Source organism: Dyadobacter ginsengisoli DSM 21015 (assembly GCF_059568735.1).
Window position 1 is genome coordinate 1,181,732 of record NZ_JCANTY010000001.1, and the last position, 57,671, is coordinate 1,239,402.

The 57,671-nt window shown below is 49.2% G+C and carries 53 protein-coding genes (2 of these 53 running past the window's edge); 17 read left to right on the top strand and 36 right to left on the bottom strand.

Annotation, left to right across the window (positions count from 1 at the left end; translation table 11 throughout):
* On the top strand, positions 1-366 hold the 3' portion of the coding sequence (locus BP71_RS04255) for a DUF4932 domain-containing protein (RefSeq protein ID WP_496376948.1). Its footprint begins 1,182 nt before the window's first position; the window shows 366 of its 1,548 coding nt (coding positions 1,183-1,548); its start codon lies beyond the left edge, outside the window; the stop codon is at positions 364-366.
* Between the two features lie 193 nt (positions 367-559).
* On the opposite strand, the gene BP71_RS04260 is transcribed toward BP71_RS04255, so the two are convergent.
* From BP71_RS04260 to menB, 14 genes are all read right to left on the bottom strand, one after another.
* Entirely contained in the window at positions 560-1,378 is an 819-nt protein-coding gene (locus BP71_RS04260; protein WP_496376950.1) for a glucose 1-dehydrogenase, read from the bottom strand.
* Positions 1,375-1,590: a hypothetical protein gene (locus BP71_RS04265; protein ID WP_496376952.1), complete on the bottom strand. Its 216-nt coding sequence runs from the start codon at positions 1,588-1,590 to the stop codon at positions 1,375-1,377. The genes BP71_RS04260 and BP71_RS04265 overlap by 4 nt, the downstream gene beginning before the upstream one ends.
* Before the next feature lie 183 nt (positions 1,591-1,773).
* On the bottom strand, positions 1,774-3,699 hold the full coding sequence (gene dnaK / locus BP71_RS04270) for a molecular chaperone DnaK (protein WP_496376954.1): 1,926 nt from the start codon (positions 3,697-3,699) through the stop codon (positions 1,774-1,776).
* Between the two features lie 165 nt (positions 3,700-3,864).
* Positions 3,865-6,408 (bottom strand): phosphocholine-specific phospholipase C, encoded by a 2,544-nt coding sequence (locus BP71_RS04275; protein ID WP_496376956.1) that lies wholly within the window; start codon positions 6,406-6,408, stop codon positions 3,865-3,867.
* Between the two features lie 107 nt (positions 6,409-6,515).
* Entirely contained in the window at positions 6,516-7,133 is a 618-nt protein-coding gene (locus BP71_RS04280) for a hypothetical protein (RefSeq protein WP_496376958.1), read from the bottom strand.
* 92 nt (positions 7,134-7,225) lie between these two features.
* The gene (gene rplT, locus BP71_RS04285) at positions 7,226-7,570 is read right to left on the bottom strand and encodes a 50S ribosomal protein L20 (RefSeq protein WP_295928310.1); all 345 of its coding nucleotides are present in this window, start codon (positions 7,568-7,570) and stop codon (positions 7,226-7,228) included.
* Between the two features lie 102 nt (positions 7,571-7,672).
* Positions 7,673-7,867 (bottom strand): 50S ribosomal protein L35, encoded by a 195-nt coding sequence (gene rpmI / locus BP71_RS04290; protein WP_090376615.1) that lies wholly within the window; start codon positions 7,865-7,867, stop codon positions 7,673-7,675.
* Positions 7,868-8,008: 141 nt separating this feature from the next.
* On the bottom strand, positions 8,009-8,560 hold the full coding sequence (infC, locus tag BP71_RS04295; protein ID WP_496376961.1) for a translation initiation factor IF-3: 552 nt from the start codon (positions 8,558-8,560) through the stop codon (positions 8,009-8,011).
* 111 nt (positions 8,561-8,671) lie between these two features.
* Entirely contained in the window at positions 8,672-10,615 is a 1,944-nt protein-coding gene (gene thrS, locus BP71_RS04300; RefSeq protein ID WP_496376963.1) for a threonine--tRNA ligase, read from the bottom strand.
* Between the two features lie 60 nt (positions 10,616-10,675).
* On the bottom strand, positions 10,676-11,875 hold the full coding sequence (locus BP71_RS04305) for a tetratricopeptide repeat protein (protein ID WP_496376965.1): 1,200 nt from the start codon (positions 11,873-11,875) through the stop codon (positions 10,676-10,678).
* A 65-nt stretch (positions 11,876-11,940) separates the two neighbouring features.
* Positions 11,941-12,828 (bottom strand): class I SAM-dependent methyltransferase, encoded by an 888-nt coding sequence (locus BP71_RS04310; RefSeq protein WP_496376967.1) that lies wholly within the window; start codon positions 12,826-12,828, stop codon positions 11,941-11,943.
* 239 nt (positions 12,829-13,067) lie between these two features.
* A complete protein-coding gene (locus BP71_RS04315; protein WP_496376969.1) occupies positions 13,068-14,645 on the bottom strand; it encodes a hypothetical protein in 1,578 nt (525 codons plus the stop codon).
* A complete protein-coding gene (locus BP71_RS04320) occupies positions 14,632-15,045 on the bottom strand; it encodes an EVE domain-containing protein (protein ID WP_496376971.1) in 414 nt (137 codons plus the stop codon). Before BP71_RS04320 ends, BP71_RS04315 begins: the two co-directional genes overlap by 14 nt.
* Positions 15,046-15,093: 48 nt before the next feature.
* Positions 15,094-15,918, bottom strand: coding sequence for a 1,4-dihydroxy-2-naphthoyl-CoA synthase (gene menB, locus BP71_RS04325; RefSeq protein ID WP_496376973.1), 825 nt, complete (start codon positions 15,916-15,918; stop codon positions 15,094-15,096).
* 184 nt (positions 15,919-16,102) lie between these two features.
* Between menB and BP71_RS04330 the strand changes: the two genes are divergently transcribed.
* Entirely contained in the window at positions 16,103-17,170 is a 1,068-nt protein-coding gene (locus tag BP71_RS04330) for an AMP-binding protein (RefSeq protein ID WP_496376975.1), read from the top strand.
* A complete protein-coding gene (locus tag BP71_RS04335) occupies positions 17,163-17,936 on the top strand; it encodes a hypothetical protein (RefSeq protein WP_496376977.1) in 774 nt (257 codons plus the stop codon). Before BP71_RS04330 ends, BP71_RS04335 begins: the two co-directional genes overlap by 8 nt.
* Before the next feature lie 4 nt (positions 17,937-17,940).
* Here the strand turns inward: BP71_RS04335 and BP71_RS04340 are convergent, their stop codons facing one another.
* From BP71_RS04340 to topA, 4 genes are all read right to left on the bottom strand, one after another.
* Positions 17,941-18,993 carry a helix-turn-helix domain-containing protein gene (locus BP71_RS04340; protein ID WP_496376979.1) on the bottom strand — a complete coding sequence of 351 codons (1,053 nt, stop codon included), beginning with the start codon at positions 18,991-18,993 and terminating at the stop codon, positions 17,941-17,943.
* 165 nt (positions 18,994-19,158) lie between these two features.
* Complete coding sequence (locus BP71_RS04345; RefSeq protein WP_496376981.1) at positions 19,159-20,040, bottom strand: bifunctional 5,10-methylenetetrahydrofolate dehydrogenase/5,10-methenyltetrahydrofolate cyclohydrolase; 882 nt, start codon at positions 20,038-20,040, stop codon at positions 19,159-19,161.
* Entirely contained in the window at positions 20,040-20,732 is a 693-nt protein-coding gene (locus BP71_RS04350; protein ID WP_496376983.1) for an SIR2 family NAD-dependent protein deacylase, read from the bottom strand. The genes BP71_RS04345 and BP71_RS04350 overlap by 1 nt, the downstream gene beginning before the upstream one ends.
* 53 nt (positions 20,733-20,785) lie before the next feature.
* Positions 20,786-23,161 carry a type I DNA topoisomerase gene (gene topA, locus BP71_RS04355; protein ID WP_496376985.1) on the bottom strand — a complete coding sequence of 792 codons (2,376 nt, stop codon included), beginning with the start codon at positions 23,159-23,161 and terminating at the stop codon, positions 20,786-20,788.
* 328 nt (positions 23,162-23,489) lie between these two features.
* On the opposite strand from topA, the gene BP71_RS04360 reads away from it, so the two are divergent.
* Both BP71_RS04360 and BP71_RS04365 read left to right on the top strand, forming a co-directional pair.
* A complete protein-coding gene (locus BP71_RS04360; protein ID WP_496376987.1) occupies positions 23,490-26,261 on the top strand; it encodes a bifunctional aconitate hydratase 2/2-methylisocitrate dehydratase in 2,772 nt (923 codons plus the stop codon).
* A gap of 52 nt (positions 26,262-26,313) precedes the next feature.
* Positions 26,314-28,584, top strand: coding sequence for an aconitate hydratase (locus tag BP71_RS04365; RefSeq protein WP_496376989.1), 2,271 nt, complete (start codon positions 26,314-26,316; stop codon positions 28,582-28,584).
* A 54-nt stretch (positions 28,585-28,638) separates the two neighbouring features.
* Here the strand turns inward: BP71_RS04365 and lspA are convergent, their stop codons facing one another.
* Both lspA and BP71_RS04375 read right to left on the bottom strand, forming a co-directional pair.
* Positions 28,639-29,151: a signal peptidase II gene (lspA, locus tag BP71_RS04370; protein ID WP_496376991.1), complete on the bottom strand. Its 513-nt coding sequence runs from the start codon at positions 29,149-29,151 to the stop codon at positions 28,639-28,641.
* Positions 29,151-29,840: a 3-keto-disaccharide hydrolase gene (locus tag BP71_RS04375; RefSeq protein WP_496376993.1), complete on the bottom strand. Its 690-nt coding sequence runs from the start codon at positions 29,838-29,840 to the stop codon at positions 29,151-29,153. The genes lspA and BP71_RS04375 overlap by 1 nt, the downstream gene beginning before the upstream one ends.
* Positions 29,841-29,984: 144 nt before the next feature.
* Between BP71_RS04375 and BP71_RS04380 the strand changes: the two genes are divergently transcribed.
* Positions 29,985-31,802 (top strand): M61 family metallopeptidase, encoded by a 1,818-nt coding sequence (locus BP71_RS04380; RefSeq protein WP_496376995.1) that lies wholly within the window; start codon positions 29,985-29,987, stop codon positions 31,800-31,802.
* A 39-nt stretch (positions 31,803-31,841) separates the two neighbouring features.
* On the opposite strand, the gene BP71_RS04385 is transcribed toward BP71_RS04380, so the two are convergent.
* The 3 genes from BP71_RS04385 to BP71_RS04395 all read right to left on the bottom strand — a co-directional run bounded on the left by BP71_RS04385 (position 31,842) and on the right by BP71_RS04395 (position 36,168).
* Positions 31,842-33,995: a T9SS type A sorting domain-containing protein gene (locus tag BP71_RS04385; RefSeq protein ID WP_496376997.1), complete on the bottom strand. Its 2,154-nt coding sequence runs from the start codon at positions 33,993-33,995 to the stop codon at positions 31,842-31,844.
* A gap of 149 nt (positions 33,996-34,144) precedes the next feature.
* On the bottom strand, positions 34,145-34,912 hold the full coding sequence (locus tag BP71_RS04390) for a TIGR03915 family putative DNA repair protein (protein WP_496376999.1): 768 nt from the start codon (positions 34,910-34,912) through the stop codon (positions 34,145-34,147).
* A complete protein-coding gene (locus BP71_RS04395; RefSeq protein WP_496377001.1) occupies positions 34,912-36,168 on the bottom strand; it encodes a putative DNA modification/repair radical SAM protein in 1,257 nt (418 codons plus the stop codon). Before BP71_RS04395 ends, BP71_RS04390 begins: the two co-directional genes overlap by 1 nt.
* Positions 36,169-36,399: 231 nt before the next feature.
* Here BP71_RS04395 and BP71_RS04400 point away from each other — a divergent pair, with 231 nt between their 5' ends.
* Entirely contained in the window at positions 36,400-37,062 is a 663-nt protein-coding gene (locus tag BP71_RS04400) for a TlpA family protein disulfide reductase (RefSeq protein WP_496377003.1), read from the top strand.
* Here BP71_RS04400 and BP71_RS04405 read toward each other — a convergent pair whose 3' ends face one another.
* From BP71_RS04405 to BP71_RS04420, 4 genes are all read right to left on the bottom strand, one after another.
* A complete protein-coding gene (locus BP71_RS04405; protein ID WP_496377005.1) occupies positions 37,063-37,866 on the bottom strand; it encodes a GNAT family N-acetyltransferase in 804 nt (267 codons plus the stop codon).
* 28 nt (positions 37,867-37,894) lie between these two features.
* On the bottom strand, positions 37,895-38,434 hold the full coding sequence (locus BP71_RS04410; RefSeq protein ID WP_496377007.1) for a hypothetical protein: 540 nt from the start codon (positions 38,432-38,434) through the stop codon (positions 37,895-37,897).
* Positions 38,431-38,907 (bottom strand): RNA polymerase sigma factor, encoded by a 477-nt coding sequence (locus BP71_RS04415; protein WP_496377009.1) that lies wholly within the window; start codon positions 38,905-38,907, stop codon positions 38,431-38,433. Before BP71_RS04415 ends, BP71_RS04410 begins: the two co-directional genes overlap by 4 nt.
* 122 nt (positions 38,908-39,029) lie before the next feature.
* Entirely contained in the window at positions 39,030-39,278 is a 249-nt protein-coding gene (locus tag BP71_RS04420; protein ID WP_496377011.1) for a DUF6883 domain-containing protein, read from the bottom strand.
* A gap of 62 nt (positions 39,279-39,340) precedes the next feature.
* On the opposite strand from BP71_RS04420, the gene BP71_RS04425 reads away from it, so the two are divergent.
* Positions 39,341-40,180 (top strand): sulfurtransferase, encoded by an 840-nt coding sequence (locus tag BP71_RS04425; protein ID WP_496377013.1) that lies wholly within the window; start codon positions 39,341-39,343, stop codon positions 40,178-40,180.
* A gap of 48 nt (positions 40,181-40,228) precedes the next feature.
* Here BP71_RS04425 and BP71_RS04430 read toward each other — a convergent pair whose 3' ends face one another.
* A complete protein-coding gene (locus BP71_RS04430) occupies positions 40,229-41,107 on the bottom strand; it encodes a c-type cytochrome (protein WP_496377015.1) in 879 nt (292 codons plus the stop codon).
* A 178-nt stretch (positions 41,108-41,285) separates the two neighbouring features.
* Between BP71_RS04430 and BP71_RS04435 the strand changes: the two genes are divergently transcribed.
* Together BP71_RS04435 and BP71_RS04440 are read left to right on the top strand one after the other, a co-directional pair.
* The gene (locus BP71_RS04435) at positions 41,286-42,299 is read left to right on the top strand and encodes a helix-turn-helix domain-containing protein (RefSeq protein WP_496377017.1); all 1,014 of its coding nucleotides are present in this window, start codon (positions 41,286-41,288) and stop codon (positions 42,297-42,299) included.
* Positions 42,296-42,829, top strand: coding sequence for a YceI family protein (locus BP71_RS04440; RefSeq protein WP_496377019.1), 534 nt, complete (start codon positions 42,296-42,298; stop codon positions 42,827-42,829). Before BP71_RS04435 ends, BP71_RS04440 begins: the two co-directional genes overlap by 4 nt.
* Before the next feature lie 7 nt (positions 42,830-42,836).
* On the opposite strand, the gene BP71_RS04445 is transcribed toward BP71_RS04440, so the two are convergent.
* On the bottom strand, positions 42,837-43,097 hold the full coding sequence (locus tag BP71_RS04445) for a hypothetical protein (RefSeq protein WP_496377021.1): 261 nt from the start codon (positions 43,095-43,097) through the stop codon (positions 42,837-42,839).
* A 234-nt stretch (positions 43,098-43,331) separates the two neighbouring features.
* Here BP71_RS04445 and BP71_RS04450 point away from each other — a divergent pair, with 234 nt between their 5' ends.
* Entirely contained in the window at positions 43,332-45,662 is a 2,331-nt protein-coding gene (locus BP71_RS04450; protein ID WP_496377023.1) for a CotH kinase family protein, read from the top strand.
* A gap of 36 nt (positions 45,663-45,698) precedes the next feature.
* Here BP71_RS04450 and BP71_RS04455 read toward each other — a convergent pair whose 3' ends face one another.
* The 3 genes from BP71_RS04455 to BP71_RS04465 form a co-directional block, all read right to left on the bottom strand.
* Positions 45,699-46,568, bottom strand: coding sequence for a tetratricopeptide repeat protein (locus BP71_RS04455; protein WP_496377025.1), 870 nt, complete (start codon positions 46,566-46,568; stop codon positions 45,699-45,701).
* Between the two features lie 167 nt (positions 46,569-46,735).
* Positions 46,736-46,969, bottom strand: coding sequence for a hypothetical protein (locus BP71_RS04460; protein WP_496377027.1), 234 nt, complete (start codon positions 46,967-46,969; stop codon positions 46,736-46,738).
* Positions 46,970-47,047: 78 nt separating this feature from the next.
* Positions 47,048-47,677: a pyridoxamine 5'-phosphate oxidase family protein gene (locus tag BP71_RS04465; RefSeq protein WP_496377029.1), complete on the bottom strand. Its 630-nt coding sequence runs from the start codon at positions 47,675-47,677 to the stop codon at positions 47,048-47,050.
* Positions 47,678-47,756: 79 nt separating this feature from the next.
* Here BP71_RS04465 and BP71_RS04470 point away from each other — a divergent pair, with 79 nt between their 5' ends.
* Positions 47,757-49,226 (top strand): aminotransferase-like domain-containing protein, encoded by a 1,470-nt coding sequence (locus BP71_RS04470; RefSeq protein WP_496377031.1) that lies wholly within the window; start codon positions 47,757-47,759, stop codon positions 49,224-49,226.
* A 25-nt stretch (positions 49,227-49,251) separates the two neighbouring features.
* Positions 49,252-50,463, top strand: coding sequence for an MFS transporter (locus tag BP71_RS04475; RefSeq protein WP_496377033.1), 1,212 nt, complete (start codon positions 49,252-49,254; stop codon positions 50,461-50,463).
* Here the strand turns inward: BP71_RS04475 and BP71_RS04480 are convergent.
* The gene (locus BP71_RS04480; protein ID WP_496377035.1) at positions 50,458-50,826 is read right to left on the bottom strand and encodes a helix-turn-helix domain-containing protein; all 369 of its coding nucleotides are present in this window, start codon (positions 50,824-50,826) and stop codon (positions 50,458-50,460) included. The two genes, BP71_RS04475 and BP71_RS04480, sit on opposite strands and share 6 nt — an antisense overlap.
* Before the next feature lie 127 nt (positions 50,827-50,953).
* Between BP71_RS04480 and BP71_RS04485 the strand changes: the two genes are divergently transcribed.
* On the top strand, positions 50,954-51,232 hold the full coding sequence (locus BP71_RS04485; RefSeq protein ID WP_496377036.1) for a hypothetical protein: 279 nt from the start codon (positions 50,954-50,956) through the stop codon (positions 51,230-51,232).
* A 170-nt stretch (positions 51,233-51,402) separates the two neighbouring features.
* Here the strand turns inward: BP71_RS04485 and BP71_RS04490 are convergent, their stop codons facing one another.
* The 3 genes from BP71_RS04490 to BP71_RS04500 form a co-directional block, all read right to left on the bottom strand.
* A complete protein-coding gene (locus BP71_RS04490) occupies positions 51,403-51,954 on the bottom strand; it encodes a pyridoxamine 5'-phosphate oxidase family protein (protein WP_496377038.1) in 552 nt (183 codons plus the stop codon).
* Between the two features lie 51 nt (positions 51,955-52,005).
* Positions 52,006-54,030 carry a heavy metal translocating P-type ATPase gene (locus BP71_RS04495; RefSeq protein WP_496377040.1) on the bottom strand — a complete coding sequence of 675 codons (2,025 nt, stop codon included), beginning with the start codon at positions 54,028-54,030 and terminating at the stop codon, positions 52,006-52,008.
* 153 nt (positions 54,031-54,183) lie between these two features.
* Complete coding sequence (locus BP71_RS04500; protein ID WP_496377042.1) at positions 54,184-55,623, bottom strand: aminotransferase-like domain-containing protein; 1,440 nt, start codon at positions 55,621-55,623, stop codon at positions 54,184-54,186.
* 177 nt (positions 55,624-55,800) lie between these two features.
* Between BP71_RS04500 and BP71_RS04505 the strand changes: the two genes are divergently transcribed.
* The 3 genes in view from BP71_RS04505 to BP71_RS04515 are tightly spaced (at most 7 nt apart) and all read left to right on the top strand, a layout consistent with a single transcriptional unit that may run on beyond the window.
* Positions 55,801-56,271: a DUF1572 family protein gene (locus tag BP71_RS04505; protein ID WP_496377044.1), complete on the top strand. Its 471-nt coding sequence runs from the start codon at positions 55,801-55,803 to the stop codon at positions 56,269-56,271.
* A 7-nt stretch (positions 56,272-56,278) separates the two neighbouring features.
* Positions 56,279-56,641, top strand: a complete 363-nt coding sequence (locus BP71_RS04510; RefSeq protein WP_496377046.1) for a nuclear transport factor 2 family protein — start codon at positions 56,279-56,281, stop codon at positions 56,639-56,641.
* A gap of 1 nt (position 56,642) precedes the next feature.
* On the top strand, positions 56,643-57,671 hold the 5' portion of the coding sequence (locus tag BP71_RS04515) for a pyridoxal phosphate-dependent decarboxylase family protein (RefSeq protein ID WP_496377048.1). 366 nt of this gene lie beyond the right edge of the window; the window shows 1,029 of its 1,395 coding nt (coding positions 1-1,029); the start codon lies at positions 56,643-56,645; its stop codon lies off the right edge, out of view.

Genomic DNA, 57,671 nt, shown 5'->3' on the forward strand with positions numbered 1-57,671 from the left:
AACTTCATTGGTCCAGAAATACAAAAACCGGAATATCAGAAGAACATCAAAGAAGCTTTTGTGAATCTAAATACCTGGATAAAAGAAGGCTCCCCAGCTGAACGCGCGTATAATAATGCCCGTGCTTGTTTTGATGAATATATGAATTGGGCACTAGTAAGTTTAAGATATATAGACTATGCCCCAACTATTGAGCATGATAGGCTTATATCAAAAATGGAAAAGTACCAAGTAGAGGTCAGAGGTTTTAAAAGATTTGCTGAGTTTGACCAATTTCTTATTCAATTGTATAAAAATCGGAGAGAGGGCCAAGTAATAGCTGATTTGTACCCTCAAATCGTTGAGTGGTTTGTTAAAAACAAGTGAATAGGATCCTATTAAACCCATTTAGGGGACTAACACTCGTATAAGGTGCTCGGTTTTAGTAAACCGACGTTTTACGCATACATCAGAGCCGAGCGTAAAACAATTGATTTTGAGGCTATAAGCTATAAGCTGTATGCCATAAGCGTAGGGACGCTTGGTCCCATCGCTTATGGCATACAGCTTACAGTATCTTCTAACCATTATCCGCAAATTCCGGATACAGTGTCATCCCGCCATCAATGTACAGCGTTTCGCCATTGACATAATCTGAATCGTCGGATGCGAGCCAGGCAACTGCTTTTGCAACGTCTTGAGCGGTGCCGATCCGTTTGTAGGGGATCAGGTGGAGCAGGTCCTTGTATTTATCCGGGTCTGACCAGACATCCTGATTAATAGGTGTCTTGATTGCGCCAGGGCTCACGGAGTTTACACGGATTTTGTGCGGTGCAAGCTCCTGCGATATGGATTTCATGAACATCATGATCCCGCCCTTCGATGCTGCATAATTCACATGTCCCGCCCAGGGGATCACATCGTGCACGGAGCTCATCAATACAATCTTCCCGATGGCCAATTCGCTGTGATTCACCTCCTTAGTTGCTTCTTTCTGAGCGATGAACTGTCGTGCAGCCTCCCGGCAGGCCAAAAATTGACCGGTTAGATTAACGTCAATGACCTTCTGCCATTGTGCCAAGGTCATTTCCAGGAAAGGCGCGTCTTTTTGTAAGCCTGCATTGCTTACCAGCACATCCAGCCGTCCAAATTGATTGACGGTTTCGCTGAATAGCGCCTTTACTTCTGCTTCCTGGCTTACGTCGGCTTTAACAAGAATTGCGCTCCCGCCATTGGACTTGATTTCATCGACCACTTTTTGGCCTTCCGCCGCATTGGAGCTGTAATTTACAACTACATGTGCACCGTTGTTGCCAAAATGCAATGCACAGGCCTTACCGATGCCGGAACTGGAACCGGTGACGATCACGACCTGATCTTTGAATTTCAGATCAATCATATCATCTCTTTTTCGAGGGCTTTCAGTTTTTTCCAAACGCCGCGATTGACGTTTTTCACCGCCCAGTTTTTCGCAATCAGAATTGCCTTTGAAACAGCTTCACGGGGTGAGATGTTGGTAGACCTCAACAACTCTTGGGCAATAGATACCGCCTTTTCGCGGGTAGTGGGAGATAAGTACATTAATTCTGGCAATGCGATTCTTGCGTCCATAGAGTCAGAAGTTTGATAAGTGGTTTTGATTTGATTGATGATGATTGTTTGGTTAAAAATTAATGCCAGTTATACAACGGTAGCTTTTTCAATAATATATACGCGCAAGCTCCCCAAATTGTAACACTGCGGGAAAAAAAAATCCCCATCTGTTTAAGGACGGGGATTTTTATGATTTCAGTCCTATTTGACTTCTTCAAAGTTGACGTCCGTCACATCGTCGGTGGCTCCGTTGTTACCGGCTCCTGCACCGGGGTTACCGGTTGGGCCGCCAGCACCTGGTTGAGCGCCCCCGGACTGACCTTCACCGCCTTGCGCATACATTTCCTGGGCGGAAGCCTGCCATGCGGCATTCAGTTTCTCCATCGCGGAATCGATTCCCGCGAGATCCTGAGATTGGTGAGCTGTTTTCAACTCGGCCAAAGCTCCTTCGATATTAGACTTGTTGCCTTCTGAAAGTTTATCGCCATATTCTTTCAACTGTTTTTCAGTTGAGAAGATCAGGCTGTCGGCACCGTTGATTTTCTCGATTTTTTCACGTTCTGCTTTGTCAGCAGCTTCGTTGGCCTTCGCTTCTTCACGCATTTTGTTGATTTCTGCGTCGGTCAGACCGCTGGAAGCTTCGATCCTGATTTTTTGTTCTTTGCCAGTTCCCTTGTCTTTCGCGGATACGTGCAGAATACCGTTTGCATCCACGTCGAACGTTACTTCGATTTGAGGTACGCCACGTTGTGCAGGTGGGATATCAGCCAGGTGGAAACGTCCCAGTGTACGGTTCTGGTTGGCCATCGGGCGTTCACCTTGCAGGACATGGATCTCCACAGAAGGCTGGTTATCAGCAGCAGTTGAGAATGTCTCTGTTTTCTTCGAAGGAATAGTGGTGTTTGCGTCGATTAGTTTGGTGAAAACACCGCCCAATGTTTCGATACCCAATGACAGTGGGATAACGTCCAAAAGGAGCACGTCTTTTACCTCACCGGTCAATACACCACCCTGGATTGCTGCGCCAACTGCAACAGCTTCGTCAGGGTTTACGTTTTTCGAAGGTTTTTTGCCAAAAAACTTTTCAACCTCTTCCTGTACACGCGGGATACGGGTAGACCCGCCTACGAGGATTACTTCATTTATATCGCTGTTGGAATACCCCGCATTTTTCATGGCTCTCTTGCATGGTTCCATCATTCTCTGGAACAATGTGTCAGCCAGTTGCTCGAATTTGGCACGTGTCAAAGTACGAACAAGGTGTTTAGGGATACCGTCCACCGGGAAAATATAAGGCAGGTTGATTTCAGTCTGCGTTGAGCTCGACAATTCAACCTTGGCTTTCTCAGCAGCTTCTTTCAGACGCTGCAATGCCATCGGGTCTTTTTTCAGATCTACGCCTTCGTCTTTCTGGAATTCGTCTGCGAGCCAGTTGATAATCACCTGGTCGAAGTCATCACCACCCAAGTGCGTATCACCGTCGGTTGATTTCACTTCGAAAACGCCATCGCCCAGTTCTAGGATAGATACATCGAATGTACCACCACCCAAGTCGAACACAGCGATTTTCATGTCCATGTGCTGTTTGTCCAGACCATAGGCCAGCGCAGCAGCAGTAGGTTCGTTGATAATACGCTTTACATCCAGACCGGCAATCTGACCAGCTTCTTTGGTAGCCTGACGTTCTGCATCATTAAAATATGCAGGAACGGTGATAACTGCCTCGGTAACTTCCTGACCCAGATAATCTTCCGCAGTTTGTCTCATTTTTTGAAGAATGAAAGCGGATACTTCCTGCGGTGTATAAAGCCTGTCGCCGATAGGAATGCGCGGCGTGTTGTTTGGGCCTTTTTCTACGCTGTACGCAACCGTCTTCATTTCAGAGGTTGTGTCATCGTATTTTTTACCCATAAATCTTTTGATGGAGCTAATAGTATGCTTGGGATTGGTAATCGCCTGACGTTTGGCCGGTGCTCCGATTTTGCGTTCACCATTATCCATGAATGCAACCACAGAAGGAGTTGTGCGGGCACCTTCGCTGTTGGCTATTACAACCGGCTCGTTACCCTCCATGACAGCCACGCAGGAGTTCGTTGTTCCTAAGTCTATGCCAATAATTTTTCCCATTGTTCTATTTTATAAGTTAAGTATAATTTGATTCTGGAACCCGGACCGTCCATTTTAACGGTCACTGGGAATCTTTACTAAAAACCCCGTACCAGAAACTTCGATAAAAAATGGGAGTGACAAAGTGTCAGGCCGAGAATTCGGCCTGACGGAGAGTTTTTGAACTTAGCCGATCATCTGACCCATGTAAGGATCACTTTCGCTGACGGCGCCGGTTTCGACATGGCCTGCACATCGTATAATCAGATCGGGTTCGCCGTCGACAACGACAGAGAAATCATACCAGTTCGCGTTTTTGGAAGCATTCACAGTGACGACTCTTCCTTTTGTAACTTCCTTGTCTTTTTTGGAAATAGTCACCGTCTGATTTTCAGCTCCGTATGCATTATCCTGCACCGTAACCCGGTATTCTTTGGTGGGACTGGTGTTGTCGATATCCAGGTGGATATTACCGGTTGGCTTCTTGTTCTTGTCAAGTTCCAGCCGGGTTCTGAGATGGATATGCTGCTGTTCTTTTTTTCCGGCATATTCCCGGAAAAATCCATTAGGCCCATAAACCCGCAGATGGTATTTGCCATCCTCAAAATCCGCCGGATTCCATGCACATGGAATGGAATCGCCTGCCTTCACAGCATAATTCCAGACCTTCACCTGCTCATTTTTATATTTCCCGGGCGCATAAATCATAAAAGGTGCCCCGGCTGATTTGTCGCTAAATATGTCATTTCTGGCTTCAAGCTTAATTTGAAATGCATTTTTGGCAGGATTATACGCGCCGTCGGCATAGAGTTCATAAGGGATCGGACATGCCGGGCGCGTTCCTTTTTCCTGATTAGGCAGAACAGGCGATGTCAGCGGGTTCTTATTGACCTCGTCAATTTCGGCTTTGGACAATGCCTTGTAGCCATTGGGAAGCTTTTTGAACTTCGCGTTGTGAATGCCTTCCATGAATTCATCCCTTTCCAGGAATGTGGGTAGGGGAAGCTGCTCGCCGTCGTAGGGGGCGAATGTGGATGTAAGATCACCGCAGATCGTCCGCCGCCATTCACTGATATTGGTTTCCTTAATGGGCTTGCCGCTTTTTCGACCAACGAACGCTTCCAGGAATTGCAGAATAGACGTGTGGTCAAAAACCTCGGAGCAAACCTTGCCGCCACGGTTCCACGGTGAAGCGATCACCAGCGGAACCCGGTAGCCGAGACCGATCGGACTTTCCCGGGAATCCTTTTTATCCTTCTTAGTCATGTCTTGCTCCAGAGTCACATACTCCGTTTTGCAATCAATTCCCGCCGAGACTGCACCGGTGTCCTCTTTGTAGGGATTGGGAACGGCGAAAGGCGGCACGTGGTCGAAATATCCGTCATTCTCATCGTAGCAAAGTATGAATATGGTCTTTTTCCAGACTTCCGGATCGGCGGTCAGGATATCGAGTACCTCCGAAACGTACCAGGCTCCGTACCAGGGGGAGGTAGGGTGGTCAGAGAAGTTTTCGGGAGCAACCAGCCAGGATACCGTTGGTAGCTTACCGCCTTTGACATCTGCTCTGAACTGGTGCAGTATATCACCGAGCGGGGCCTTGGCTTCGTGCTCAATATCGCCGTCCTGGTATTTGACAGTCGTAATATTCCGGTAGTCCGGGTTGTTTTTATTAGTTGTAAATGCCTTATTATGAATATTTTTGCTGCGCTGGGAGAGCTTTTCATAGTTTTCAGGACTCCATCTGACCAACTCTTCAGCAGCCAGTTTGAGAAGCGCCTTCTTTTCCCTGATGATTTTTTCAAGGTCGGCCGCTTCTTTGCCTGTCAGCGTTTTTATCTTAGCCTCGGCGGTGTCGATCTCACCCGGCAACGCCTTTTGCCTTTCTTGCAGATAGTTCTGGTAGCCGGTGTGGAACCTGATGTTGTATTGAGAGAACCATTCGATTGGGTTGTCCGTAAAGTTGGCCAGCCATGAATCTTCCTCACCCGTAAAGCCGGTCGAAATACTCAATTCATTCTGATAGATCCTCCACGAAACGCCATGATCTTCGAGCCGCTCCGGGAAAGTGGTCCAGGAGGCTTCGCGGTCATCGGTCACGTTCTCGTTACGCACGTTGGCATAGTGCTTCGGATCCGGGTTCTCTCGGACCGTTCCGGTCCAGAGGTAAAGCCTGTTGGGCGTGGTACCAGTGAGCGAAGAGCAGAAATTCTGGTCACATACCGTGAATGCATCCGCCATGGCATAGTAAAAGGGAATGTCTTCCCGGTTGTAGAAACCCTGCGTGAGGGGCATACGGGCGTAATCCTTATGTCCGGGTTGCTTTGCAATCAGCCACTGATCGTACTTGCCTTCATTGCGCGCATCTACCTGGTTCGTCCAGGAATGCGGCAGTGACCCCATCCAGGTTGCTTTTGATTCCCTCATATTGAGCCGGAATGGCACATACGTTTCACCAAATGCATTGGTTTGCAGCCACACCAGGTTTTTATTGGGCAGGGTAATGGCCCTGGGGTCGTTGAACCCCCGGACTCCACGCAGTGATCCGTAAGAGTGGTCGAATGAGCGGTTTTCCTGCATCAGGATCACTACATGTTCGGCATCCTGCCAGGTACTTCCTTTCGGCGGGTTAATGGCGAGTGCTTTTTGAATAGAAGCGGGTAGGGTGCTGAACAATCCGGCCGCTCCTGTGAGCATGGTGGCTTTCCGGATAAATTCTCTTCTCGAGTCCATGGTAAGGTGAGTTAAAAAAGAAAAAGGGCTTTACGATAGTACATTATTTTGAACAAATGTACTATCGTTTGGAAGCCCTGATTTTATCTAGCTATTATTCTTTACAATTACTTTCCGCCGAACAGGCCGCCCAGCATTCCGCCGAGATCGATTCCGCCACCTTGTGACGGCTGGCCCGGTTGCGTATTGCCGCCACCGAACATACTACCGCCCACGCGGACAAGGTCACTCATATCTAACTTACCATCGGCCATCGCATAACCGATCTGATTGAAATCGAAGCCTGAAGACTGACCTTGTGCAGGAGCAGCACTCTTTCCGGTAAGTCCACCTAAAATGTCATTGAAATCAATACTTGAATCGCCGGGGTTGCTCACTTTGCTGATGAGCCCGCCCAGGACACCGGGAAGTACCGAACTTACGATGCTGCCGGCAGCCTGACTGTTCATGCCAAACTTTTGCATAATGGCACCGATTGCATTGGTCGCGATGGAGGCAACAATGGGGTTATTCATCAGAGATGAGGAAGAAGTACCGCTATTGCCGGCAAGCAGGCCCATCAGCCCGCTCAGGTTACCGCCTTGCGCATGTTCTTGTAAACCGCCTGTAATTGAGCCCATTAATGTTTGCATAACCTCTTCGTTATGCTCATTGGGTACGTCGTTATTTTGTACTACAGCCTGTTGGGAGTTTTGTTGTACAAGGTCGAAGAGCTGTTCCAGCATGTCTATTTGGTTTTGAGGTACAATGGTTGATATCACCTGCAATATCCAAATTTTATGCAAAAAAAATCCCGCCGGAGAGGCGGGATGCTGTTTTATTTTACCTGATCAACGATCGCTTTGAATGCATCGGGATGGTTCATCGCCAGGTCGGCGAGAACTTTCCTGTTCAGCTCAATGCCTTTTGCACTAAGTTTGCCGATGAAAGCAGAATAAGACAATCCGTGAATACGTGCTCCTGCGTTGATACGCTGGATCCACAATGCGCGGAAATTACGTTTTTTCTGTTTACGGCCTTCGTATGCGTAAGCCAAACCACGCTCAACGGCGTTCTTGGCAACGGTCCATACATTTTTACGACGGCCAAAATAGCCTTTCGCAAGTTTTAAAACTTTTTTACGTCTTGCACGTGACGCTACGTGATTTACTGAACGTGGCATAATTTAACTGTTTTTGATAATCGGCGCTCTGCTGAGTCTTTAATGCCTTTTATCGGGTTGAACAAAAAACCAGATTTTAATTTCTGATCGGCTTTTTACGGATTATTTCCGAAGCATTGCCAATACTTGCTTCTCGTTAGACACATCGATCAGACCGGTCTTAACCAAACCACGCTTGCGCTTGTTCGATTTTTTGGTCAGGATGTGGCTGTGGAAAGCATGCTTGCGCTTGATTTTACCAGTACCAGTCAGCGCGAAACGCTTTTTAGCACCGGAATTTGTTTTCATTTTAGGCATAATTCTAAAAAGTAATAGTTGATAAAATATAAAACAGCGCGCAAAATTAGCTATAATCTCCAAAAAATAAAAATCGTGTTCCTGGCTGAACGCCAAAAACACGATTTAATATGGAATGATGCTTCGAAAGAAGCTTTTTGACTATTTTTTTGCAGGCGCAGGAGCCAGGATGATCGTCATCCGTTTTCCTTCCAGCTTAGGCTCCATTTCCAGCTTGCCGTAATCCGATAATGCTTCGGAGAATTTTTTCAAAAGGTTTACACCGCGCTCTTTGAAGACGATCGTACGTCCCACGAAATGCACGTATGCTTTCACCTTGGAGCCTTCTTTGAGGAAGTTGATCGCATGCTTCAACTTGAACTCGAAATCGTGATCGTCTGTGTTAGGGCCGAAACGGATTTCCTTGATGACTACCTTCTGGGCCTTTGCCTTGATTTCCTTCTGTTTTTTCTTCTGCTCGTATTTGAACTTGGAGTAGTCCACTACTTTACAAACAGGAGGAACCGCAGTGGGCGCAATTTCAACGAGGTCAAGGCTTTGCGCCTTTGCCAATGCCCTGGCGGTATTGATATCTACTATTCCCGGTTCGATGTTTTCACCCACCAACCGTACTTCTTTTGCTGTAATTCGTTCGTTTATTTTATAAGGTTCTTCGGGAACTCTTAACCGTCCACTAGGGGGTCTTAATGCCATATAATTCGTATTGGTGTTTTTTTATTTTTTGGTGGAAATCGAAAAAGCTAACACAGCCTTCACAAAAATAGTGCCTTGTTGCTGGAATAATACTAAAAACTTCTAAAAACATCAAGCAATGGTGGCTTCCTTTTTGAAAAAGGTGATGAATTCGTCGACAGTCATGCTGCCCAGGTCACCTTCTCCCTTGCGGCGGACGGAAAGTTTCCCCTCTGCCATTTCTTTTTCCCCGACAATCAACATAAAAGGTACCTTGGTAACTTCCGCATCCCGGATCTTGCGTCCGATCTTCTCGTCCCGGTGATCGACGAAGCCGCGGATGTCGTGATCCTGCAACTGAAAGAACACGTCTTCGGCATAATCCGCAAACTTTTCAGAGATCGGGAGAATGGCGATCTGGTCAGGTGAAAGCCACAATGGGAATTGTCCGGCAGTGTTTTCGATCAGGATGGCGATGAACCGCTCCATGGACCCGAACGGCGCGCGGTGGATCATCACCGGCTGGTGTTTCTGATTGTCGGAGCCGGTATATTCCAGCCCAAAACGTTTCGGCATCTGGTAGTCGACCTGAATCGTACCCAGCTGCCATTTGCGACCCAACGCGTCACGTACCATGAAGTCAAGTTTCGGACCGTAAAATGCGGCTTCGCCCAGTTCTGTGACCGTTTTGAGCCCGCGTTCTGCGGATGCTTCGATGATCGCATTCTCAGCACGTTCCCAGTCTTCATCCTTTCCAATGTATTTTACTTTGTCGTTAGGATCCCGAAGGGAAATCTGCGCGCTGTAATCGTCAAATCCAAGGGATTTGAATACATAAAGTACCAGGTCGATCACGCGTACAAATTCCTCTTTCACCTGATCGGGGCGGCAGAAAATGTGCGCATCATCCTGTGTAAAACCGCGTACCCGCGTTAAGCCGTGGAGCTCTCCGCTTTGCTCGTATCTGTAAACCGTTCCAAACTCGGAGAACCGCAGGGGCAGGTCTTTGTAAGAACGGGGAGAAGTTTTATAGATCTCGCAGTGATGCGGGCAATTCATGGGTTTCAACAGGTACTCTTCGCCGATGTTCGGTGTCTTGATCGGCTGGAATGAGTCCTTGCCATATTTGTCCCAGTGGCCGGAAGTAACATAAAGTTCCTTGCTGCCGATATTGGGCGTCACTACTGGCGTATAACCTGCGCGCGACTGAGCCTTGCTCAGGAATGCCTGCAAACGCTCGCGCAACATCGCTCCTTTGGGCAGCCACAAGGGCAGGCCTTGTCCCACCTTTTCGGAGAATGCAAAAAGTTCAAGCTCCTTACCCAGCTTACGGTGGTCGCGTTTCTTGGCTTCCTCCATCAGGGTTACATACTCTTCCAACTCTTTTTGTTTTGGAAAAGTGATCCCGTAGATACGGGTCAGCATTTTATTATCCTGCTTGTTGCGCCAGTAAGCACCAGCGATATTAGTCAGTTTGACGGCTTTGATAAAACCAGTATTCGGGATATGTGGTCCGCGGCAGAGGTCGGTGAAGCCACCTTGCTCGTACAGCGTGATGGATCCGTCTTCCAGTCCGTCGATCAGTTCCAGCTTGTATTCGTCGCCTTTCCGGGTAAAATATTCCAGGGCTTCGGCTTTGCTGATCGGTTTCCGGATGTATTCATTTTTCTGGCGTGCCAGTTCGAGCATTTTGGCCTCGATCTTGGGGAAATCCTCTTGTGAAATGGCTTGTCCGCCCAGGTCGACATCATAGTAAAAACCCTTTTCAATGGAAGGTCCCGTGCCGAATTTCACGCCCGGATAAAGCGCTTCCAATGCTTCGGCCAATAAGTGGGCTGATGAATGCCAGAACGTCGATTTACCATCCTCGTCATTCCACGTCAGCAGTTTCACCAGGGAGTCTTCCGTAATCTGGCGCGTCGGGTCCCAGACCTCGTTGTTCACTTTGGCGGCGACCACATTGCGTGCAAGCCCTTCACTGATACTGAGCGCGATTTCGAGAGCGGTTACCCCTTTCGGGTAAAAACGTTCGCTACCATCGGGCAGGGTAATTTTTACTTGAGACTCGTCTTTCATTCAAAAATGTATTCTATGACTATGGTTCAATGGCATTGCGGGAAGCCGCAAAGTACAAATCTATTCAATTTTAGCTTTTCGTGATGAGTCTACCCGGATATTTGTGGTACCACGGGGTTGGATAATATTAATTTTAACCCGCGCCGTGTCGAGTAATTTGTATCCTGAATTGGTATTTTCCTCAGGATAGTAGGAGGGGTAGACGCCTTCTGATTCAATTTTCCGGATCCGGTACATGCCGTAGCGCGCATCCTGGTCGCCGGGAGCGATGGTTAATGCCGTGGTATAATAGGTTTTCGCAATATCAAGCTCACCGCTTTTTTCATGGGCGTAACCCAGCATATTATTGAGCTCTTTCGACTGAGGCTTTTTTCTCAAAAGTGTTTTCAATGCCGGGATTGCCTGCGGGTATGCACGCAGCTGCATTGCGACACTCGCCAACTGGTTGAGTGCCTCGTCATAGTCGGGCTGGATCGAAACTGCTTTTTGATAGAAAATCAGTGCAGTGTCCGGCTGTGCCAATGCGTTCAGGATTTCGCCTCTTCCGAAAAAAAGCGTCGCGCGTTCGGGAAAGCGTTTGAGTGCCCTCTCATTGATTGCAAGGGCCTCCGCAGTATTTTTTAGTTTGAGGTTGATCAATGTGCTCTGCTCATAAGCGCGCAGGAGCCTTGGATTGACATTCATCGCATAGTTAAAGCTCGATAAACTCGCCAGTGAATCGCCTTGCCGGGCTTGCAATACCCCTTTGACATAATAAGCCGAACCGTCGTACGGCGCCATCTTCAATGCCTGGTTTAAATACCCGGCCGCCTCTCCAAACCGGTTTTTGGCTTGCAGGATGTCGGCCAGCAGTATATACAGTTCAGGACTGCTTTGTTGCAGCGCCTCCGCACGCTGGGCGTCTTCAAGCGCGTTGTCGATTTTTCCCAGTTCGCGGTTTATCTTTCCCCGCAATAGAAAATATTCGCTTACATTGTCCTGTTCGTAGATCGACTCGTTGATATCGTCCAGGGCTTCGGAATACTGCTCACGATCAAAGTAAATGCGTGCTCTTTTGAAGTAATTGACATCGGAGTCGATCCCCCGGTTGATGAGGTCGGTCAGAGACACGAGGGCGTCGTTCTGCCACTGCGCCCTGCCTTTTTTAATCACGGGAGGAATGCGCGTGGCGGTCCGGGCATCGCTCTGGCAGGCCTGGTTGGCCGCAGCCAATGCGATCCATGCAAAACATACCGTGTATTTAAAACAATTATATTTCATGAAGTTGAAATGGAGCCATGCCCGGGATAACCCGCCCACACAAAATTGGGTAATCTGAATCGATTTTAAAGATTCTGATCTGAAAAACGCGAAAATACCCCCAACGGGAGTTTCTTGCCGAAAGAATCCGGCACGTACAATTCACCGAACTCGTGTTTGATATCGGTTCCGAAATGCATTTTAATCAGGTTTTCTACAATCAAAGCAGAGAAGCCCAGCGAATAGAGGTTGATGATGAAGAAGAAGTTTTTTTCTTTCAGCAACTGAGCGCATAGCCGGAGCAGATCGTTCAGATTTTCTTCCAGAAGCCATTTTTCACCATCCGGGCCGCGACCGTACGCGGGCGGATCCAGAATAAGACCATTGTACTTGTTCCCGCGTCTCACTTCCCGCTGCACAAATTTCAATGCATCCTCTACCACCCAGCGAATGTTGTTCAGGCCGCTCAGGTCCATGTTCTCGCGCGACCAGCTGATCACCTGTTTCACCGAATCAACGTGTGTGACGTCCGCACCGGAAGCCTTTGCGGCAAGTGACGCAATGCCGGTGTAAGCAAACAGGTTCAGGACGCTGGGCTTCTCTTCCGGCATTTGTTTCAATGTCCGTGCTATAAAATCCCAGTTGGTGGCCTGCTCGGGAAAAACGCCTACATGTTTGAAGGAAGATAGCGCAAGCTTGGTCCGCAAATGAAGTTCTTTGGTCCGGTACTGGAACACCCATTTGTCGGGCATGTCGCCTTTCGTGATCCATTGCCCTTTTTCCTGGGAGTTCTTGTCTTTTTTGAAAACGGCATTGGACCTCTCTTCCCACTCGGACTCCGAAAGCGATTTGTCCCAGATAGCCTGTGGCTCGGGACGAGAAAGAATATAAGGGCCGAATTTTTCGAGTTTCTCAAATCCTCCGCTATCAATGAGCTGGTAGTCAGTATGTTGGTCTGGTGATAGTAGTATCAATTTGGTACTTCGGCTTTCGGCTTTCGGCCGTCGGCACTTTTTAGGTGATTAAATTTATTAATGTTTAGTGGTGTCAATTTGGTACTTCGGCTTTCGGCCGTCGGTACTTTTCAAGTGATTAAATTTATTAATGTTTATCGGGAGCAGGCTGTTTACAGAGACCGATAAAGGTAAGGTCGAATACGAAACAACCATACTTGTTTGAAAAAGCCGAAGGCCGACAGCCAACGGCCGAAGTACTAATAAGCAATCTTATTCAAATAAAACACATTCCTGCGTCCGCGCGTCTGCGGGTCGCCCGCCGCATTCACGATGCGCTGCTCACCCCAGGCCAGGTAGAAGTTGTCAAACCAGTAATCGATGTCGTCTGTACTGGTTTTGCGCACTTTATCTCCTTCTACATAGGTTTCGTTCGGGATCACGCGGTCGCTGTCAATAACCTGGTTTGCTTTGATAATCTTACTCCGGATAGCTCCGTTGTGACTGTAAATCAGTTTTGAATTGCCATTTGAGAAGGTTTGAACTTTGATTTTCTCTTTCAATTCCATGCTTTTTACATTATCGAAATTAATACTGTTGTCCCAAAGCAGGTTGCCGCTCTGGTCTACGTCTGCCACCACCGCGTGCGTGTAGGTGAAACCGTCAAAAACCTGCTGATTGTAACCACGGCCGCCGTACATGGGGTTCCATAGGTAAGGATTATACAGGCCCATTCCGAACGGATAGCCGTACCCTCCGTAACCATAACCGTAGCCGCCCATCATGCTGGGGTTCTGATAACGGTACTCGGGGTAAAACACCTCGGCAACCAGCAGGAAATTACTGGACTTGGGAACAATATCGTGAACCAGCAAACGATAGTTGAGTTTCAAATCGTTACCACTTTCTTTTTTCTTGCGGATCCGCTTTTCCATCTTCTCCTGCTGGCGTTCGCTCATGAAGTTGAAGAAGTTTTTAAAATCGGTAAAGCTGTGGTACTTTGTAAAAACAGTTTCGTCACCGACGATCTTGCTGATATACAACCCTTGTGAGGCCGCATTGGTGCTGCTTTGCATATTGCGGTACCCATAGGTGCCGATCACGATGCGTACCGAGTCGTTGAGTACCTGCAGACGTCCACTCAGCAGCGAGAAGTCGTCTTCCGGTTCTACGGCTACCTGGGTGTAAAGCTCCCCGGTTTCCTCGTACGATCGGGCGACGATCTTGGTTTGCCTGCCTTTTTTTACAGCAAAACAAACATTGACGAGGTGGTGTGCAGTATCGACTTCAACCGTTTGGATCGCATTCGAGCCTTTGATCGCAGAGGGGAGAACCCTGGTTTGTGAGGTGGTTAACAGGGTGTGGACCAGCACCGGCTCGTTGCGTACCATGCCTGCCATGAACACCGAGTAGCCGAGGGTTTTGAAATCTGTGATCTCGAAACGGTCCAGGGTATTGATAATGAAAGTCTCCACGAATCCAGGACCCACATTTACCTTGACGATCTGGTACAATGAGCTCCTGTACTTGCTGAAAAGCAAAAATACCGCCTGCCCGTCGTAGGACGATGTAATATAATCGAGGTTGGACTCGATGGGACCGTCGATGGACCAAACCCGTTCAAGGTTCGTGTCGAACTTCTGGACATTGAATGTCCCTTTGTCCGGTTTGGAGATCAGCAGCACACCCTGTTTGCCGAGCGGGACGGCCTGGTAGGCCGTGTTGCCGGACAAAGGAAGTTCGATACGTTTCACTCCCTGGGCGCTGACCTGTATGCACAGGAAGCCCAGGAAGAGAAACAATGCCAGCCGAAGAACGGATCGCTTATTTTTTGTCATGTGCCAGGGCAACGATATGGTCGAATTCTTCTCGCTTGACTGGCACGACGGACAGCCTGGATAAACGGACGAGGTCCATTTGTTTCAGCAGCTCATCTTTTTTGATTTGCGCCAGTGTAACGGTATTCGGAAATTTTTCAACGGGAACCAGGTTCACCACAACCCAACCGGCCTCGTCGGTGGTTGGGTCCGGATAGTGTTCTTTGGATACCTTGGCAAGTCCTACGACCTCCTTGCCTTCGTTGCTATGATAGAACAGTACCAGATCCCCGACTTTCATAGCCATCAGGTTATTGCGCGCTGCGTAGTTGCGTACCCCATCCCACATGCCTTCACCTTCGGCTACGAGGTGGTCCCAGGAATATTTGAATGGTTCTGATTTTACAAGCCAATGGTTCATGCCGGGCGTATTTGTATGGACTTAAAATGTTAATGTTCTGGTATTGAATCAAGGGAACTTTGTGAATTTGCTGAAATCAGGTTGTCTTTTTTCCAAAAAAGAACGCTGGCCTTCTTTCGCCTCTTCGCTCAGATAGTAAAGAAGCGTTGCGTTGCCTGCGAGTTCCTGTATTCCTGCCTGGCCGTCGAGCTCCGCATTGAAAGCGCTTTTGAGCATTCGAATAGAGAGCGGGCTTTTTTCCTGGATTTTTTTTGCCCATTCCAATGTAGTTGCTTCCAGCTGCTCCAAAGGTACTACCTTATTCACCAAGCCCATTTGTAATGCCTCCTGAGCATCATACTGATCGCAGAGGAACCATATTTCGCGGGCTTTTTTCTGACCTACCACGCGGGCCAGGTATGAAGCGCCGAAGCCGCCGTCGAAGCTGCCGACTTTCGGGCCTGTTTGTCCGAAACGTGCATTCTCCGCCGCAATGCTCAGGTCGCAGATTACATGGAGCACATGGCCGCCGCCAATCGCCCAGCCAGCCACCATGGCAATGACGGCCTTTGGAATAGAGCGGATCATTTTTTGAAGATCGAGTACATTGAGGCGCGGTACATGGTCTTCGCCGATATAGCCGCCGTGCCCGCGTACCGATTGGTCGCCTCCGGAACAGAAGGCTTTGCCGCCTTCCCCGGTGAGGATGATCACATCGATTCGGGGGTCTTCGCGGCAAATATGCATGGCGTCGATCATCTCCGTCACGGTAAGCGGCGTAAATGCATTGTGCTTGTGCGGACGGTTGATGCTGATTTTTGCAATTCCTTCGTGAAGTGTAAACAGTATTTCCTGGTATTCTTTAATGGTTTCCCATTGAACTGTATTAAACATAAAATCAGATTGGTAAATGTAAAATGAATGCAATGGACTGGTAAAATCTGTGTTTTGTCACATTGCCCGAATGCGCGAAATTACTCATAGTTTGGGTTACCTTCAAAAACAAATGAATAACTTTCCAGCGCATTAAAACCTGCCGTCGGACCACAAATTGAATTAACCAGCGGAATTTGCAGCTATGACCTGGAATACCAGCAGGAGGCACTGGCCGGAACAGAAAAGGCCACGGAATCCTTATTTTGCACAAGCATACGACTTTATGGAAGCCTGGTTGGGCGGCCAGGTAGAATTTGTGCTGCACACCTCCGGCTCCACAGGTATGCCCAAACCCATTACATTGACCAGAGAGCAACTTTCGGCCAGCGCAGCCATGACCGGGAAAGCGCTTTCACTTGGGCAGGACACGCGGGCACTGGTATGCCTGAACATCGGCTACATTGCGGGGCTGATGATGCTTGTCCGGGGAATGGAGCTGGACTGGGAACTAACAATCACCGAACCCGCGTCTAATCCAATTGCAAGTTTAGATGCCGTCGCATTTGACTTCGTAGCCCTTGTCCCGATGCAATTACTGGCGATGCTCGAAAATCCTGCGACAAGGGAACAAGCGGGGCATTTGGGCAAAATATTGCTGGGCGGAGCGCCGGTGGGGGCCGTATTGATGCAACACATTGCGGCATTAGCGGTGCCGGTTTATCAGAGTTACGGCATGACGGAAACGGTTTCCCATATTGCATTGCGCAGACTCAACGGCGACGAGGCGAGCGATACCTACACCTTACTCCCGGGGATAACAGCTGGTACTGACGAGCGCGGTTGCCTCTTTATATCCGGACCTGTGACAAATGGCGAACAAGTACAGACCAACGACCTGGTTGAAATCACCGGAGATTCATTTCAATGGATCGGAAGGGCGGATAACGTGATTAATTCGGGAGGAGTCAAGATCGTACTCGACCAGGTTGATGCACGTATCGCGCTGGCGTTTCGGAACATGGCCATTTCAAATGCATTTTTTTCGTGGTGGGAGGCGGACGAAAAACTGGGTCAGAAACTCGTGCTGATTGTGGAAGGCGCCGCCTCTGGGGTGGAAGCAGTGGCATTGGCCGCGGAAATTAGAAAGCAGGTTTCCGCCTATGCAAACCCGAAACATATTTACTTTGCAGAGAAATTTGCGAAAACCGCAACAGACAAAATAGACAAACGAGTAACTTTTCAAAAGCTTTTTAATTCTTCGAATGGATAAAGATATTCAGATACCCGGCCAGTACATCATTCGTTATCAAACCGCTACGGTGGTACCGGCGCCCTTTGCGCATTTTTATACGCTGAAAATGGATATTCAATCCGACCAGGAGCTACGGGTGGATTTCGATATTTCGTACACCGACCGGGAGGACCTGACAGAGGACGAAATCATTGACGAGGGGTTTTCTGAGGACGACGACTATCAATGGAAAGGTAATGTGCCCGCGGTCTGGACCGGCGAGTTTCGCAATATCTTCCAATCTTCCAAAATAATAAGAAAGAGAGAAGAGAGTGAATATGAGGATTTTATAGAAATTGAGCTGGAAGAGAATGGCAAGTATGTGACCATTTATCCGGTTGACAAAGAACGCTGGTCTTATTTCCTGCAAGAAATGATGCAGGCGATTTTCGAGACAGCCGGCCGGGAAAAGCCATTTGAACTGACTTATCTCGATATCGACGTGGACAGCAAAACGACGATCGATCTGCAAGCGTCATTCTCGAAAAAGGAATTTACATTAAGCAAAAATGGTGGCTCGCCGCGTAAGCTCGACTGGGATCAGTTGCAGAAAATAATGGATACAGTTTACAAAGCTGAATTTGTAGCGGACAATGCCTCCGAAAGCAAGCCTTCGAAAAAAGGGAAATACATTACAGCCGGTGATGGACTATGGTACCAAATGGGCGTAGCAGTTCTTGAAACCACATCCAAGAGCAAGGACCTGGCCAAAATAGAGGCGCTATTCAGCGCACTATCCAAATGATTTCTTAGGGGCGGTACTGGCTCAGTTCCAGTTGCAATTCGTCCACCAATTGATTTATCCTTTCGAGTGAAGGCTGCGGCACGGGCATTTGCAAGCTGACAAAAGCCTTCACTTCCCATACTTCCAGTACATCCTGTAACGGGATTTCAAGATCGTCGATAGCGATATTGTCGGAAGTAAGAAGCAAAACGCCGGAGGTCTTCACCTGATTGAAAGCATTCCTGTAAATCAGTCCATGCTTTCTCAACAGGAAAACATACTGCATTCCATCTTTGATATCATACCAGTTCCGGATAAATGTTCCTACCAGGATGGAACCGGGATAGGCGAAGTCGTCGCCGCTCTCAAATGCCCTGTAATACCCCGACGGCAGGTTCGGTAGTTGGAAGGACGGCAAAGCCGTCAGATAAGCTGGGTTTTGAAAATGGGCGATGTATTCGGCCTGCATGTCACCGGGCACCCATTGGATGGTCGGGTAGTGGTGGACAGGTGGTTCCGGAGCGGCATTGAACTGCGGCACCTGGTACTGATTATTGAAGACAGGCATCTGCTCCGGTGGTTGCGGAGCCGACGAGGCGGTCGGGCGGCTCACAGGAGGCTGATTCACCTGGCGCGCGGGGCCGGCCGGCGATGGCGTTTCCCCGCTGATAGGTTTCAGATTAATCTGTCGTGATACCTGACGCAGCGGAGGGTCGGGCTGTTGGTAGGTTTCGATGATTTTCGAAAGGGGCTGGGGTTCCGTATAGCCCTGGGTCCGGGTCGGACTGGGCTGTGGCATAGCTCCCGAATGCGACACGGTCATTTGCCTGGATGCGGTTAATGGCAATGACATTTCCGGCGTTTCCCTTAGTTTCCGGAGGTCGTTTTTTAGCAAATTGTCAACGCTAACCCCGAATGCCGCTGCCATGTTTTTGAGGTTAGTAAGGTTAGGGTTTGCCCGGGCTTCTTCATAGGCACCGAGCAGAGATCTCTTGATTGCGATCTTACGGGCAAACTGTTCCTGAGTCAGGCCATTGAGCCTTCTGAGATACTTGATGTTATTGCTGACAATGCTCATGGTATGACCCCCATTTTAAATGCCTACTAATTGACAAATCTTTTAGTAAAAAACGAAACCAGCAACTTTCTCACATTCTTTTTTTGAATTTTAATGCAAAAAGCCGGATTATCAGGTTACGACATGGTTTCCTGACAATCCGGCTCTTGCGAACTTTGGTAATTCTTATTTGTAAATCTCTTTCCTGGCTGCTTTGAAAGTATTGGTCAGCAAGCCGCAGATAGTCATCAGTCCCACACCGCCCGGAACCGGGGTAATGTAGCTGCTTTTAGGTGCAACATCATTGAAATCGACGTCACCTTTGATTGAAAATCCACTCTTTTTGGTAGCGTCGGCCACGCGGGTTATGCCCACGTCTATGACCACCGCGCCCTCTTTCACATAATCGGCCTTCACAAATTCAGGGTTGCCCAATGCTACGATCAGGATGTCGGCCGACTGGCAAATCTCTTTCAGGTTTTGCGTCTTGCTGTGCGTGATCGTCACGGTACAGTTGCCTGGATAAGTATTGCGCTGCATGAGAATGCTCATCGGTAAGCCAACAATCTGGCTGCGGCCGATTACCACGCAATGCTTGCCGCTCGTCTCAATGCCCGCACGGATCAGCATTTCCAGAATGCCAAACGGTGTCGCCGAAATGTAGGCAGGAAGCCCCTTGCACATTCTGCCGACGTTGATCGGATGGAAGCCGTCCACGTCCTTGGCGGGATTTACAGCTTCCATGACCGTGTTTTCGGAAATGTGCTTCGGCAACGGAAGTTGCACGATAAAACCGTCCACGTCGGGGTCGTTATTCAGTGATTCGACGGCTTCGAGGAGTTGAGCTTCGGTAGTGTCGGCTTCGAAGCGCAGCAGGGTAGAGGTAAAGCCGATCTCTTCACAGCTGCGGATTTTGGAGGCTACATAGGTTTCGCTGGCACCGTCCTGGCCAACAAGAATGGCTGCCAGGTGTGGCTTCTTTCCGCCTCCGGCTACCCATTGTTCTACTTGCTCCTTAATTTCGGATTTTATTTGGGAGGAAATAGCCTTCCCGTCGAGTAGTTGCATTATTGTTCTGGTAGTAAATATTTCTTGATCAAAATTTCCATTCCGGTCGTTGCCTTTTCCTGAATGAAAGTCATGTTGGGTTTCAAAGTAATGTCGGGTTTCGCCGGGTCTACAATGTAAATTGGCTTGCCTCGACCGACATAATGTACCAGGCCAGCGGCAGGGTACACTGCCAGGGACGTTCCGATAACGAGGAAAATATCTGCCTGCTCAGCCACATCCACGGCTACTTCCATCATGGGTACTTCCTCACCAAACCACACGATATGCGGTCTTAATTGGCTGCCCAGCTCACATAGATCGCCAGTTTTAAGCTCCCATGAAGTCATTTCATACACCAGGCTGGGATCTTTCGTACTGCGCGATTTAAAAAGCTCCCCATGCAAATGGATCACATTCGTGGAGCCCGCGATTTCATGCAGGTTATCGACATTCTGGGTAACGATCGTTACGTCGAAGTCCCTTTCCAGCTCTGCCAGTGCGTAATGTGCCGTGTTAGGCTTCACATCGCCCGCCTGTTTCCGTCGCTGGTTGTAAAAATCAAGCACCAGCTCCTGATTGCGAATCCAGGCCTCCGGTGTAGCCACATCCTCGATGCGGTAATTGTCCCAGAGTCCGTTATTATCACGAAAAGTACTGATCCCGCTTTCTGCGCTGATCCCTGCTCCGGAAAGTACAACTAGTTTTTTCATGGGCTGTTTCGTGATTCGTGGATATTCGCGGTCCGTTGCGGTACGTGCCAATATTAACCTTTCTTCGCGGCCTTTTTCGCCGCTGGCTTCTTCGCCGCCGGAGCCTTTGCAGCCGCAGGTTTTTTCGCCCCGCGCCCAGCAGGCTTGTCCGGTGTCTCCGCCGCCAGTTTCAATACCTGGTCATAAGTCAGTGAAGCAGGTTCGGTACCTTTCGGGATTTTTACATTTTTCTTCCCAAAAGCAATATAGGGGCCATAACGCCCATTCAAAACTTTTGCTTCCGGATCCTCTGCGAATTCTTTAATAGTCCGGTTGCTATCCTGCAAGCGCTTTTCTTCGATAATTTCGATCAAACGCTCCTCAGCAACAGCCATCGGATCATCGGTTTTGGCCAGTGAGTAGTATTTGCCATCGTGCTTCACATAAGGACCAAATTTCCCTACATTCACCACCATGTCCTTGTCCTCAAAGAAACCCGCCTGCCGTGGCAGCTTGAACAGTTCAAATGCTTCGTCCAGCGTAATGTTTTCCATCAGCTGACCTTTCTGCAAGCTTGCAAAACGTGGTTTTTCCTCATCCTCCACATCGCCGATCTGCACATAAGGCCCGTACTTACCGATTCTCACAGAAACCTTCTTGCCCGTTGCAGGATCTTCCCCCAGTTCGCGGGTCGTTAAGCTCTTATCGATCGCTTCTTCACGTGCTTCGGCTACTTTTTTCTGGAACGGCGTGTAAAAGTTCTTGATCATTTGCTGCCAGCCCAGCAGGCCTTCAGCGATGTGGTCAAAATCCTTTTCTACGTTTGCGGTAAATGAATAATCGATGATATCGTTGAAATGGCTTACCAAAAAGTCATTCACCACCATGCCGGTGCTGGTAGGGAATAGTTTTGCCTTTTCAGAACCGTATACTTCTTTACTGACCTTGCTTTTAATCTGGTCATTGGCCAGGGTCATTTCCTTGAATTCCCTTTCAAAACCCTGACGGTCTTCTTTTACAATATATTCGCGTTTAAGGATCGTGGAGATTGTCGGCGCGTAGGTAGACGGCCTTCCGATCCCCATTTCTTCCAGTTTTTTAACCAAACTCGCTTCCGTATAACGAGGCGGGTTTCTGGTAAAACGCTCCGTCGCTTTCATATCCGCCAGTTTGAGGATCTGACCTATATTCAATGGAGGCAGCATGCCTTTTTGCTCTTCGTCTTCGTCGTCGCTCGATTCCAGGTAAACTTTCAGGAACCCTTCGAATTTGATCACCTCACCCTGTGCGACCAGTTCTTCCGATGCAGTAGAAATGCCAATGGTCGCTGTGGTGCGTTCCAATTGTGCATCCGACATTTGAGAAGCAATGGCACGTTTCCAGATCAGTTCGTACAAGCGCTGCTCGTTACGGTCGGTGCTGCCTACCAGTGTAGAAAAATCGGTAGGACGAATAGCTTCGTGCGCTTCCTGCGCGGATTCTGATTTGGTTTTGAATATACGGCGGTTGTAGTAATCCTGACCATACTCTTTCGTGATCTGCTGCTTTGCTTTATCCAGCGCTTCTTCCGACAGGTTGGTGGAATCCGTACGCATGTAGGAGATCTTTCCTGCTTCGTAAAGCCGCTGCGCCACGGTCATGGTTTGCGCTACTGAAAAACTCAGTTTACGGGAGGCCTCCTGTTGTAATGTAGAAGTTGTAAATGGCGGTGCAGGTGTTTTTTTTGCTGGTTTAACTTCAAGATTGCGGATCGAGAACTCAGCCCCGATGCATTTTTCGAGAAACTGTAATGCTTCCTGTTCGGTTGGGAAGTTTTTGGCCAGTTCGGCATTCAGCACTTTACCGTTACCCAGGTCGAAGTGGGCCGTGACCTTAAAGCTGCTTTTGGATCTGAACGCGTCTATTTCCCTTTCACGCTCCACGACGATCCTCACCGCTACCGATTGTACGCGGCCGGCCGACAGGTTCGATTTGCCGATCCGGATCTTTTTCCAAAGAACAGGGGAAAGCTCGTATCCTACCAGACGGTCGAGAATGCGACGCGCCTGCTGGGCATCTACCAGGTCTCCATCGATGGTCCGGGGTTTGGCGATTGCGTTTTGAAGGGCGGTTTTGGTGATCTCACGAAATACGATCCGCTTGGTATTATCCGGCAGTCCGAGAGCTTCTTTTAAATGCCAGGAGATAGCTTCTCCTTCGCGGTCATCATCCGTTGCGAGCCATACTTCGGCATCTTTAGCCAGTTTTTTGAGCTCGGAAATGACTTTGACTTTGTCGGAGGATATTTCGTAGGAGGGTTGGAAACCATGCTCAACATCAACACCCATATCATGTTCCGGGAGGTCACGGACATGTCCGAAACTGGACTTGACAGTGAAATCCTGCCCGAGGTAACTTTCAATGGTTTTGGCCTTCGCCGGTGACTCTACGATCACCAGATTTTTTGACATAACTTTCGATTTAAGGGACCTGGTAGCACTATGAATGTCCAAATATAGGGCACAATCCGAGAAAAAATCAAAGCGCAAATAAAAGCTGACCGAAAAACGGAACCCGTCGCAGCACCTCCCGAAGGGGGCCTTTCAAATTATTCCCTCAATATGCAGGTTGTCAGAACAAATTTTTTTTTGCGGAGGTTATCTAAATGTACGGTTAGAATATACTGGTTTTAAATAGTAGCTAAAATCGGCCGAAATGCCCCCATATATTCCGTAATTTCGTAGTTTCGCCCGTTTAATGACAACAGATTATCCAAGGTAGTTAATTACTATTCCCATCATGAATATTTATAAGGATTACATTCAGGAGATTGAAGAAAGAAAAACCCAGGGGCTTCACCCAAAGCCAGTTGATGGTGCCGAATTGCTGGGAGAAATCATCGCACAAATCAAAGATTCCGAAAACGAGTATCGGGAAGATTCTCTCAAATTCTTTATTTACAACACCTTACCGGGAACTACGAGTGCTGCCGGTGTAAAAGCCAGGTTTTTAAAGGAGATCATCCTGGGCGAATCCGTAGTAGAAGAAATATCGCCTGCTTTTGCTTTTGAGTTGTTGTCTCACATGAAAGGCGGCCCATCCATTGGCGTATTACTCGATCTTGCACTCGGTGATGAGGCTTCCATTGCAAAACAGGCCGCAGAGGTTCTTAAAACTCAGGTTTACCTTTATGATGCGGATACTGATCGTCTGAAAGAGGCATTCAAAAACGGTAATGAAATCGCCAGGGAAATCCTGGAAAGCTACGCACGGGCCGAGTTCTTCACCAAATTGCCAGATGTACCGGAAGAAATTAAGATAGTTACCTATATTGCTGGCGAGGGCGACATTTCAACTGATTTGCTCTCTCCGGGGAATCAGGCTCACTCGCGATCGGACCGTGAATTGCACGGTAAATGCATGATAACTCCTAAGGCACAGCAGGAAATCAAAGCATTGCAGGAAGAACATCCCGACAAAAGTGTGATGCTGGTAGCCGAAAAGGGTACCATGGGCGTGGGTTCATCCAGGATGTCAGGCGTGAACAACGTGGCGCTCTGGACCGGTAAACAAGCAAGTCCATATATTCCTTTTGTCAATATTGCTCCGATTGTTGGAGGTACCAACGGCATCTCCCCAATTTTCCTCACCACGGTCGACGTTACCGGCGGTATCGGAATTGACCTGAAAAACTGGGTTAAAAAGGTTGACGAAAACGGTAATGTTGTGCGCAACGAAAGTGGTGACCCCATTTTGGAAGAAGTATATTCTGTTGCCACGGGCACTGTTCTTACCATTAATACACAAACAAAAAAGCTGTATAACGGTGATCAGGAACTGATTGATATTTCCAAGGCGCTCACACCTCAGAAAAAGGAATTTATCAGGGCCGGTGGTTCATATGCGATTGTATTTGGTAAAAAAATACAGACAGTTGCTGCGAAGATCCTGGGCATCGAACCTACTCCGGTATTCGCTCCGTCCAAAGAGATTTCAAATGAAGGGCAAGGGCTGACTGCGGTAGAAAAAATCTTTAACAGAAACGCTGTAGGCACTACGCCGGGTAAAGTTTTACACGCCGGTTCGGATGTTCGTGTTGAGGTCAATATCGTCGGTTCACAGGATACGACGGGTTTGATGACTGCTCAGGAACTGGAATCAATGGCTGCCACAACGATTTCTCCGATTGTTGACGGTGCATATCAGTCGGGCTGTCACACGGCGTCGGTTTGGGATAAAAAAGCACAGGCTAACATTCCTAAGCTGATGAAGTTCATGAACGACTTCGGTTTGATCACCGCCCGCGACCCGAAAGGGGAATATCATTCGATGACCGACGTGATCCACAAAGTGCTTAACGACATTACGGTGGACGAATGGGCGATCATCATCGGTGGCGACTCGCACACCAGGATGTCGAAAGGGGTTGCCTTTGGTGCCGACTCAGGTACCGTTGCCATTGCATTGGCTACCGGTGAAGCATCGATGCCGATCCCCGAGTCGGTGAAAGTAACTTTCAAGGGCGACATGAAGGAGCATATGGATTTCCGCGATGTGGTTCACGCTACACAAGCTCAGATGCTTCAACAATTTGGCGGAGAGAATGTATTCCAGGGCCGGATCATTGAAGTCCACCTCGGCACGCTGCCGGCCGACCAGGCATTCACCTTTACAGACTGGACGGCCGAAATGAAGGCCAAAGCTTCTATCTGTATTTCGGAGGATGACACGCTGATCGAATCACTGGAAATTGCGAAAAACAGGATCCAGATCATGATCGATAAGGGAATGGAGAACCATAAGCAGGTTCTTCAGGGGTTGATCAATAGAGCGGATAAGCGGATTGCCGAGATTAAATCAGGTGAAAAGCCAGCTCTGACTCCGGATGCGAATGCGAAGTATTACGCAGAGGTTGTGATTGACCTCGATGTGATTGTGGAGCCAATGATCGCAGATCCGGATGTCAATAATAAAGAAGTTTCCAAGCGTTACACCCACGACACCATTCGGCCGCTTTCTTTCTATGGGGAAGATAAAAAGGTAGACCTTGGTTTTGTCGGCTCCTGCATGGTTCACAAGGGAGATCTTAAAATTGTTTCCCAAATGCTTCGGAATTTGGAAGAACAACAAGGTAAGGTCGAGTTCCATGCGCCGCTGGTAGTGGCAGCACCTACGTATAACATCATCGAAGAGCTGAAAAAAGAAGGTGACTGGGATGTATTGCAGAAATACTCCGGCTTCGAATTCGACGATAATGCACCGAAAGTGGCAGCACGCACCGAATATGAAAATATGATGTATCTGGAACGCCCCGGGTGTAACCTTTGCATGGGTAACCAGGAAAAAGCTGCCAAAGGGGATACTGTTCTGGCAACATCAACCCGTCTTTTTCAGGGAAGGGTCGTGGAAGATTCAGACCGCAAAAAGGGAGAGTCCCTGCTCGCGTCTACTCCGGTAGTTGTGCTGTCTGCAATCCTTGGCCGAATCCCTAATGTGGAAGAATACAAAGCAGCAGTGGTCGGCATTGACCTGACCAAGTTCGCACCTCCTGTTAAGCAACTAAGTAGATAGTATTCGTGTTCAATTGTTGACAAGTGAATGTGTAAACATTAATTTGAGAGCTATGGCGTTTGACTTAGATATGATTAAGGGCGTTTATGCCCGCATGGAAGAAAGAGTAAAGGTTGCCCGTAAAGTTGTGGGGCGGCCTTTGACCCTGGCGGAAAAGATTTTATACTCCCACTTATGGGAAGGAGCCCCCAGTCAGAGTTACGAACGCGGTAAGTCGTATGTAGATTTCGCTCCTGACCGCGTAGCGATGCAGGATGCTACTGCGCAAATGGCTCTTTTGCAATTTATGCAGGCCGGACGTCCCAAGGTTGCAGTACCTTCTACCGTTCACTGCGATCACCTGATCCAGGCGGAAGTGGGTGCGGTACAGGATTTGAAAAACGCCGTAGATAAAAATAAAGAAGTATACGATTTCCTTTCGTCTGTATCCAATAAATATGGTTTGGGCTTCTGGCGGGCAGGTGCGGGTATCATTCACCAGGTGGTGCTTGAAAACTACGCATTCCCCGGCGGGATGATGATCGGTACCGACTCTCACACGCCTAATGCGGGCGGTTTGGGTATGATCGCGATCGGTGTGGGTGGTGCGGATGCGTCGGACGTGATGTCGGGCCTTGCGTGGGAACTGAAAATGCCGCGCCTGATTGGTGTGAAACTGACCGGTAAACTGAGTGGATGGACTGCTGCGAAAGACGTGATCCTTTGGGTTGCGGGCCAGTTGACTGTGAAAGGTGGTACTGGTTATGTCGTTGAATATTTTGGCGAAGGCGCTGAAAATATCTCTGCAACCGGGAAGGCAACCATCTGTAATATGGGCGCGGAGATCGGTGCCACTACTTCGATTTTTGCATACGATCAGAAAAGCGCTGCTTACCTGAGAGGTACGGAGCGTGCCGACGTCGCAGATGCAGCGGATGCCGTAAAGCATCTTTTGCGTTCCGATGAGGAAGTTTACGCAGATCCTGCCACCTATTACGACCAACTGATCGAGCTGGATCTTACTACGCTTGAACCGCATATCAACGGTCCGTTCACGCCGGATTTGGCCTGGCCTTTGTCAAAATTCGCAACGGCCGTGAAAGAAAACGGCTGGCCAGAGGTGTTGTCGGTAGGTCTGATCGGCTCTTGCACGAACTCTTCTTACGAGGACGTAAGCCGCGCAGCATCGCTGGCACAACAGGCGGTTGACAAAAAACTGAAAGTAACTTCCGAATACACTATCACTCCGGGCTCAGAACTGGTACGTTACACGGTTGAGCGCGACGGTTTCCTGGATACATTCGCGAAAATCGGCGGCGTAGTGCTGGCCAATGCCTGTGGACCTTGTATCGGTCAATGGGCGCGTCACGGTGCCGAAAAAGGGGAGAAAAACTCGATCATTACCTCCTTCAACCGTAACTTCTCGAAACGTGCCGACGGTAACCCTAACACGCACTCGTTTGTGGCCTCGCCTGAGATCGTAACCGCCATGGCTATTGCCGGACGCCTTACTTTCGACCCGCGTGTGGACAAACTTTTGAATGCCGAAGGTGTGGAAGTATTGCTCGACGAGCCTACTGGCCTCGAATTGCCTACCCGGGGCTTCGCCGTAGAAGATGCCGGTTACCAGGCTCCCGCCGAAGACGGAAGCACAGTTCAGGTGTTGGTTAGCCCCACTTCCGATCGTCTGCAACTGCTTGAACCATTCCCGGAATGGGAAGGAACAGACCTGACCGGTTTGAAACTCCTGATCAAAGCGAAAGGCAAATGTACCACAGATCACATTTCAATGGCCGGGCCGTGGTTGAAATACCGGGGACACCTTGACAATATCTCGAATAACATGCTGATCGGTGCGGTTAACTATTACAATGAGAAAACCAATACCATCAAAAACCAGCTGAACAACCAATACTCAGAAGTACCAGCCGTTCAACGTGACTACAAAGCGCACGGAATCGGTACGATCGTGGTGGGCGACGAAAACTATGGAGAAGGTTCATCCCGCGAGCACGCGGCGATGGAGCCACGCTTCCTGGGTGTACGCGCGATTTTGACCAAGTCATTCGCACGTATTCACGAAACTAACCTGAAAAAGCAGGGTATGCTGGCGCTTACATTTGCAAATACAGCCGATTACGATAAAATCCAGGAAGACGATACGATCGATATCGTTGGATTGGAAACCTTTACAGAAGGACAGCCTCTGACGATCGTGTTGCACCACAACGACGGTACCAACGAGGAGTTCCCCGTAAACCATACTTACAATGCCCAGCAGATCGAATGGTTCAAAGCAGGCTCTGCATTGAACATCATCCGCAAATCGGTTGGCGCTGCGTAATCAAACGCATTCCCGGTTAACAAAAAACTCCTGCTGGTCAGGAGTTTTTTGTTTTTAGAAACCCGGAAGCCGTGATTTCTGCCGACTGTAAGATTGATACAGAAAGATAAACATCCCCGTCATGATCGACACATCGGCCATATTAAAGATCCCGGTTTGGAATAACCCGAAATTAATGTGCATGAAGTCGGTTACCGAGCCATGTACGAGGCGATCGTAAATATTACCGATGCCGCCTCCGATCGCAAAGCTCAATGCCAATGCGCTCAGCCAGGTCAGGTTCTTTTTGGTCAGTAAATAAACAATACCAAAAAGCAGCGCAATGAGCGGGATCACCGAAAGCACAAAGATCTTTAAAGTATCGGGCAAAGAACTGCCAATGCTCAGAAATGCCCCCGTATTTTCAACGTAAGTAATTGTCACGTAGTCCTTGATCACGTGAATGGTCTGATAAAACCCCACATTTTCCCGGACCACGTTTTTAGAGATCTGATCGCAGCCGATATTGGCGATCAGCACCACGACGATGGCAATATTCCTGACAAGGCGGTTTGATTTCAAATTCATTATTTAGACAATGCTTTGATCGGCGTGAGCTTAACTTCCTTGAACTCGACTTCGGAACCTTCCGATTGCAATGCGATCTGCCCTTTCGAAGCGGTCGCATCATATCCGTAATTCACGAGCTCACCGTTAAGCCATACTTTAATTGAATTCTTAACACATTCGATCACCATGGAATTCCATTCACCCAATGGCTTTTCGGTTCCGTCGGTCAGGTTGGGTATGCGACGCAGTTTGTCGCCGTTCACGCCCCATTTTTCTTTTGGGCCACGCCGTTTTTCCATGTCGGGTACCGTAATATCTTCCTGGATGCACCAGAAGTCTCCCGCATTCTGGTTCATGAGTTGTATTTCAATGGATTTCGGAAACATATCGTACAAGTCCCGGGGCTTTGAAACGAATACCAATGCGCCGCAATTACCTGGCTTCCCAACGAACCGGTACTGAAATGTAAACCGAAAGTTTTCATGCTGTGCGTCGGTGATCAGGTGGCCGCCGGGTGTTCCCAGACTAACGAGCAGTCCGTTGCGCACGAGAAACGGGTTAACAGCCTTGGGATCTTTGTCCATTTCGGGTACGTCTATATGCCAGCCTTTCAGGTCTTTGCCATTAAAGAGCGCTTTCGTTTGGCTGTATGCGTGTTGGGACGTGATAGCGAGGGCCAGGGCTAAGGGAAGGAACAGTTTCTTCATGGGTGGTCGTACTATTTAAAGTTTTATTGGGATTTGAACCGGAAAAATTAAGCAATAATAAGGTTAGTAGCTGTATTGCCGCTTCAAATGTTCGGTTATTGATTTAAATTGGTGCTTTATCATTTTAAATCCTTTGACCGGCCCATGAAAAAACTGGCTGCTTTGTTCGCCATACCCATGTTATGCTCGTACGCGTTCGCGCAGGAGATCCGCTACGATGTATCGTTTCCCAACATCGCCCATCACGAAGCCCGCATTGCATTGAGTGTTTCCGATGCACCACAAAAGGAACTGGTATTCAGAATGTCGCGCTCGTCCCCGGGCAGGTACGCGACGCACGAGTACGGGAAGAATGTGTATGATGTAGCAGCATTCGACAAATCCGGAAAAGCCGTACCGGTACAGCGTGTGGACGGGGATGTATATAGGGTGGCGGGGATCAGCGGTTTCGTTAAGATCGAATATACCCTGTATGCCAACCACGCCGACGGTACTTATGCCGGAATCGATGCCAGCAGCGTGCATCTGAATATGCCCGCGGTATTCATGTGGGTTAAAGGTTTGGAAAAATCGCCCATTACAGTGGCGTTCAACCCGCCCAAATCCGGCTCATGGACGATCGCTACGCAGCTGAAAACGACCGGGGACGCAAATGTCTTCACAGCGCCTGATCTGCAATACTTCATGGATTCGCCCACCAAGATTGGCAAGCTGACGATCAAAGAATGGACGGTACCCAATGCAGATGGCAAGCTATCGCAATTCAGGCTTGCATTGGAGGCCAAAGGCAGCGATTCGCTCGCGACCGCGTTTGCCGGTAAGGTGAAGCGCATTACCGAAGAAGCCCGTATGGTTTTCGGTGAATTTCCGGTATTTGATAGTGGTAACTATACCTTTCTTGCCAGCATTAATCCCTATGTAAAAGGCGATGGGATGGAGCACCGCAACAGCACGATGATCACGCTGCCGGTCGCATTCGACGGGTCCGACAACCTGCTTGGCGTGTTCTCCCACGAATTTTTCCACACCTGGAATGTCGAACGCATCCGTCCGAAAACGCTGGAACCATTCAATTTCGAAAAGAGCAATATGAGTTTCGAACTCTGGTTTGCCGAAGGTTTTACCCAATATTATGGAGATCTGCTGCTTGAAAGGGCGGGGTTCGATTCGCTGGAAGAGTATTGTAAGACCCTGACCTCGCTGGTCAACACCAAAGAGAACACTGCCGGCGCAAAGCGTATTTCACCTGTGCAGGCAAGCAGTAATGCGGTATTTGTGGATGCCGGTGTAGCCATCGATAAAACGAACTATCCCAACACGTACACTTCCTATTACCCTTACGGCGCTTCGGTGGCACTCGCATTGGACCTCCAACTGAGAAGCAAAGGGCTGAACCTCGATGATTTTATGAAAGCCGTTTGGGCAAAACATGGAAAGCCGGAGATTGCTTATAATGTATCAGACCTGGAAGCCGTTTTGGCAGCTTACACCAAAGACAAAGCATTTGCACGGCAGTTTTTTGAAAAATATGTGAACGGACATGAATCGTTGGATTATGCGCCATTGCTTGCGAAATCCGGACTTTTATTGAAAAAACAATTCGAAGGACAAGCCTGGATCGGTGATATCCGGTATAGAGAAGGCGCAGGGTTAACCATCACTTCCAACAGCATTATAGGCAGTCCGCTCTATAACGCCGGACTCGATATTGACGACGAAATATTGAAAGTGGATGGACGATCGGTCACTAAAAATGACGAGTTGATTTCCATTCTCAAATCCCACAAGCCGGGCGATCAGCTAGCGGTGGAATACAAACACCGCGAGGATCTGAAAACCGCGATGCTTGAATTAACCGAGAACCCGAGGTGGCAGGTGATCACTTATGAGCAGGCCGGAAAAACGGTTTCAGCCGAGATGGAAGCATTCCGAAAGGCCTGGCTGGGAAGCAAGTGGAAATAGAAAAGCGGTTGCCTGAATGTCGGGCAACCGCTTTTGCATTTAATGCGTGTAAAGGATTTTCCTGGTTTCAATCGAATCAGGCTTTTTCACTTGCAACAGGTAGATTCCCGATGGTGCATCGCCGAGGTTAATGCGCTCTTCATGCTCGCCTCTGCCGTTCACCTGACGTTGATGCCATACTTTGCCCTGTATATCTGTGACCTGCAAAGTTGCTGACTTCCCGGTTTGTAACTGGAATGCAGCCTTGAATTCGCCGGGAGCCGGGTTAGGGTAGGCGCGTAGTACGAGCGCATCGGCTTGTGTTTCGATGAGTCCCGGCGCTGCCATCCGTGCATTGCTCTGGACATTTCCCACGCAAAGCTTATCCTGACGGGTAGTTGCTCCCGGTAATCCTTGAATCCGGATCGTGTTGTTGCCGATTGGCAGATTGACGTAGAATGTCTCTTCGCGCCACACAATGTTCCAGCTATAAGTTGGAGGTAACTGCAATGCCGGAATCGCAATATTCCCATTCACAGATACGCTTACTTGTGCATTCGGGTCGGCATAGTAGCGCAATGTCACAGGATACATCCCTGAGGTCGGCACATCCGGTACGTAGTAGTCAACATAGTAATCATAATTGTTTTGAGCACCTTTGGTTTGCCCGTTCGACGCATTCGGATCACTGCTGGTGGGGCCGTTGCCGCCCGACCACTCGGCTTCCCGGCATACGCTGAACGGTTCCGAAGGCTCGTTGCATCCGCTGACGGTTATGTCAAGCGTTTTGACGACCGACACGCAGGCATTCTTGGAAGCAATTAATGTGTAGGTAAACGTGCCGTTGGTAGCAGGCGGCAAAATCGTAGTGGAAGCGAATGTCGAATTTGTACCCTGCCCAAGCCATTTGTAGGAAACCGAAGGGCAATCGGAGCCGGTGCAGCCGGCGCCGACGAATACGGTCGTCGAACATGCGGGGGTAAGTGTCGAGGCGGCGGCAGTGATAGTGAAATCGCACGACGGCGGGTTTCCGGTTCCGCCGCTTCCGGTAACGCAAATTCTATCCTGGCGGATCACAGGGTAGCCAAATCCGGTCCAAATGCGGATTTTATTATTGCCTTCCTTCAAGGTGAAATTGTAGGTTTTCTCAGCCCATACGACATTCCATGAGCCCGACGCTGCCAGGCCTGTCAGCGGCGCAGTCTCCTCACCGTTGACGCTGATCGTAATGCCGGTTGGCTGCGTTGAGTAATAGCGCAGCGTTACCTGATGCTGTCCCGTTGCTTTTACGCCGTTCACTTCATATTCAACGAAATAACTCGGGCCATTCTGCGTGCCGCGGGTCTTGCCGTTCGATGCATTGGGGTCATCGGTGACTTCTCCGTCGCTACTGGAATTTTCCGCTTCCACACAGGTGCTGAACGGTCCGACAGGAACGGGGTCGCAGCTAACCGTAACCAAAGCCCTCGAAGTCATCGGCCCGCAACCTTCTTTGTTGGCAGTAAGAAAATAATTATATGCCGCGCTCACTGCAGGTGCAGGCACAGAGACGGACGCGCCCGTAAAATTAAGTCCTCCGCCTGACCAGTCGTACGTTACGCCGTCGCAGGGGCCTGCGCATTGCGCAGTAAACGTAATGGTTTCCGAGCATTGCGGCGTGGGGTCGGATACTGTTGCAATTACATCGAAGTCGCAGTTGGGATCGCTGGGGCCGTTTTCTGTCCAGCAGGCCTTATCATGCCTTACATTGTATCCCGGCAACTCAGTAATGCGGATCCAATTATTGCCTGCATGCAGCTCTACCTCAAAGCTGTGCTCGCGCCAAGCTATGTTCCAGGAATGAGAAGCGGGAAGTACCACTTGTGTCGCAGCGCCATTGTTAGCGGAGACGCTCACCGGCGAGTCTTGCTCGGCATTGTACCGAAGGGTAATTAGATACTTGCCGGTAATCGGAACGTCGGTTTGATACGTAACCCAATAATCTGAGGTATCCCGGGCGCCGCGCGTCAGGTTATTGGAAGCATTCGGATCCGACGAAATGGGCGCATTGCTGTTGGCATTTTCGGCTTCAAGACAAATGGTAAACGGTTCGACCGCCGGGCGACCGGCAGCAGTAGCTTTGGATGAATTACCGGCGTAACCGCTTGCGGGCGCGGCAGCATAGGAAGCAATCGCTGAGAGCAGAAAGCAAATAACTAACGTACAAGTTTTCATAGCATACTGGAAAATGTGGATGAATGGACATTCCAACGGGATCGTCGGAAAAGACAATACGAACTTGGATTGTCTACATTTTTCCGGACACCACTTGCTGTGTAAACCGTGGCGACATATTTCGAAAATTTATTGATTATCAGCGAAATCTAGGCCTGCTTCTCTGAAAGGTACTTCCAATACCGCCGCGGTACGTGCCTGATATGCAGCCGCATATTTTTACGTGCCTGAATGTGGGTGCTTTTGAAATAGTCCTGCCATAGCAAAGTGTACAACTCCTCTTTCGAATCCAGCAAATCGGGGGGAAGCGCATTGACGATCGACATTTTGGGTGCTTCGCTCAGCGCTATTTCCTCCGTTTTTTCCAGATCATAATAGAGTCCATATTTTCTTTTCAAATCATAAATAATCCAGCGCTGATCGGCATAGCGGTTCTGAAAATGCTCGGGCAGGAGGGGAAGCACGTCAAAATCCGGCTCGATATGGGAATAATAAATGCCGTCGCCGGTTTTCTGAAACCGCACGAATGCTTCCATGCGGTGTTTTTCGCGATGGACTTTCTGAGCGGTTTGGGAAATGGCAAGGACGTCGGGGTGTGCAAAGTTTTCAGATGCACCGGCCGGTTGGTCAATGACATAGCGGGCAAAATTGAGTAAGTGCTGAAAAACTTCCGGTTGCTCGGACAAAAATGCCTTGTAGAAACGCAACTGCCACTCTTTTCCCAGTTTTTTGCAAAGCCCTTTCCAAACGCGCTTTCCTTTTTCGCGGTCGGAAACCACCCGAAATCCTGAATCGAACACATCCGGGACATAATGCACTTCGGTTACCAGTTTCACAATGGCCGATTGCCGCTGGTAGCATTCGAAAACGGCCGTCAGTAAGCCTTCCAGCGAACCGTCGAAAATATACAGCTCCATCAGAAAAGCGACAATTGGTTATTCGGGTTGGCCAGGTATTTACTTTTGCTCTCGGACAAAATAAGGCCTTTGATGTGTTCAGCTTCATATTCTTTCAGCTGCATCGAGCTGTCGGCATATCGGATGAAGTGACGGGCTTTACGAAAAGCGATGCCGAGTTTCCGTAAATGGTTTTCATATAGCCTGTTAAACTTGCGCGCCTGAACGATTTTCAGCGCTGAAGCGACACCGATGCCCGGCACGCGGAGGATCATCTGGTAATCGGCTGTATTAATGTCTACCGGAAACTGATCGAGGTTTCGTAATGCCCAGCTCAGTTTCGGATCGACATCCGCTTCGAGGTTTGGATGGATGTCATTGAGGATTTCCTGCACTTTGAAACCGTAGAACCGCATCAGCCAATCGGCCTGGTACAGCCGGTTTTCACGGACCAATGGCGGTTGCGAACCAATAACAGGCAGCCGGGCATCATTGCTGATCGGAATGTAGCCCGAGTAGTAAACCCGTTTCAGCGAAAAGTTCTGGTAAAAAGCACTGGCTGTATGCAAAATATCCTTGTCGGATTCCGGCGTGGCGCCGACGACGATCTGCGTGCTCTGCCCGGCCGGGACGAATTTCGGTACGCTTTTGATCAGCGCTTTCTCGCTTTCAAATTGGGTAATGTTGTTTTGAATGTATTTCAAAGGCTTTTTTACTTCCGCGTGCGACTTCTCCGGCGCAAGCAGTTTCAGGCCGGTTTCTGTCGGCATTTCGAGATTTATGCTCATACGGTCGGCATACATGCCTGCCTCGTGAACCAGCTCATCGCTCGCACCTGGGATCGTTTTTAAATGGATATAACCATTGAAACGCTCTTCGTGACGCAGCTTTTTGACGATGCGTACCAACCTTTCCATCGTGTAATCGGCATCCTTGAAAATGCCCGAGCTCAGAAACAGCCCTTCTATGTAATTGCGCCGGTAAAAATTGATGGTCAGTTCTACCACTTCCTCGACGGTGAATGCGGCCCGTTTAATATCGTTGCTGCGCCGCGAAACACAGAACGCACAGTCGTAAATGCAATGGTTGGTCAGCAGTATTTTAAGCAGAGAAACACATCGGCCGTCCTCCGTATAAGTATGGCAGATCCCCGTTCCCTCCGCATCTCCAATTCCCTTATTCTCATTTTTCCGGTTACTGCCGCTCGACGAGCATGAAACATCGTATTTCGCAGCATCGGCCAGAATCCCCAACTTCTCCCGGATCCGCTCGTACATACCAAAATTTGTAATTAGTTAAATTTGTCTAAAATATCGAACGGTGATTACCAGTTATTAGGAGGTTGCACCAAGTGAGTATTTGTGCATGAAAATATCATAAATTTGATACTAATACAATCTTTTTGTGGCGGAATGTTTGTGAGCCGAGTAAGTAAATTCGCTTTATGTCTGCTGGCGGTAACCGGATCCGCCAGATTTTCAGCTTTTTGTCAATCCGACGAGCCGAAAGTGGTTCGATATAATGGAAAGGTGAGCCAGCAAATCGTCATGACCCGGAATTCGCCGATCATCGATCACGCGACGGGAAAACGGATCAGTTACGAGACGTACGACAACATGCTTAAACGGAGTCCGGGCCTGTACAAAACCCAGCCGATTTTCGACAAATACGGGAAAGCTTCATCTTTTGAAATCATCAAAAAAAGCCAGTTGGATATTCAGGAAGATGGCTCGGTGATGAATAACCCCGACCTGATGCCGGAAGTAGGTGAGCCGATCGCCCCGTTCGTCATGCGTGGGCTCGACGGGAAAGAATATGATTCGGAAAAACTTCGTGGGAAGTACATTTTAATCGGTTTTTGGGTGCGCTATGAGAAGCCGCTGTATACGCTCGCCAGTACGAAAGTAATCACCAGTTTCGTGGAAGAGAACCGGAGCAGAGGGGTCGAGATCGTCTCACTGGGTACTACGCTGAATACCCGGGAAGAATGCCTGGAAGCGATCCCGAAACGGAACTGTGGCTTCATTCCCGTTCCGGAATCGTATGGTTTCAATCACCGATACAAGATCAGCGAGACGCCCTATTTCATATTGGTCGACCGCAAAGGAATCGTCAAAGCCATGGCTCCGCATACCGAATTCTCGAAAATCAGCGAGCTGGTACTGCGATGATCATCCCAATGCGCCGCTGATGCGATTGTAAAGGAGCTCCGGATGCCAGCCCCTGCGCGGGCCGAGGATCATCCGGCGGGAGGTCCGGTACATATTGTATCCCATATTCTGAAGGTGTTTTAAACCCGCGGCATTGTCTATGGGCAGGATCGCCACCGGCCTCGCCGGGGCGCGTAAGTGCATCAATGCCGATCCGGCGGAGTCGGTGGCTGCAATGATCGGCCCGTCGCTCCAGGTGGGCAGGTAAACACCCTGCAACTGGTCATGGGAATCGATAAACAGGAACGCATCGGTCAGAAATTCGGCCATGACGCCCCGCCTGTCCTCGCCGGACACCATGCGGTCGAGCGCAAAAGATGCTTCGCGATAATGTTCGCTAAATGGGTGGATATGTGCGGATTGAGGCTGTTTGGAGAAGTGCTCTTCCCTTCTTAAATGCGCATATTGCCCTTCCACTTCAAAGCCCTGCTTCAAATACACCGGATAACCAAACTCTGTGGCGTCGAGGTAAATCGTCGGATAATGGTTTCGGTCGACGCTCCCGATGAGGTTGCGGGTAATGGCGCTGCCCAGGCCTTTGTTGCGATGTCCGGCGTGCGTGATAATGCACGCGAGCCACACAGTATCGGCATGAAAAATGGTGGTGCCCACAGCCACGAGCTCTCCATTTTCCTCGATTTTGATTGGTTTACAGCATTCGGATTTCAAAAAGTATTGAAATCGCGGGCGGATATCTCCCCACCCCTCGGGTTCGATGGCGGGGAGCTTGGCAATGTCTTCTTCGGTAAATTCCTGACAAATCATGGCATGGATCGTTAATCCTGCTAAAATGTCAAAAATCTGCTTCCAATTGTCTGAAATGCCTTATTTTTCTTTGCCAGCTAATCCATGAATAGTAGAATAGCAGCATGGATGCTACTATTAATGCACTCAAAATGATGTATTTATGCTGATCAAAGACGATTTTGGATGTGAAAAATAACAGAAGTGATACCGCGTAACTGGCGGACGTTATCAAAGACAAGATGGCCATGTGTTGCAATGCGCGGGTGTGGCGCGTGAGGGAGTCTCGGATGTTGCCGGCCACAATAGGGTTTTGGATGCGAAAATAGCCCACTGCGTTGTTCAGAATAAAGAGACAGATACTGATCACGAGCAGTGTGTTGACGTAGAAAGGTTTGTCTGCTCCATCGAATCCGTCGTAATACACAAACAGCAGAACGCCCAGCATTACGATTTCTGAGAGCATTTTGATACGTAGCTTTTTCAGCGTGGGGTGGTTACGGACGCGTGTCATCATCGCGAGTTCCTTCTCGGAATAGAACGCCCCGCCTGCTTGCTGCCAGCCTGATTTCAATTCATCGATATTCATAGTTTCTTTTGATTTAAAATGTTCTTGAGTTTTTCCTTGATACGGTTGAGCTTAACGCCCACATAGTTTTCTGAAATGCCGGTGATCGAGGCGATCTCGGTATATGAATAATCTTCGAGGTAAAGGGATATCAGAGCGCGGTCAGCCTCGCCTAATGTGCGTAAGGCGCGGAACATCCATTCTTCCCGCTCGGTGTCCGGGGCCTCGGGTTCCGCAAGGTCGGGTGGGTGTTCGGCGAGAGAAACGGGCGGACGTTTTTGGCGGTAGGCGGCCATGGCGGTGTTCAGCGCGATCCGGTAGATCCACGTGCTCACTTTTGCTTCTTGCCGGAACCCCGGAAACGCGCGCCACAGCTGGTACACAATCTCCTGGAAAAGGTCTTGTTGGTCTTCCCGTGAGTTGCGGTACATACGGCTCACCTTGTGAATGATACGCTGGTGTTCGCGGATGGTTTCCAGAAAAATTTTCTCCATGATTTGAAATCTTTCCCAATAGGTTGCAGAAATCAGAAAAGACTTACAGTTGCACTAAGTTTTTTGTCGCTGAGAATGCAATATATCCGGGAGTTAGCGAACTTGGAATGATTATTCGGATTTCAAAAGGGTGTTTTTCCTTCCATTTTTAAAGTACTATTCTTGTAGGCCGGATATTTAAGTGTATGATACGGTTGCCGGGTGTTTGGAAGAGAATAGCCAAACTTACAAAAAAACACTGCGTTTGATTTCTCTTCATGATGCGTGTAGTTCAGCGGATAATTTTCTACTTTGATTAATGGGACGACGGCTTGCAAGCAGTCCGGCAGTCTGACCATTAGTGTGTGGATGAAAAGATCAGCAATCACCATAGAGAGGTGACTTTTCGTCAAAAGTCACGTTATTTACCAAAGTTTTTTAAAGGAACCGGCATATGAATATCATCACCACAGACCAGCTCAAAACCTTACTGGAAAAAGAAGACCCCATTGTGATCGACGCAAGGGGAGGAATCGACGCCCTGGAACGCTACAATGCGGCCCATCTCGAGAATGCGCAATTTGTAGACCTCGAAACGGACCTGTCCGAAAAAACGGATGACCCGTCAAGCGGAGGGCGGCACCCATTGCCTAAGCCGGAGGATTTTGGACGGTTTTTAGGGATTCTGGGTATTAGTCCGTCTTCTACGGTGGTGGTGTATGATGATAAAAAGGGCGCTAATGCCTCGGCGCGTTTCTGGTGGATGCTTAAGGCGGCCGGGCACGAGAAGGTGTATGTGGTAAGTGGCGGGTTAGATGCGATCGTGGAAGCAGGGATCAAACTGACCGGAAAAGCGGCGTCATTGCACGCACTTGAAGATTACCCGATTACCGGCTGGCGTATGCCGCTGGTGGATGCGGAGGATGTAGCACTCGCGGCGGCAGATCCGGAGTCAACCGTGATCGATGTCCGGGAACACTACCGCTATGTGGGCGAAAGCGAGCCGATCGACCTTGTGGCTGGACATATTCCGGGAGCAGTTAACATCCCTTATACATCGAATTTGAATGAAAGAGGGGAATTTATGTCGCCCGGAGAACTGGCTGCGAAGTATAAAGAAGTATTGACAGACAAGGATCCGCAAAAGGTGATCGTTCATTGCGGTTCGGGTGTAACGGCATGCCATACTTTGCTTGCATTGGCTGAGGCCGGCTTGCACGGTGCAAGCCTTTATGTGGGCTCGTGGAGCGAATGGTCGAGATCCGAAAGGCCTGTTGCCACAGGAGAAGAATAATACAGCCGACAGCCGTGCCGGCGTGTGAATGCCGGCACGGCTGTCTTTTTATTGAATAGACCGGAGATATTGGTAAAGCGAAGCAAGCTCCACCTGCGTGTACTGCGCGGTCATCTTCCAAGGCATATCCTCATTTTTCAGCACGTGCCCTTCCGGTGTTTTTCCCGTTCTGAGCGTTGCCATAAACTGCTGCTGCGACCACTTCCCTACGTGGCCGGTTGATGTAATGTTGGGCACGGGCGGAAAGCCTGGCGCCAGTGGCTCACCGCCCCTGAAATTCTCCCGATGGCAGCCCGTACACGATACAGCGAGGTATTTCCCCTGTGCTATGCCTTCGGTTGAATCGACCTTTGCCACCATGGGCCGTTTGTGGTTGATTTTCTCCACCGACAGCAATGGCATTTTGTCCAGGTAGCTCATCACCAGGGCAATAGGTCCGAGATCGTTGGCCGGCAAGGCGTGATCGACGTTCGGGACTTGCCGGCAATAGGCGATCAATGCAGACATGTCTTGCTGAGAAAGCAACGTGGTTTCGTGGGAAGGCATAAAAAGCAATGGAGTACCGTCCTGATGCACACCGTGCCGAAGCGCCGCCAGCCAATCGGATGTCCCGTAGTCTTCGGGTAAACCTCCCTTTCCGTAGGTCAGGTTGCCGGCGACGAGCCTGCCGATAGCGGCATCTTCATTCATTATCCTGCCTTCAAGATTGGTTCCATGACAGTCCTGACAGCCTTTTATGGCAACCAGATGCCGCCCCCGCGCCAGGGAAATGCTATCGGCGGGTAACGTGATGTTCTCTTTTTCAAAAACATAGGATTTGGTCATCCGGCTTTTCATCGTTATGGAAATTAGCGCATAACCTGCTGCCAGCAGCAATGCAATGCTACCGAGGACAATGCCTGTCCATTTTAGAACTTTACGTATCATGGCGTGATGGATTTTTTGCAAAATTGGGCCGGTGTGATACGGAATCACCTACGCAAAACGGATAAAAAACTACGACGGACGGATTTCGTCGATTAATCGGGCCGTTCACTCAGAAAGTCGAATCTAATGCCTTAGAGCAGTCTTATTTTCGTAGAAGCATATCAAAGAACCCGAGACAATGGCTACTACTATCCAAACTGCCGACGTATTAGATTTCAATGCATTTCCCAACCCGCAGTCGGTAAGGCCGGGTGCGAAGATTCCCAATCCGGGAGAATTTATGACACGTTATCATCCAAAAGTGGGAACGCTGAAATTCAAGAGCCTGATCTTTTCGCATATGCATGTGATGAACCTGCATTGGAAAGCGGTGGAGCATGTCAGGATGTGTGATCAGACGCCCACCAGCACGATCAATATCAACTTCCACATGGCGGGTAATCTGAACACCGTATTCGACGGCATCAGTCATGTGCTGAATATGAAGCCCGGCAGGCACAATCTCGTTTTTTCACCGGACGGCGGGGAGGTTAACGAAGTGGCGGCCGGCGATTCCCTTGAAATGTTTCACATCAGCCTGGATAAAGGTTTCTTTTCCGATGTGATAGGCTGCGATGACCGATGGAGCGAGAAAGTACAGGAGAACCTGCTGCATGGTCGCGCCTTTTCGGGCTTTACCGGGACGCTGGGCGTGACGCCCTCCATGCAATATCTGATCCGTGAGATAAAACAGTGTGAAGTGTCGGGCGCGATGCGAAACCTGTTTGTGCAGTCGAAAGTACTCGAACTGCTGGCATTGCAGATCGATCAGTTTCGCGGGCAGGGCGACGTGGTACACCGTATTCCACATTCGGATGCAGAAAGGCTGTATCAGCTGAAAGAATTTCTAGATGCCCGTTTCCTTGAGGAATTTAGCCTGGCGCAGCTGGCCCGTATTTGTTTGCTGAATGAATTTAAAATCAAAAAAGGATTCCGGGAATTATTTGGAACGACTGTGTTCGGGTATCTCCGCAAGTTACGCATGGACTACGCCGAGCGGTTGCTCCTCGATTCATCCTGTACGGTAGAGGACGTGTCCGATGTGTTGGGATATGAACACGCGCAGCATTTTTCAACGGCTTTCAAGAAGTTCAGGGGAATAAGCCCTTCCGCGATCAAGTCGGGTCGAAACCTCACCAATATGTTGAAATGACAAAGAGAAAATATTTAACACTGATCAGTCTATTGATAATGAGTGCCTGCGCGTTTGCCGCCATGTCGGAGTGGCGTATCGCGGAGGGCTATTCAATCCGTTTCGACGGGAAGTACGCGCACGGTATATTCCGTCAAATGCAGGGAACTATCCGGTTTGACCCTGCGGTAATAGAAGACGCCTATTTTGAGGTTTCCGTAGATGTGACTTCCATTGATACCGGCATTGAGCTTAAAAACAAGCATGCCCAAAGCGACAAGTGGTTTGACGCAGCAAAATATCCGCGCATTACTTTCCGGTCGAAATCGGTTGCCAGAACGGATACCGGCTTTGTAGTCAAAGGTGATCTTGAACTGAGGGGTGTCAGGAAAGAGATTGCGATACCTTTCGGATTTCGGCAGTACGAAAGGCAGTCGCAGTTTTATGGAAAATTCAAAGTGAACCGGGGAGACTTCGGTATTGGTAAAGTCAATGGCAGAGAATCCGACTCGACCTCCATCGAAGTGACAGTGCCGGTCACCGCATTTTGAATACCGGCTACTTCCCCTTGAGCACGTCCAGCTGTCTCAGCAATGATTGAAGTGCTTGCTCAGCAGCTTTTAACGATTGTACGTCCGCCGAATTGGCGACGCTATCGGCCGGGTCGTTCAAATTTTTTGCTTCTTCCATCACCTCTGGGTTTTCACGGTTTTCCGGTGACAGTTCAATAGATTCGGCCAGGTTCTTTTTTTCAAATTCGATTTGCTGGCGCTTGGAAAGGATTTTTTCTTCAAGGTCTTTTTTCGATTGCAGGTTCATGGTCATGCAAGGATTTGATGTTGACTTTTCCCGGAAAAAATTGAGCCAGCACCGCCTGCTCATTCCCCGTCCCGCCGATGTACCGGTGTAGTTTTCCGGATGGCAGACCGTTAAATTAATAAGATTTCGAAATCGCCGTTTTGACTGGTAATTTCCATAAAATTGCCGTATGATAATTTACAGTGCTATTTATGAGGAACTTGCTTAATGTTTATTACTTAATATCCCAAGTTTATGAGACACCATATACTACTTTTATTCGTAATCGGCGCCCTGGATGCGAACATTGGCTTATCACAAAGCTTAACGACGAACCTCCCAATCGTGGTGATTAATTCGGACCAGGAGATCCCGGATGAACCTAAGGTCGGAGCCAGTATGAAGATAATATTCAACGGCGATGGGCAGATTAATTCCTATAGCGATATCAACAATCCTGCCAGCCTGAACTACGATGGTCGGATAGCTATTGAAATAAGGGGCTCCAGTTCACAGCTTTCCCCTAAAAAGTCTTTCGGTTTTGAAACGCGGCAAAACGATAATGTCTCAAACCGGAATGTTTCGTTGCTGGGTATGCCCAGTGAGAATGACTGGATCCTGAACGGACTGGTATTTGATCCGTCGTTACTCCACGATTACCTGGCATACAGCTTTTTTAGGAATCTCGGACACTATGCAAGCAGGACGGTTTTTTGTGAACTATTCATCAATGGCGACTATCGGGGCGTATACATGCTGCAGGAGAAAATTAAAATCGATGGTGACCGGGTGAATCTGATGGAAATGTCGGTGACCGATAATGCTAATCCTGCTGTGACGGGTGGATACATTATCAAGGCCGACAAGACGACAGGCGGAGACCCGGTCGCTTTTGTGATGGATGGAAATCACCTGAATGGTTATGACGAGACCATTGACTTCATTCATGATACACCGGAGCCGGCGGTCATGACCGATCCGCAAAAAACTTATATTGAATCTGTCTTTCGTGATCTCGAAGCGAAAACGGCGGCGAACAATGCGGCTATTTCAAACGGATACCCGTCTATTATCGACGTTCCCACTTTCATTGATTTCATGCTCGTCAGTGAATTGGGAGGCAGTATCGACGCCTATAAATACAGTACTTACTATCATAAGGATAGAAATGGTAAGCTGCGGGCAGGGCCGGTGTGGGATTTTAACTATGGATTTGGATTAGTAGGCGGAACACCCGACTGGCGATCTCAACCTTCCAACTGGCAGTTTGAGAACGGTAATAATGAAGGACCAAAGTTTATTCGTCAGCTCTTTTACAACACAGAATACCGGTGTTATTTGTCACGGCGCTGGAATCAAATGACCCAAACGAATAAAGTGTTGAACACAAATGTTATCAACGGCGTGATCGATACAATGAAGAGCTGGCTGGCCGGTGCGGCTTCGCGGGACAATGCGCGATGGGGAACTATCGGGAATTTTGACGATCGCATTAATTACCTGAAGCAATTCATCCAGGATCGTTCAAACTGGATGACCGCAAACATTGGTTCATTTAGCAATTGCGTAAATCCGGCTTTGCCACAGCTGGTGATCAATGAGATCATGTACAATCCGCCGGCGGGAGCATTCGGCACGAGTAACGATCAGGAATATGTTGAGATAAAGAACAATAGTAATGCCGCGGTCGACCTTTCCGGACTGTACTTTGCAGGACTGGGGCTGACTTACCAATTTCCGGCCGGAAGCTCCCTGGTTGCCAACGGGTTATTGGTGATCGCGAGTAACAGTGCCGTCTTTGCGTCGAAATATGGCACGCAACCTTTTGGACAATTCACAAGAAACCTCTCAAATAAGTCGCAAAAGCTTACATTATCCGATGCCTTCGGTAATATCATTGATGAAGTGGAATACATGGACAGTGCTCCATGGGCAACCACAGCGGATGGAGGAGGCAAATCCCTGGAGTTATTGAGCCCTTCTCATGACAATGCGAATGGCGCGAACTGGACAGTCCGGGCAGCGAATGGAGGAAGCCCGGGCGTCGATAACTTTGGCCCGCTTCCGGTAAAGTTGACTTCCTTTACGGTTTCTGTTGAAGATTCGCAGGTATTATTGAACTGGGGCGTAGCAGAAGAAACGAATTTCAGCAGCTATCTGATTGAAAGTAGCCAGGACGGCAAAATGTTTGTCAAAATAGGAGAGATTGCGGGACAGGGAAAGGCATCATATCAATACCTCGATGCGTTCCCGTTTTCGGGTAACAATTATTACAGGCTGAAATGCCTGGATCTGGACGGGACTTACGCGTACAGTAAAATAGTGACAGCCCGAATTGACGGAGAGGATGGTTTTGAGCTCTATCCTAATCCAGCGGAATCTTATCTGGAAGTCAGATCGAAAAGTTTGAAAAAGGAGCTTACGGGTTTTGACATCTTTGATAGCCAGGGAACTCAGCTTCTCAGGAACACTAAGCCCAATAACAAATCCTCTATAGACATTTCCGGATTGCCCTCAGGCGTGTACATTATCCGATGCTCGCAGGATACTGGTTTAAGGGCAAAACGGTTTGTAGTTGCCAGGTAATGGATCACGGCGGGCCAGTACTTATTGGTTGGCCCGCTATTTCATATTCAAAGCCCTTTTCAAAAAACCGCCCAGAAAACTCGCGGCAAAAGTCAGGATCATCGCTCCGTACAAACTGAAATTTTCGAGTTCCTGCCGGGCATCGTGGTCGGGTAACGCGGTGAAGAGAAAATAGCCTGCGAGTAGCAGAACGCATTGCATTACAGCCAGCAGCCAACCCTTGTAAGGCTCCGCAAAGCCGATCGAAATCGCTGAAAATACTGCAATGAGGTATGGCAGGTGAATACTTTCGGCATTTTTAACCACGTACAGGAGCAATGCGCTCGTCAGGATGATCACGACCATATTGATCACAATCCGCTTGTCAAAAAATGGCTTATTTGAAGCAGCGGGTTTATCGGATGAAGTTTTCAGCATTTCAGACAGTTTTTTTTCATATTCCAGATCAGCTTGTGCCTCGCTTTGGCGGTTAAGTTGCAATAATGCCTGTGCCCGCCAACGATACGGCGCGGCGTTTTGCTCCCCAGCCAAACTGATCGCTTTGTTGAGCGCAATGAGCGCTTCATTAGCCTTGTCTTGTTCGAGATACAGTTTGCCCAATTCCAAATGGAGCGTATATACCTGGTCGTCGAAGCTGAGGCCGGTAGTAATGTCCCGGAAGGCCGCTTCTGCGTTGCCTCGTCCTTTATCACAAAGTCCGCGATACAGGTAAGCAATGCATGATTTTGGTTTTTGCCTGATTTTTGAATCGAAATAGGCGTAGGCTTCGTCGAGTTTTCCGGCCTCGAAGCGGGTAATGCCTTCGGAAAGAGCGTCTTCCTCTTTTTCAGATCGCGTGCGAAGGTCGGCGTAATTTCTCAGGTAATAGATGTAGCCGAAAAAGGCGATTACGACAAGGAATTCCATGTTTATTGCAAATTAAACGACCAGCTTTCATTGAATGCCAAAGTTGGTCACGGTTGTTTGCAATTCAAAGATGAAATGAATGTTTTGCCATTCGTAGAGGGTAAAAAACAAGGGGACGGTCATATTGCAGACTGCCCCCCGGGGTTTGATATTAGAATAAAGAAATTTCAAATCAATATGGCCATGTCCGGTTCCGATCCGTTTTCCTGGGGAGGCAGGGAATAGGTCAACGCGATCCGCTGGCCGGTATGTTCTGCCAATTCCAGCAACTGAAAAACTTTTTCTTCTCCTTCAATCCGGAGCGCCTGGTACAAAATGTTTCCATAGTTAAATTCCTTGGAACCGAGTCCATTTTTGAGAGCAGCCAACTGATAGCGGTCGAAAATTTCCTTTCCAGTCATGAGGTGCAACATTGGGGTTACTATTTTGCGTGAGTTTGCCGGAAAGATGCCCGGATCGGCCCCAAAGTTGCATCGAAGTTACTTTAAATGTTCGGGTAACGGAATGTTAACACTGAAATCATCCGCCACCGGGAGTCCACGCCTCGTTTCCAGCGGGATAATCCCGGACCAGATCGGCAGGGCCAGGTCTTCGGGCTCGTCTTTGGGCATGCCGTCGCGCATTTTCGCCGATGCCTCGTCGAATGAGAAAGCAAGGGCGGTCGTTTTCCGGACTTCGCTGTCCGTCATCGGGCGGAGATAGTCCCAGCTGTTCGGGACGATCTTGTTGGTGAGCCATTCAAATGCCGCCTTTTTGGTCGGCAGGTCTTCCACTTTTTCCGCCTGGGAAAAAATAATGACCGACCGGTAGTTAACGGAATGACTGAAAGCCGATTTCGCCACCACCAGCGAATCGGTGAGCATTACGGAGATACACACGGGAATGCCTTTTTCAATTTCCCTGATGAAGTGGCTTCCTACGGACCCGTGGATGTAAATTTTGTTTTCATAGCGGACAAAGGCCGTCGGGATCGAAAACGGCCTGTTGTCCACCGCATAGCTAATAGTGCAAAATAATGCTTCATCGAGAATAGCGCAGATCGTTTCCTGCTCGTAATGGGTGCGTTTGGCCAGACGACTGGGTACCAGATAGGGTGGCGGTGTGTTCATGGTCTTTGTTTTTCTTCAAAAATATAGTTTAATTGGCCTACTGTTTTGATCCAATGTTTTAAATTGTAGTGGTCCAATTATGATGAACGTCCTGTCCACCCTGATCACACCCGAGAAAGGAGGGAAATTGCCGGTGTATATCCAGATCGCGAACCAGTTGATGGGTCTGATTAAAAACGGGACGCTGCAATCGGGGTACCGATTGCTGAGTACAAGGCAACTGGCTGCCGTGTTGAAAGTACATCGGAGAACGGTGGTGCAAGCATACGACGAGTTGCTTGCACAGGGCTGGCTGGAGAGCCAGACGGGAAACGGGACATTTGTGGCAAAAAATCTACCGGAAATCCGTCCGTTGCCGGCACCCACGCGGGAGGTACCGAACCGCGACCCTTTGAAAAAAGCAGGATTTCGTTTCGAAAAGCCGCCGCATTTGGATCGTCCGGTATTAAAGGCAGGGTCGCGCCTGCATCTCGACGATGGTTTCCCTGACCCGCGGTTAGCACCATTGGAAGACCTCTCACGGGCGTACCGGAGTCAGCTGTTACATGGCAATTCCTATGTAAGGCTGGGCTACGGGGACACCAGCGGTACCAGCTGGCTGAGACAGGAGCTCTCCACTTATCTGAATGAGACCAGGGGATTGAAAACCACTGCAACTAACATCCTCATAACCAGAGGAACCATTATGGGTATGTATCTTGCCGCAACGAGCCTGCTCCGTCCGGGAGATTGTGTGGCAATAGATGCCCCGGGCTGGTTTGGAGCAACCATGAATGTCACACAGGCGGGCGCACGGGTGTGTTATGTGCCTGCGGATGAGTATGGTATGCAAGTAGATGTGCTGGAAGAGCTGTGCCGCAGACAGGCCGTGAGGATGGTGTACGTCACGTCGCATCACCAGTACCCGACGACCGTTGCATTGAGGCCCGAAAGGCGTATCAAGCTGCTGAAACTGGCAGAGGAATTTGGCTTTGTGATATTCGAGGACGACTATGACTATGATTTTCACTATCTGAGCAAGCCGCTCTTGCCCTTGATCGGCGCCGACCCTGCCGGGATGGTGCTCTATTGCGGGTCATTTACCAAGACCATCTCGCCGGCATTCCGGATCGGTTATCTGGTGGGGCCTGAGGACATTATTGCGCATCTGGCCTCGCTACGGCGTATTATCGACCGTCAGGGTGATACGATGTTGGAGAATGGGATCGCAGAGCTCCTCCAGACGGGCATTATTCAGCGGCATCTGAGAAAATCGGTCCGGATTTACAAGCAACGCCGCGATTTTTTCTGTGATTTGCTGAGAACGGAATTGCGGGATGCGGTGCATTTTCAGGTTCCCGATGGGGGAATGGCGGTCTGGACGCGGTTTGATCGGCGCATTAACATTGCAGCACTCGCAGCGAACGCGGCTCAACGGGATCTGTATTTCTCTAACGGAAAAGTATCCGGATATCCGGAGGAGTTCAGGAACTATATCCGACTGGGTTTTGCTTCTTCTGATCAGGGTGAGCTGGAAGAGGCTGTAAAGATTATTAAAGATTTGCTATAAAAGCCGACCCGATGGTCGCAAGCATATGATCCGCAAGATTATTAACACCTATCGTACATCGTTCAGCGGTCTTAGCCGCGAAACCTGGTTGCTGAGCCTGGTCATATTAGTGAATCGCTGCGGCTATATGGCTGTGCCTTTTATGAGTATGTACATTACCCAAAGTCTTCACAGGAGTATCGAGGATGCGGGACTGATTATAACTTTGTTCGGCGTGGGGTCCGTGCTGGGTGCGATGGCGGGCGGCTATCTGACCGACAAGCTCGGTTTTCAGCCTGTTCAGATCGGAAGCCTGGTTTTGAGTGGCGTCTTTTTCGTTCTATTCGGATTTGTCACGGATTTTACGTGGCTATGCTTTCTCATTGTCATCCTTAGTTTTTTTGTAGAAGCATTCAAACCGGCTAATCAGACGGCGATCGCAGCGTACTCAACACCGGAAAATCTGATACGATCTTATGCGCTGAACCGTCTTGCGACCAATGTCGGTTTCGGCTTTGGCACCGGAGTGGGAGGTTTGCTGGCAGCGATCGACTATCACCTGTTGTTCTGGGTCGACGGAGTGGTGTATGTCCTGGCCGGTATATTGATCGTCATTTTGCTGCCAAAAAGAAAGCGGATAGTAAAAACTGAATTGCCTGAAAGCAGCCAGACGGGAGCAGGTTCGCCCTGGCGGGACGGATTTTTTGTGCGTTTTCTTGTGATGGTGACGCTTTATATGTTCTGCTTTGTGATGCTTTTCAGGCTCGTGCCCGTTTACTGGAAGGAGGAAATGGGGATAGGTGAATCGACCATCGGCATTTTGCTGGGCATGAACGGATTGATCATTGCCGTATTTGAAATGATCCTGGTTCAGAATCTGGCCAACCGAAAGCCGGACTATTTCTACATGGTAGCCGGCCCTGTTTTCAGCGCGGTAGCGTTTCTTGCGTTGGTGATACCGGAAATACTGCCGGTGGTGCTGGCTGTGGCTACGGTTTTGCTTTTTACCGTTGGCGAGATGCTTGCATTCCCTTATCTGAGCACATTCGTTATGAACCGGGCCAGTGACCTGAACCGTGGGAAATACTCTGCCGCTTATTCCGTAGCTCAGGCAACTGCGCAGATCATCGGACCGGTAGTAGGGGCTTACGTGGCGGGACATTGGGGGTACAGCGCGCTCTGGATCCTGCTCATTGTAATCAGCGGTACCTGCGCACTGGGCTTCCGGGCGTTGTTCCAAAGGACAATCGCACTATGATGGTGCCTGATCCTCAGTCTCATCGGTCTTTTTTGCTTGTTCCAATTGCTCTTTCAGGCTGTTGATCCGTTCAGCTTCCAGTTCGAGTGCTTTGCGCTGAAGGTCGATGAGGTCATCCTTTTTGATCATGATATACTGTTCGCGGGGCTCCTCGAACATGGGAACTTCGCCAACCAGTTGTGCTACCGTAGTCTCAAAAAGCTCCGCCATGAGCCGCAGTTCTGCCAGCGAGGGGTCGTTTCGTCCCGTTTCCCAATTGGATATAACCGCTTTGCCGGATTTTTTTAATGCCTTTGCCAATTTGTTCTGGTTCCAGCCCGCCAGTTCACGGTATTTCTTGATTCGTTGTCCGACGATTGACATTTAGTTAGAATTTTAATATAAAAATACTTGACTTGGTTACAGTTGCTTTGTACTTTTGTTTAGATCAAAAGTTACCGTTTTTGATAAAGCGCAAATTACAATTTTTTACACACACCGTATAGCACTTATGACCGAGCTGCAAGCCAGAGTCTCCGAGTATGGTGGTCTTTCCATTAAGGAGCGCCTGTTAATCAGGTTTATGAAATCAAGAAATATTGTAGGGAAAAACTGGCGGGGTGTGCTCGCAGAGCAGGACCCGTTCTTCAACACCAAGCTGGGTGGTGACTATCTAACCTCTGTGGCACAGGCAGTTTCGGATAGTAGCCGGGGCAATGTGGACCGGATCGAGCGGGTTACAGTTGCGCTTGAAAAGGCTGCGGGCATTCCGCCCGTTCCGGTCGTGTGATGGTCAGGGCTGGATAGCGTTGTGCCGCGATTTCTGAATTGACTGTGTGAATTATCAGTGTATTCTGGGGAGCGGACGATGTGATTATTCCAATGTATTAACGGTTTTTTTACCGGTTCCCGGGCCGTTTTTTGTGTCAGATGGTTGAGATAAATTGAACCTTTGTTTTTCTATCCGGCAGGATCGAAAATACCGGTTTCGAATCCATCGAAGCTGGTGACGTTTTTTCGTCCCCAATATTCATGAATGCCGTCAGGGCCCTGTTTTTCTGCCCATTTGTTGAGTTCTTCCCGCTCATGGTTATAATCCATGAACGGGACAGCCATGCCGCACGATGTCTGAACAATTTCGACATGGATGTCGATCAGTTGCCGCGCACCCACCAACGGAGGAAATAAATGGAAATATTCGTCCCATTCCGGATCCCGATGGTGGTAGGCACGCGCGTGCCCGTAGAGTCTCAGAATGAGCGGTTTGCCTTCGAAAGCACAAAACATGACTGTAATGCGGTCGTTTTGAAGCAGATGCGCAGCAGTTTCGTTGCCGCTCCCTGTTACATTCAGCCACATTACCCGGTTTGGGCCGAGGATCCGGAAAGAGTCCATGCCTTTCGGGGAAAGGTTAACTGTGCCCGTAGCAGCAGCGGTAGCTACGAAGAAGATTTTTTGTATGTTGATAAATGCCTGTAATTCAGGAGTGATCTGATCTATTTTTTTTCCCATTGTGAAGATTGATGATTAAACCGGAATTTGCCTTGAGAATGTACCAATGCGCTAGACCTTTTTACCCTGTATACGGTACGCATTCAGGATGGCGAGCAAGGCCACGCCTACATCGGCGAAAACGGCTTCCCACAGCGTGGCGACACCGCCGGCGCCCAGCACCATAACTGCTATTTTAACTCCCATGGCGAGGGAAATGTTCTGGTAAACGACCGCTTTCGTGATCTTTCCGATCTTAATAGCTGATACGATTTTGGAAGGCTGGTCATTCTGGATCACGATGTCGGCGGTTTCGATTGCGGCGTCGGAACCCAGGGCTCCCATGGCGATACCCGCATCTGCGAGGGCGATCACGGGTGCGTCGTTCACGCCATCGCCTACGAACGCGATCATTTTGCCATCATCTTTGAGTTTTTGAACAATGGCGACTTTGTCCTCCGGCAATAAGCCGCCATAGCTTCGGTCGATGCCTAGCTGCTGGCCGACGTTGGCGACCATAGCTGCCTTGTCCCCCGAAAGCATTACAGTGCCGATACCCAGTTTCTTCAATGCGGAAATAGCCCCGGCAGCGTCTTCTTTGACTTCATCGGCTATGGTGATATAGCCCGCATAGGCTCCGTCAATGGCTACGGCGACAATGGTTTCGGGAATGCCGGTCAGATTTTCAGGGTAGCTGACCGCCTTTTTGTCCAGTAGTTTCAGATTGCCTGCGAGAATTGTTCTGCCGTTGACGATTCCGCTCAGGCCGTGGCCGGCGATCTCTTCTACCTGAGAAGGAGCTGTGAGACCGGTGCCGTCAGCATATTCTGCGACAGCCCGTGCAACCGGATGCGTGGAGTAGCTTTCAAGTGAAGCGGCAAGTGCCAGGAAATCGGCTTTGTTGCCCACAGATTCAACTTTCTGGACTTTAAAAACGCCCTTGGTAAGCGTACCTGTCTTGTCGGAAACTACGGTGTCGATTTTGGTAATTACATCGAGGAAGTTGGCGCCCTTGACCAGAATGCCGTTGCGGGAGGCAAGTCCGATGCCGCCAAAATAACCCAATGGAATCGATATGGTCAGCGCGCACGGGCAGGCGATCACCAGAAAAACCATTCCCCGGTAGAGCCATTGATCAAAATTGTACTGTGTGACAAAGAAAAAAGGCACCGTGATGATCAGCAAGGCCAACAAGAAGACAATAGGCGTGTAGATCCTGGCAAGGCGGCTGATCAGCAATTGGGTAGGGGCCTTTCTGGCACTGGCTTCCTGTACCATTTCCAGTATACGTGAAAGTTTGGAGTCCTTGAACAATGCCGTTACCTCAATCTCCACCGTTTTGTCGATGGCAATCATTCCGGCCAGTACTTTTTGACTCCCGGCTATAACATCCGGCTTCGGTTCGCCCGTCAATGCGGCGGTATTGAAAGTGCCAGTTTCTGAGAGTAATACCCCGTCAAGCGCGACCTTTTCACCGGCCTTCACCAGGATTTTCTCTCCGATTATAACGTCCGTGGGGGATACCTGTCTGTTCTTGCCATCACGGATCACCGTGACGCTGTCGGGCCGGATGTCGAGCAGCGCCTTGATCGATCTTTTGGAGCGATTGACGGCGATATCCTGAAATAGCTCTCCAATTTCATAGAAGATCATCACTGCGACGGCCTCACTGAACTCTCCAATGTAAAACGCCCCGAATGTGGCGATCGTCATGAGGGTGAATTCATTGAAAAAATCACCACGGCCAGCTTTTCTGAATGCCAGCGCGACTGTCTTGTTCCCTGCCAGCACGTAAGCGATCAGCATGAGGGTTATTTCGACCAATCGGGGTATGGGTAGTTTAACTACATAATTCAGTATCAAGAATATAGCGAGGATGGCGAGGCTTAGCCAAAGCATCCAGCGGCTTTTTAGAACGCCCGCGTCTGCGCCGGTTCCGTGGCTATGGCCATCATGATCATGGTCGTGATCACCGTGGTCATGGTCACCATGAGAATGACCGTCATGCTTATGAACAGGTTTGGCGGATGAATGTGTTTCTGTCGAGCAGCAATCGTCAGTATGTTGATGTGTGAAGGTTTTGTCGTCGAGTTTCATAATGCAATTGTTCAATATCGGATGGTCAATCAGGCTGCCGGCGTACCGGATTTATTTCCAGCGGGATCGCTACAAAGGTAGGTTACAATGCAGTGCAACAGGGTTACAAGTGCTGAAAATCAATTAATTGCAATATTGTTGCGCGTTTTTACCTTATACGGACATGAGCTTTATGAGTTCTCCCAGTTTTTTCAATCCCGTATCGATCAGCGCTTTGTAAGGCGCGCCGAAGCTGATCCGGATGTAGTTGCCGAACCGGGCGTCGGTACTGAAAATCTGGCCGGGCGCGATACTGATACTTTCCTGAATTGCATTTTCGAAGAGTTCGAATGCATTTACTTTTTTGTTGAGTTCGATCCAAAGCACATAACCTCCCTGCGGCCTGACGACCCGGGTATCCGGCGGGAAATAGTCGGCAATCGCTTGTAAGTAGCGTAGGCATTGGGTGTGTAGCGCCTTCCGAAGATGGCGCATATGCAGATCGTATCGTCCGGTTTCAAAAAAGTTGGCCACTGCCGCCTGGGTAGGAGTGGCGGAAGAGACCGTATGTAGTAGTTTGTTGCTCAGTACTTTGTCCTTGAATCGGCCGGGGATGCACCACCCAACACGGTAACCTGGTGCAAGCGTCTTCGAAACTGACGCGCAGAGCATGACCATTCCGTTTTTATCATAGCTTTTGCAGGTTCGTGGCCTTGTTTTGCCGAAATACATTTCACCATAAATATCATCCTCGATCAGTGGGATCTCGCGGACAGCGAGCATTTCCACGAGTTGCTTCTTTCGGTGGTCGGGCATGAGCGAGCCGGTCGGATTCGAGAAATTAGGGACAAAAAGCACTGCCTTGACGGGTATCGTTTCGAGCGCCTGTTCCAGGTATTCCAGATCGGCACCATCATCGGGGTGGCAGGGGATTTCGAGGACCTTCAATCCCAGACTTTTCATGATCGTGAAGATCCCGAAATAAATAGGGCTTTCGATGGCTACCGTATCGCCTGGTTCCGTGACGGCCTTGAGGCAGAAAATAAGCGCTTCCATACAACCCTGCGTGGTGACAACATCGTCCCCGGTGATATTGCCGTTCCAGTTGAAAGCATAGCGGGCGATTTGCTTGCGAAGTTGCAAGTTGCCCTGAATCTCTTCGTATTGCGTACAGCTTGTGGGGCTTTTGCGGATGGCCTCAATCATCGCTTTGTTGAGCTTGGCTTCCGGTATCAGTTCGGCGCTGGGCGCTGAGACAGAGAGACGGATAATGCCCTCGCTGGTCATGGTTTTGTACACTGTACGGATCATCTCGTCTACGTTGGCCTTTTCAATAACGGGCTCAGCAGGAATCGACCGGATCCTTTCGGGCGCATTCAGTGGTGAAAAACGAACAAAATACCCCGACTTTGGCCGTGCCTCGATCACGCCTTTGTTTTCCAGTTCAACGTAGGCCTTGAATGCGGTGCTGAGACTGATCCCCTGCTCTTTGCTCAGCGCCCGGAGTGATATGAGTTTGTCACCGGCTTTCAGGATTCCCTTTTCGATCTGTACCATGAATCGGTCAGCGATTTGCGAATAGAGGAAATCCTCGCGGATGGATTCTTCAACCATGAAATAAATACGATAAATCTGTTATGCTTCAAAATAACAAAAGTGAATCTGTTTTATTACATTTAACTGCTGGAATTTTGTGCCGGTCAAATCGAGAGGAGTTGTGAAAAGCAGTCTGAGAGCATATTAACCAGAGGTATAAATTAAAGAATAGCGGATCAACAATTACAGGGACTCATGAGTAACGACACATTCATCACATTATACAGTCGGGATTTGAAAAAGCTCCGGCAGGAAATTGCGGCTTATACCTCCGAAACGGCCCTGTGGATTCAGTTGCCAGGCACGATCAACCCCGGAGGTAATTTGTGTCAGCATCTGATCGGCAACCTGCGCACATACGTCTGCCTCACGCTGGGTGGGCACACGTATACACGTGACCGGGACGCTGAGTTCAATAGAAAGGTATTTGTCCAAAAACAGCTGCTGTCTGAACTGGACGTGCTGCATGACATGGTGATTGATACATTGGAGCGCCTCAGCGAACATCAGATGCGATCCGAATATCCCCGCGAAGTACTCGATATGTTTCCAGAACAGCGCGTTGATCTCGTTCTCAGTCATTTACTGGCACATCTGTCCTGGCATCTGGGCCAGATCAACTACCACAGGCGCTGGGCCACGCAAATGCAAGCAGCACAACAATAAAGTATATATGAATTGGACTCAAGACTCTGCTCAATCCTTTGCCAGGCAATGGATTGACGCCTGGAACAGCCGTGACCTAACGGCCATCATGCGGCTCTATGCCGATGATATCGTTTTCCAATCTCCCTACATTATTAAACTCGGAATAAATGAAGAAGGGCTTATTGACAGCAAATCCGAGCTGGAAACCTATTTTTCCAAAGCGCTGTCCGTCTATTCTGACTTGCATTTTGAGTTGTATGAGGTGCTTTCCGGCGCAAGTTCAGTGATTTTATGCTACAAAAGTGTTAATAATCGAATGGCCGCGGAGCTTATGCAACTCGATGCGGAGGGCAAAATCAGTTTGGTAAAAGCACATTACAATCAATAATATGTTCGAATCTTTTGAAAATGAACTAAGTAACCTGGATGAGATCCTCGTGCAGGTCAAGAACAGTAGTTTGGAATTTCTGGAAAATCTGGCTCAACGGCCGACCAGTGCGGTTGATCAGGAGGTTACGGGCGAAACCCTGCGCGAACAGGGTACCGGAGCGTTAGGGGCATTGGAAATATTCGAGCAACAATACCGAAAACTGCTGGTGGCCAGTGCCGGGCCGCGTTACTGGGGATTCGTGACGGGTGGGGCTACTCCGGCCGGGATTGCTGGCGATTGGCTAACCACCGTGTACGATCAGAATACACAGAGTGTCCAGGGAGAGGGGGATGTCTCGGCAATCGTGGAAAAGGAGACGATCAGGTTGCTTTGCCAGCTGCTGCGTCTGCCGGAGCATTTCACAGGCGGCTTTGTGACAGGTGCTACGATGTCAAACTTTACAGGGTTGGCTGTGGCGAGGCAATGGGCCGGGGAAAAATCGGGCCGGGACATTTCGCGACAAGGGGTGGGTGGAGATATGGCCATTATGGCTGCAACACCTCATTCATCGGTAATTAAGTCGCTGTCCATGCTGGGAATCGGCAGCAGTAATGTCATGCGGATTAAAACGCTTCCGGATCGCGAGGCAATAGATGTGCACGACCTGGAAACCCGCTTACTGCAAAATCAGAATAAGGCTGTGATTGTCAATTGCAGTGCGGGAACCGTGAATACGGTCGACTTCGATGATATCGCAGCCATTGCTGCATTGAAAAAGAAATATGATTTCTGGCTGCATATCGACGCCGCTTTTGGTGGTTTTGCGGCCTGTTCTCCGGAACACCAGCACCTTTTAAGCGGCTGGGAGCACGCCGACAGCATTACTATCGACAATCATAAGTGGATGAATGTGCCCTACGATAGCGCGATCTCGCTCGTACGGGAGGAACATATCCGGTTGCAAGTGCGTACTTTTCAAAACTCCAATGCGCCTTATCTGGGCGATCCGTCCGAAAATTTCTCCTATCTCAATTTTCTGCCCGAGAAT

Bases quoted from the DNA above. Each gene is read 5' to 3' on its own strand.
- BP71_RS04260 (WP_496376950.1), bottom strand. From the start codon at position 1,378: ATGATTGATCTGAAATTCAAAGATCAGGTCGTGATCGTCACCGGTTCC.
- BP71_RS04265 (WP_496376952.1), bottom strand. From the start codon at position 1,590: ATGGACGCAAGAATCGCATTGCCAGAATTAATGTACTTATCTCCCACT.
- dnaK (WP_496376954.1), bottom strand. From the start codon at position 3,699: ATGGGAAAAATTATTGGCATAGACTTAGGAACAACGAACTCCTGCGTG.
- BP71_RS04275 (WP_496376956.1), bottom strand. From the start codon at position 6,408: ATGGACTCGAGAAGAGAATTTATCCGGAAAGCCACCATGCTCACAGGA.
- BP71_RS04280 (WP_496376958.1), bottom strand. From the start codon at position 7,133: ATGCTGGAACAGCTCTTCGACCTTGTACAACAAAACTCCCAACAGGCT.
- rplT (WP_295928310.1), bottom strand. From the start codon at position 7,570: ATGCCACGTTCAGTAAATCACGTAGCGTCACGTGCAAGACGTAAAAAA.
- rpmI (WP_090376615.1), bottom strand. From the start codon at position 7,867: ATGCCTAAAATGAAAACAAATTCCGGTGCTAAAAAGCGTTTCGCGCTG.
- infC (WP_496376961.1), bottom strand. From the start codon at position 8,560: ATGGCATTAAGACCCCCTAGTGGACGGTTAAGAGTTCCCGAAGAACCT.
- thrS (WP_496376963.1), bottom strand. From the start codon at position 10,615: ATGAAAGACGAGTCTCAAGTAAAAATTACCCTGCCCGATGGTAGCGAA.
- BP71_RS04305 (WP_496376965.1), bottom strand. From the start codon at position 11,875: ATGAAATATAATTGTTTTAAATACACGGTATGTTTTGCATGGATCGCA.
- BP71_RS04315 (WP_496376969.1), bottom strand. From the start codon at position 14,645: ATGACAAAAAATAAGCGATCCGTTCTTCGGCTGGCATTGTTTCTCTTC.
- BP71_RS04320 (WP_496376971.1), bottom strand. From the start codon at position 15,045: ATGAACCATTGGCTTGTAAAATCAGAACCATTCAAATATTCCTGGGAC.
- menB (WP_496376973.1), bottom strand. From the start codon at position 15,918: ATGTTTAATACAGTTCAATGGGAAACCATTAAAGAATACCAGGAAATA.
- BP71_RS04330 (WP_496376975.1), top strand. From the start codon at position 16,103: ATGACCTGGAATACCAGCAGGAGGCACTGGCCGGAACAGAAAAGGCCA.
- BP71_RS04335 (WP_496376977.1), top strand. From the start codon at position 17,163: ATGGATAAAGATATTCAGATACCCGGCCAGTACATCATTCGTTATCAA.
- BP71_RS04340 (WP_496376979.1), bottom strand. From the start codon at position 18,993: ATGAGCATTGTCAGCAATAACATCAAGTATCTCAGAAGGCTCAATGGC.
- BP71_RS04345 (WP_496376981.1), bottom strand. From the start codon at position 20,040: ATGCAACTACTCGACGGGAAGGCTATTTCCTCCCAAATAAAATCCGAA.
- BP71_RS04350 (WP_496376983.1), bottom strand. From the start codon at position 20,732: ATGAAAAAACTAGTTGTACTTTCCGGAGCAGGGATCAGCGCAGAAAGC.
- topA (WP_496376985.1), bottom strand. From the start codon at position 23,161: ATGTCAAAAAATCTGGTGATCGTAGAGTCACCGGCGAAGGCCAAAACC.
- BP71_RS04360 (WP_496376987.1), top strand. From the start codon at position 23,490: ATGAATATTTATAAGGATTACATTCAGGAGATTGAAGAAAGAAAAACC.
- BP71_RS04365 (WP_496376989.1), top strand. From the start codon at position 26,314: ATGGCGTTTGACTTAGATATGATTAAGGGCGTTTATGCCCGCATGGAA.
- lspA (WP_496376991.1), bottom strand. From the start codon at position 29,151: ATGAATTTGAAATCAAACCGCCTTGTCAGGAATATTGCCATCGTCGTG.
- BP71_RS04375 (WP_496376993.1), bottom strand. From the start codon at position 29,840: ATGAAGAAACTGTTCCTTCCCTTAGCCCTGGCCCTCGCTATCACGTCC.
- BP71_RS04380 (WP_496376995.1), top strand. From the start codon at position 29,985: ATGAAAAAACTGGCTGCTTTGTTCGCCATACCCATGTTATGCTCGTAC.
- BP71_RS04385 (WP_496376997.1), bottom strand. From the start codon at position 33,995: ATGAAAACTTGTACGTTAGTTATTTGCTTTCTGCTCTCAGCGATTGCT.
- BP71_RS04390 (WP_496376999.1), bottom strand. From the start codon at position 34,912: ATGGAGCTGTATATTTTCGACGGTTCGCTGGAAGGCTTACTGACGGCC.
- BP71_RS04395 (WP_496377001.1), bottom strand. From the start codon at position 36,168: ATGTACGAGCGGATCCGGGAGAAGTTGGGGATTCTGGCCGATGCTGCG.
- BP71_RS04405 (WP_496377005.1), bottom strand. From the start codon at position 37,866: ATGATTTGTCAGGAATTTACCGAAGAAGACATTGCCAAGCTCCCCGCC.
- BP71_RS04410 (WP_496377007.1), bottom strand. From the start codon at position 38,434: ATGAATATCGATGAATTGAAATCAGGCTGGCAGCAAGCAGGCGGGGCG.
- BP71_RS04415 (WP_496377009.1), bottom strand. From the start codon at position 38,907: ATGGAGAAAATTTTTCTGGAAACCATCCGCGAACACCAGCGTATCATT.
- BP71_RS04420 (WP_496377011.1), bottom strand. From the start codon at position 39,278: ATGGTGATTGCTGATCTTTTCATCCACACACTAATGGTCAGACTGCCG.
- BP71_RS04425 (WP_496377013.1), top strand. From the start codon at position 39,341: ATGAATATCATCACCACAGACCAGCTCAAAACCTTACTGGAAAAAGAA.
- BP71_RS04430 (WP_496377015.1), bottom strand. From the start codon at position 41,107: ATGATACGTAAAGTTCTAAAATGGACAGGCATTGTCCTCGGTAGCATT.
- BP71_RS04435 (WP_496377017.1), top strand. From the start codon at position 41,286: ATGGCTACTACTATCCAAACTGCCGACGTATTAGATTTCAATGCATTT.
- BP71_RS04440 (WP_496377019.1), top strand. From the start codon at position 42,296: ATGACAAAGAGAAAATATTTAACACTGATCAGTCTATTGATAATGAGT.
- BP71_RS04445 (WP_496377021.1), bottom strand. From the start codon at position 43,097: ATGAACCTGCAATCGAAAAAAGACCTTGAAGAAAAAATCCTTTCCAAG.
- BP71_RS04450 (WP_496377023.1), top strand. From the start codon at position 43,332: ATGAGACACCATATACTACTTTTATTCGTAATCGGCGCCCTGGATGCG.
- BP71_RS04455 (WP_496377025.1), bottom strand. From the start codon at position 46,568: ATGGAATTCCTTGTCGTAATCGCCTTTTTCGGCTACATCTATTACCTG.
- BP71_RS04460 (WP_496377027.1), bottom strand. From the start codon at position 46,969: ATGACTGGAAAGGAAATTTTCGACCGCTATCAGTTGGCTGCTCTCAAA.
- BP71_RS04465 (WP_496377029.1), bottom strand. From the start codon at position 47,677: ATGAACACACCGCCACCCTATCTGGTACCCAGTCGTCTGGCCAAACGC.
- BP71_RS04470 (WP_496377031.1), top strand. From the start codon at position 47,757: ATGATGAACGTCCTGTCCACCCTGATCACACCCGAGAAAGGAGGGAAA.
- BP71_RS04475 (WP_496377033.1), top strand. From the start codon at position 49,252: ATGATCCGCAAGATTATTAACACCTATCGTACATCGTTCAGCGGTCTT.
- BP71_RS04480 (WP_496377035.1), bottom strand. From the start codon at position 50,826: ATGTCAATCGTCGGACAACGAATCAAGAAATACCGTGAACTGGCGGGC.
- BP71_RS04485 (WP_496377036.1), top strand. From the start codon at position 50,954: ATGACCGAGCTGCAAGCCAGAGTCTCCGAGTATGGTGGTCTTTCCATT.
- BP71_RS04490 (WP_496377038.1), bottom strand. From the start codon at position 51,954: ATGGGAAAAAAAATAGATCAGATCACTCCTGAATTACAGGCATTTATC.
- BP71_RS04495 (WP_496377040.1), bottom strand. From the start codon at position 54,030: ATGAAACTCGACGACAAAACCTTCACACATCAACATACTGACGATTGC.
- BP71_RS04500 (WP_496377042.1), bottom strand. From the start codon at position 55,623: ATGGTTGAAGAATCCATCCGCGAGGATTTCCTCTATTCGCAAATCGCT.
- BP71_RS04505 (WP_496377044.1), top strand. From the start codon at position 55,801: ATGAGTAACGACACATTCATCACATTATACAGTCGGGATTTGAAAAAG.
- BP71_RS04510 (WP_496377046.1), top strand. From the start codon at position 56,279: ATGAATTGGACTCAAGACTCTGCTCAATCCTTTGCCAGGCAATGGATT.